Below are 43,261 nucleotides of genomic sequence, written 5' to 3'. Positions count from 1 at the left end.
GGCCCCTAACCATCGTGGCCTTGGTAAGCCGTTACCTTACCAACTAGCTAATGGTACGCATAGTCATCCTTTACCGTGACCTTTAATGTGAAAGCGATGCCGCTTTCACATACCATGGGGCGTTAATCCAAATTTCTCTGGGCTATTCCCCGGTAAAGGGCAGATTCTATACGCGTTGCGCACCCGTGCGCCGGTCGCCATCTTCTTGCAAGCAAGAAATGCTGCCCCTCGACTTGCATGTGTTAGGCCTGCCGCTAGCGTTCATCCTGAGCCAGGATCAAACTCTTCATCGTTGTACTATTTATAAATTCACGATGCCCGAGATCCCGGCACAAAAATATCATTATCGCATTGTTGTTCCAATCCTAGGGACCGCCGATCAAACGGCAGCCCCCTTCTGTTGTCGATCCAATATATCAATGAACTTTTATTTTAACAATATCGCTCTATTCATGGGAACAACCTAAATCATGTCCCCCAAAGCGGGTGCAAATATATAACCGTTTTTTTAATTAAAAATATAAAACCGGTTATTTTTTTGACTTTTTTTTTAGCCCCTTTTTTAACGTATTATAAACTAGATTCTTGCAATAAAAATAGTCTCCAAAAAAGGGTATTAAATATAGTAGATAATAATTGTTTCTACAACTATTTTTTTTGTTTTGGCCCAGTGACCCATTTATTGGTAAGTGAAGCGTAATCATAATCGAGCACGGACTCTTGCCGTTCTAGCCGGTTGGCCGCAAAAGCCCGCTGTAGAATATCTTCTATAAGGTAATCTTCATGGATGTCCTGAGGATGAAATTCTTCCTTTATACTTATCTTAAAAAGCTTCGCTGTAGTATTGTACCAAAAGGCGCGCCAACCGCTTCGCAATTCTTTTACCAAATTAAAGGCGGTCTTACCGGTTTGTCTATATATCAACTTAACCAAAATTTGCCCTTCCGTACGTGTCAACTTTTTAAGTTCTTCGGAAAATTCGCTTTCAATATATTTCTGAACCTCTTTCGTATATTTCTTACGTTTCCTTTTTTTCTTGATCTTAGCCAAACTATCGTTAAGTTCTACCAACCTTTCAGATGCCAATTTTGCATAAGGATACACCTTAATGGTCTTGCGTCTTAGAATATAATACCTAAGTTTTTCCTTGTAGTTGGCAAACTCCAACTTACCAAAAATGTATACCTCGTCTAAGGGAATGGAGCTTTGCGCCAAAGAATCTCCTTCGATGATAATGTATTTCTCCGCTATTGAATCCAAGGGTTTTTCCTTCACCTGTGCATAGGTAATATAGCCCAACAACATAAACACCAGTATCAAAAAAAATCCTTTCATTCTTCTATAATGGAATAGCCCCGCCAAAATTAACGATAAACATGTGACGATATTATTAAATAAAAGTGAATATTGCTAAGTTTGTGTTTATAAAATCTATATACATGAGCACAAAGAAGATCATCACAAAAAAATCTCTAGGTTTTTTTGAAAAATACCTTAATAATGCCGCCCCTACGGGTTATGAGTGGGAAGGACAAAAACTATGGATGGATTATGTAAAACCCTATGTGGACACTTTTATTACGGACACCTATGGGACCGCCGTGGGCGTTATAAACCCGGATGCAAAATACAGGGTGGTCATTGAAGGGCATTCTGATGAAATCTCTTGGTATGTTAATTACATTACCGACAATGGTTTGCTCTACGTGATTAGAAATGGTGGTAGTGACCACCAGATAGCACCCTCCAAATGGGTGAATATCCATACCAAAAAAGGCATTGTAAAAGGTGTTTTTGGGTGGCCTGCGATACACACCCGCGACCGTGGCAAGGAGGAACCTCCAAAATTAGATAATATATTTATTGATATCGGGGCCAAAGACAAGGCCGAAGTCGAAAAAATGGGTGTACATGTGGGATGTGTAATTACCTATCCCGACGAATTTCACGTGCTCAACAATAACAAATATGTGTGCAGGGCCATTGACAACCGCGCAGGAGGATTCATGATCGCCGAAGTAGCCCGACTTTTACATGAAAACAAAGATGTGCTGCCTTTTGGTCTTTACATCACAAATTCTGTTCAGGAAGAAATTGGTCTAAGGGGTGCAGAGATGATAACACATACCATAAAACCCAATGTTGCCATCATTACGGACGTCTGTCATGATACAACAACACCCATGATTGATAAAAAGAAGCAGGGACATACAGAAATGGGAGCAGGACCGGTAATCTCCTACGCCCCAGCAGTACAGAACAGACTTAGGGAACGCATCATAGCCACTGCAGAAGCCAAAAAAATACCATTTCAACGCATGGCTGCCTCTAGATCTACAGGTACTGATACCGACGCTTTTGCCTATAGTAATGGCGGGGTTGCTTCGGCACTGATTTCTTTGCCTTTAAGGTATATGCATACTACTGTGGAAACTGTGCATAAAGATGATGTGGAAAACGTAATCCGTTTAATTTACGAGACTTTGTTGACCATTAAGGAGGGTGAAACGTTTAGTTATTTTGACTAGCGGTCGTAAACTCCTCTGATAGTATTGATCCAAGTTTTATGACATGTAGATAACCAATGGATGAGCTAATCGATATTCTGGATACTGAAGGTAAATTTACCGGGCAGACCACCATGAAATCCAATGCTCACCAAAAGGGGTTGTTCCATCCTACAATCCATGTTTGGTTCTACACTAAAGACGGACAAGTATTGATTCAAAAGCGGGGAAAGGACAAAGCCACTTTCCCCCTATTGTGGGATGTATCGGTTGCTGGCCATGTGGGCAGTGGTGAAGCCATTGAAAAGTCGGCTATACGAGAAATAGAAGAAGAAATTGGACTGATCATTTCCGAAGAAAATCTCCAAAAGATCGGGGTTTTTAAATCGGAACATCAACACGGGCCCAACTTTATCGATTGTGAGTTTCATCATACTTATTTGTGCAAATTAAACGTTCCGCTAACTCAACTAAAAAAACAAGACAGTGAGGTGGATGCATTGAGTATGATCCCAATTGCACAATTTGAATCGGAAATCAATGATGATCTTGCCTCCCAAAAGTATGTGCCTCACCATGCCGAGTACTACCAAACCATTCTAACGGCCATTAAGACATTACTATAATTGATTTACAAAAGCTTCGGGCTGTTCTAGGTCATAGGCCTGCTCTGTTCCCTGCATCATGTTCTTAACTACAAACTCATTTTTGGCCAGTTCGTTCTCGCCAATTAAAACCACATAAGGTATTTTTCTGTTATGGGCATACTTCATTTGCTTTTGCATTTTGGCAGCCGTAGGATATAAATCGGCCTTTACTCCAGATTTTCTAAGCTTACCAACAAGGGCCAACGCCGCTAGCGCTTCTTTGTCACCAAAATTAACGCACAAAATGGTTACTGACTGGTCTACACTTGCTGGGAAAAGTCCCATCTCTTCCAAAACCAAATAAATACGATCTAACCCAAAGGATATGCCTACACCACTTACGTCTTTTAAGCCAAATATCCCCGTTAGGTCATCGTACCGGCCCCCACCTCCTATAGATCCCATATTTATTTCTGCGGGAGGGGCAACTTCAAAAATGGCACCGGTATAATAATTTAGCCCTCTTGCCAGAGTTACATCTATAAGCAGTGAGGCCGTTTGAAGCCCTAAATTTTCTATCGTGTCAAGAATAAAGGACAGTTCCTCTACCCCTTTGCTACCTACTTCGGAGTTTTTTAAAAAACCTTTCAGTGTGGCCAATCGAGACGTATTTGAACCCTGCAGTTCAAACAAAGGTTGGGCTTTGGTAATTGCTTGTTCACTGATACCCCTATCCAACATTTCTTGTTTAACGCCCGCTATCCCAATTTTATCAAGTTTATCTAGCGCCACCGTAAAGGGGATTAAATAATTATTGGCGCCGATCACTTCCGCAATACCTGCCAATATTTTTCTGTTGTTCAGTTTTATGGTAACCCCTTTGAGGTTTAAATCTGCAAAAACGGCATCGTATAATTGTATTAGTTCTACCTCTTGTAAGGGCGAATTTGCTCCTACCACATCGGCATCGCATTGATAAAATTCCCTATACCTGCCACGTTGGGGCCTATCTGCCCGCCAAACAGGCTGTATTTGATAGCGTTTAAAGGGAAAATCCAATTCGTTCCTGTGCATTACCACGTAACGGGCAAAAGGTACGGTAAGATCATAGCGCAAGGCCTTCTCTGAAATTTTAGGCAGTAAGGAACTAGATTTTTTGGAGCTATATGTAACGTCATCTACTTTGTCTATAAAGTCGCCCGAATTCAAAATTTTAAAAATCAATCGATCGCCCTCATCACCATACTTGCCCATAAGGGTTTCAGAGTTTTCGAAAGACGGGGTCTCTATAGGCAGGAAACCGTAGGTTTCGAAGTGTTTTTTTATAATTCCGACAATATAATTGCGTTTACTGACTTCGGTCGGTGATAAATCGCGAGTGCCTTTAGGTATACTTGGTTTTTGTGCCATTTAACTGTGTTCTGTTGCAAATATAAATGTTTGAGGAATGCTGCCTGCCTTGGTAGGCAATAAATTAGCCCACGAAAGTATCGAACCATTTATACAGCTCTCCTTTTGTGATATTGGCCCCTTGTTGCAGCAATTTAAACTTGTCCAAATTCTTATCCTCCGTATAAGCCTTGGAAGCGGTAAGATATTCCACAAAATCTGATTGGTAATTATTTTTAAACCAAGTAAACCCTTCTTTAGTGGATAGATCAATTTCCGGATTCATAACCTTTACCGAGATCAATTTCATTTCTTTGTCGGTAAGATGAAACAAATGCATATGTTGAGCCGAGATATTTTCTAAGAAAGTAACCTTGGTAAGCACCCCTTCCCAAATTAAATCGCTAAATACGTCCAACTCCTCTTCTGCTACCTGGGGTTGATCTTTCTTTATGGTTGCCCATTCTGCTGCGGTGATGGACTGTGTTGCCAAAAAATTTATAAATTCTGGGTGCAGTTCTTCCAACTGTTGTTTTGTGAGTCGCAAATATTTCATCTCCTAATTTTTGTTATTCCTTGGGGACTATCCATTTAAAACGATAAACAAACTGCCGCGCTTAGAGAATTAGCCGCAAAAATAAAAAAGGCCGCAAAAATGTGCAGCCTTTCTTCCTTATAAATTTTCTTTTTAATTAAAAATGTAGCGTACCCCCAATTGGGCCCTCCATCTAGATATTACACTAGTGTTGGCAGTAAACGTATTGGTTAGGTTAGGATCGAAGGTATAGGTAGGTTCGTTGTTAGAATCTACGGATACACCCAATAACTGATTGAATGTAGGTATCTCTACTACTCCCCAATTGGAGTTGATAAGATTGCCCACATTAAGTACATCTAAACTTAACTGTATTTTGTTCTTATCGGTAAGTTTAATGTCTTGCAATACTTTTAGGTCCCAACTGCTTCTCCACGGCGCCAGGGCTCCATAACGTTCGGCATACTGCCCACGATTATCACTTAAATAATCGTCTTGTTGAATAAACGCCTCAAAAGCCGCTGCCATGCCCGCTTCGCTGAAATTCATTTGGTTTACTTCGCTAGACGTAGGGATATAAATTAAATCATTCTGAACCCCATCGCCATTGCCTGCAATACCATCATTATTTATATTACCTCCATAAACGTAGTTATACCTACCACCCTTTGCATATTCAAAGAAAGTGGATACGGTGGTACCTGTTTTAAATTGTTTGGAGATAACGCCTATAAACCGATGGGTATCACCAAATCTTGCAAAAGCCAGTTCTGGAGTATTTGCGTTGCCCACTATGGCATTACCATTAAAGGCGTCGCTAGTAATCTCCGCATCTATAGAATTAACACTCTTTGCATTTAAAAAACTATAGGCCAACATACTGTACAGGCCATTATCGAAGGTCTTTTCTACTTTCCCGGAAATATTCCAAATACGACCTTCATCGGCATTTGTAAAGACGTAAGCCGAGTTGGGAGACTTATCGGCATCGGTATAGAACGCTCGCTGATCAAACGGGGTGTTTAAAGTACTTGAAGGAGCTCCAAGCCCCCAATTCTGAACATGAATACCGTTCACATCTTTCGTATAGGAAACATCCAAGGTAGCAACTAGGCCATTTTCAAATCTTTTGTCCGCCCCCAAATTGGTTCTCCAAACTTGTGGGTATTTGAAATCTGGATCTACAACAGTGTAGAAAAAGGTATTTGGATTTGCAATTTGATTACCCAACCATACGAAAGGGAAACGTCCTGTGAATAAGCCTGAACCACCCCTTATCTGTAGGGAAGAATTGCCCTTAACATCCCAGTTAAAACCTACTCTGGGCGATATTATGAAATCGTTATTGGGCAATTGTGTAGAATCGAAGAATGCTGTTTCTCCGGTAGACGGATCGGTATAGGGTACCGTAGGATCGTAGCAGCAATTACGGTCTATAACCTCTTGTGCTTTATCTGCGGAGTCAAAATACAAAGGTTTATCAAAACGTACCCCGTAGGTAAGTTTAAAATTATCGGTTACATCCCACTGATCTTGTGCATAGAACGATAGTTGACCTACGTTGGTTTCAGCAAGGGCCCATCCGCCGGGTACACCGGTTCCTGCTTCATTAAAACCGGCATTTGCCGCAATGGCACCGTCAAACGCCGCCTGTAAATCACCAGAACTTGCAAAAGTTGGAAAATCGGTGATGGTGGAAGTAGGGAAAAACACGCCCTGCGCTCCATATACCCCTAGGTTAAAGGAGTTGTCGAATTGAAATTTTTCAAAGGAAAAACCAACCGTAAAGGTATGATCGCCTTTAAAAAAGTTAAGATTATCCGTAATCTGAAGCACTTTTTGATCTAGTCTGTTATTTATGGAAAAAGGTTCGTGCCCGGCTATGATATAGTTAGATGTACCGGCCGCATCCAATATGGTTATGCTGGGTGCGGGAGATGAGAACGGATTTCTAAAATCATCAAAATGCGTATACCCTATCTGCAGTTTATTGGTTGCTTCATCGGACAAGGTGCTATTCAATTCTATCTGAATGGATTGGATCTTGTTATTGATTTCATAACCTGCGTTTTCAAACTGAAGGGTGGCCAAATCCGGACCTCTAAATTGAATTGCATTTCTATTTGCCGGTTTCCCTTTGGATGCATCCAAGAAGTTGTAGATAACCGCCAGTCTATTTTTATCGTTGATGTTCCAATCTAATTTTAGTATTCCCTTTATGGATTCTTGGTCGAAATTAAAACCTTCATACCTGCCTGGATCATAAAAGATATTATTTCCCGAACCATCTTGGCCAACAACCACTTGGCGCAACAAATTGTCTACCAACTGAAGATCAGATTCCGATACTCTACTTTCATTAATGCCGCCACTGCCACTATTGGGCACAAAACCGTCCGTACCCAATTCCGTTAGCTCATCCCTTTCAAAATTTACAAAAAAGAACAATTTATTTTTAACGATGGGCCCACCGACACTGAAACCGTATTGTTTTTGTTCCAAACCTGTCTTAAAGACATCGTCTCCATTAATTTTTCCTCCAGTAAGGTCATCATTCCTAAAGAAACCGTAGGCGGTACCGTAAAACTCATTGGTACCACTTTTAGTAACCGCGTTTACGGAAGCCCCTGTAAAACCTGCCTGGGTTACATCATATGGTGCAGTACTCACCTGAATCTGGTCAATGGCATCTATGGAAATTGGCGTCGCATTGGTTTGCCCGCCTGGCTGTGCCGCATCCAAACCAAATGGGTTGTTGAAAATAGCTCCATCCAGGGAGAAATTGTTGAATTGGTCGTTACGACCTCCAAAAGAACCCGCACTTGCGGTGGGTTCCAAACGTGTAAAGTCATTGGTAGACCTGGAGATGGTTGGTAGTCTGGTAAGCTCTCTTCTGCCCACACTGGTCTCCGCACCTGTTCTGTCGCTACCAAATGTACCACCTCTATCGGACACTACAATTACTTCGTCCAATGCCTGACTTTCGGAAACCATTTTGGAATCAAAGTTAAAGGTCTTACCCAAGGTTAAGAAAACATCGTCTCTAACCTGGTTTTTAAAACCAACATAAGAGATAGTTACCTCATAAGGGCCACCAACTCTTAAGTTTAGCAAATTAAATCGTCCATCTTCGTTGGTGATGGCTCCATAACGAGTACCCGTTGGGGTATGTATGGCCAATACGTTGGCCCCTAACAAGGGAGCATCCAAATCATCTACTACAGTACCTCTAATATTGGAAGTAGTTACTTGGGAATAAGCGGAAAAAACCGCCAAAAGTAACGTAACACTAAGGAGTATTAGTTTTTTCATAGGGAGTTTGAGTTAAATTAGTTTAAGTAAGGTAAACTTAATGAAAAAAAAAAGAGCTATGCATGCATAGCTCTTAAAAAAGTTATTAACCGTTTTTGGTTTATTTTTTTGCCTCGGCGATAACTTCGAAGGGAAATTCGATGATAACGTCCCTGTGTAACCTAATTTGGGCATTATATGGTCCCGTTCTTTTTACACTTCCGCCTTGAATATTGATGAATTTCTTATCAACCTCATGACCTGCTTTTTGTATGGCGTCTGCCAAATCTATCGTAGTGATAGAACCAAACAGTTTATCTCCGGTGCCTACTTTGGCTGAAATCTTGATTTCGAGCTGTTTAAGGGCTTCTCCTTGTTTGTTGGCGGCATCGATTATTTTCTTCTCCTTATGCGCTTTTTGTCTTAGGTTTTCCGCTAGGACTTTTTTTGCCGAAGGGGTAGCCATCATTGCCAATCCCTGTGGAATAAGGTAGTTTCTACCAAAGCCATTCTTAACGTTTACCAAATCGTCCTTAAAACCAAGATTCTGTACGTCTTCCTTTAATATAAGTTCCATAATTAGCTCTTTTTTACTTTAATAAATCGCCAACATAGGGCATTAATGCTAAGTGACGTGCTCTCTTTACGGCAGTTGCCACTTTTCTCTGATATTTCAAGGAAGTACCCGTAAGTCTTCTAGGAAGTAATTTTCCTTGTTCGTTTACCAATTTCATCAAGAAATCCGGATCTTTATAATCCACATATTTAATTCCCGAACGCTTAAATCGGCAATACTTGTTTTGCTTATTGGTTTCTATGTTCAGTGGGGTCAGATACCTGATTTCCCCATCTTTCTTGCCTTTGGCTTGTTGTTCTATACTAGACATATCCTTATGCTTTAGCTTTTAACTTTGTTCTTCTTCGCTCTGCCCATGATACGGCATGTTTGTCCAATTTAACAGTTAGAAAGCGCATAACACGCTCATCTCTCCTAAATTCCAATTCGTAAGGTGCAATTACCTCTCCAGGAGCTGTAAACTCGAACAAATGATAAAAACCACTTTTTTTGTGCTGAATTGCGTAGGCCAATTTCTTTAGCCCCCAATTTTCTTTGGCGACCATTTTGGCCTTTCTCTTAATTAAGAAATCCTCGAATTTCTTAACTGTTTCCTCTATCTGAGTATCTGATAGAACGGGATTTAAAATGAAAACAGTTTCGTAATTATTCATATTTATATAAATTTTTGGTGGGCAAAAGTAATAATTATTCACACTAATCACAAGAAAATGAAAAAATCTTCGTTATAGGTAGAAGTATAATAAAACATGAACTTAACCTAAATCTTTAAAAACCTATGATCATCACCAATTACACAATAAACAGTGCAATGTTTACATCTTTTGTTGCAGTTGAGCGTGTTTTTTCGGTAATTTGTCGATGATTTAACCCCACAAATCAACCTTTTTATGAAATTAAGAAGTATAATTGTAGACGATTCATCCATGCAACGGATGGCAGTTGCAAAACTCGTAAACAACCACCCAAACTTAGCGCTGGTAGCCGAATACAGCAATGCAATTGAAGCAAAGAACGGCATTAAAAACAACGAAATAGATCTTATTTTTCTTGATGTTGAAATGCCGATCATTAGTGGATTTGACCTTCTTGAGTCCTTGGAAAACCGTCCGCAAGTGATTTTAATCACAGGAAAGCCCGATTATGCCTTAAAGGCATTTGATTACGACGTTACCGATTACCTTCATAAACCGATAACTATGGCCCGGTTTGATGCTTCGGTAAAAAGAGCTGTTGCCAAATATGAGCAGATCCACAAGGTAAATGAGGACGAAGAGCATATTTTTGTTAAAAGCAACCTTAAAAAGAGAAAAGTTATCCTTAACGATATCAAATGGATAGAAGCCTTGGGCGACTATATAAAATTGGTTACCGATGAGGCTAACATAGTGATACTTTCTACTATGAAATCTTTTGAACAGCAATTACCGGAAGAAAAATTCCTTAGGATACATAAATCCTATATTGTGAACTTGGAGAAGGTAGAAAAATTCAATAGCAAAAATGTTGAAGTTAGTGGTAGATCAATTCCGTTGAGTAGAAACAAAAAGACAGAATTGGCCGAAGCATTGAGCAACGTTTAACTAAAAATAATCTATATTGTAAATAACCCTTACACTTCTATAACTAGAAATGGCATTAAAGGATTTTTCTATTCTTTTAATGCTATTTTTTGTTTTTGTCAGGGACTGTTCCTTTCCTATTTTTACGATCGTGTTTTTTAGGTATTGATTACGTATCCTGGCCACTGGAGGGTATTCCGGACCCAGCACGCCCTCTTGAAGTATATTTCTCAAGGATTTGGAAAACCAGGCAGCGGCTTCATTAAGCTTATTGTAATCCCTATGCTTAAAGGTAATCTTTAAAATTCTGTTGGCCGGCGGATATTTGTACTGCTCACGATCATACAACTGCTCTTCATACATACCTATATAATCACTAGTGGTTACTTGTTTTAATATTTGATGGTAAGGATTGTAGGTCTGTATAATTACCTTCCCCCTTTTTTTGGTGCGCCCTGCCCTACCGGCAACTTGGGTCAACAATTGAAAACTGCGTTCGTGTGCCCTAAAATCGGGAAAATTAAGTAATGCGTCTGCATTCATTATCCCTACCAAACCTACATTTCTAAAATCGAGACCCTTGGTCAACATCTGGGTACCTACCAAAACATCGATTTCTTGCCGTTCAAAGGCGGTTATTATTTTTTCGTAGCCATGTTTCCCCCTTGTAGTGTCCAAATCCATTCTTCCTACCTTGGCATCTGGGAGGAGTTCTTGTAACTCTTGCTCTACTTGTTCCGTACCAAAACCCTTAGTATCCAAAGTAGCACTGCCACAGGCCAAACAACTTTCTTGTAGGGCCATCTGGTGACCACAATAATGGCAACGTAATTGTTTTCTGTATTGGTGGTAGGTTAGGCTAACATCGCAATTTGGGCATTGGGGCGAGTGTCCGCATGTAGTGCACTCCACAATAGGGGCATATCCCCTCCTGTTCTGAAATAAAATAATCTGCTCGCCTTCTTCCAGTTTCTCGGATATTTCGGCCAACAGACGTTCCGAAAAATGACCCTGCATTCTTTTTTTCCTTGTCTGCTCCTTAATATCTACCAATTCCATATCGGGCATCAGTACATTCCCATACCTACGGGTAATACTGGCAAAACCATATTTACCTGTTTTAACATTGTAAAAGCTTTCAATACTTGGTGTGGCCGAACCCAACAGTACATGGCAATCGTGCAAATTGGCAAGCACTATGGCAGCGTCCCTGGCATGGTATCTGGGAGCAGGGTCGTATTGTTTAAAGGACGCCTCGTGCTCTTCATCTACAATAACGAGCCCCAAATCAGAAAAGGGCAGAAACAGGGCACTACGGGCCCCAATAACAATCTGAGCCTTTGGTTTGGCGGTCAGAACATTGTTCCATACCTCTACCCGCTCCTGAACATTATATTTGGAATGATAAACCGAGACTTTGGCTCCAAAATACATTTGTAATCTACTGATCAGTTGTGTCGTTAGCGCAATCTCCGGAAGGAGGTATAGTACCTGTTTCCCGGTTTGTATGCAGTCTTCGATAAGTTTAACGTATACTTCGGTCTTTCCGGAGGAAGTTACCCCATGTAAAAGTGTAACTTTTTTGTTGGTAAAACTTTGTGAAATATGGTCCAAAGCTTTTTGTTGATATTCATTCAGTTCTTTTAAACTTGAATTTTCTCCATCGCCCTCATAATGTACCCGGTCTGTTTGTATAAAATACGCTTCCAGAACCTCTTTTTTGATCAGGGCATTGATTACAGCTTTCGAACCACCGCTATACTTTTCCAAATCCGTAACCTTAATTGGCTTCTTGTCGCTTGCAAGTTGAAATAGCGATAACACTACCTGACTTTGTTTTGGCGCCCGCGTTAAATCTTGTAGTAATGCCTCCAACCGCTCCTCGGATGAATAAGCTGCTCCTAAGCGTACATAGCGAACCATTTTAGGTTTGTATTGCTCATATATCTCTTCCTTAAGCAGTACGATGTTCTTTTCCAATAAACGTTGTAATACAGGAAGAATATTTTTTCTTTCCACAATGGCACTTATCTCCTGAACCGTAAGGGTAGTTTGGTATTGAAGGGCTTCAAAGACCAAGAACTCATCATCCTTCAGCATACTTTCATCTACTTCCGCTTCCGTGTTTTTAAGGATTAGGGTCTCGCTTTCCAACAACAAGGCCTTTGGAATTGCACTCCTAAAAACTTCGCCTATGGTACACATGTAATACGAGGCTATCCACGACCAATGTGCCAATTGATAATCATTAACTATGGCATGTTCATCCAAAATTTGATGGATGTCCTTGGGTTCGTAAACCGAAGGTGGATCTTGATGCACCTTATACACCAAAGCCGTATATATCTTAGACTTTCCAAAAGGGACCGCAACGCGCATACCCACTTCCAAAATGGAGGCTTCCGAAGCAGAAATACTATAGGTAAAGAGTTTTTCTAAGGGAATGGGTAAGATTACATCTATAAAATGTTGCATATCTCGATTAGCTACTTTTCCTTATGCCTAATCCAGGTCTGAGTACGATAAATAAATGCCAGATAGCCCCGCACCATTAATTTATCCGGGTCATCACGATTTAACCAGATTTTGCACCGGAAGGTCATTGCCTGTTCCGGGTCAAAAAGTGTGCTGCCCTTATATTCTCCCTTACTGTTCTTTTTTAGGGCGTTTATAATTTGCATGCCAACTATGGGTTTATCCTTGCGCTCGCCTTTGCATTTTATGCATCTGGCATCGGATCTTCCGGCTTCCAAAATGGTGTCGATCTTTCCATACATCAATCCATCTTTTTCGTAGACTTCTACAATGGCTTTGGGCATTCCCGTTCTATCATCTATGGTCTTCCATTTTCCAAAAATGCTCTGCGAACTGCCGTGTAGGAAGAAAAACAGGGTAAGTAGGGTGGTTACAACAATCTTCAACTTCATTATTACTCCTTGTATTTTTTTCTTAAAGAATTTAGGGTACCGTTCAATTCAAAACCAAGCAGCAATATATTGGAATTTAACCATATATAGACCATTAGGATCAATAATCCTCCCAACGCCCCATATAATTCGTTGTAGCGGGCAAATTTTTCTACATAGACCCCAAACAGATAGGATGTTAGCAAAAATAACAGTGTGGTCATAAGGGCACCGGCAGAGAAAAACCGTGCTTGCCTACCTTCTGCAGTCCCAAAATAATATAAAATTGCCGTAGTAAAGTAAGACAGTACACTAAAAAAAAGCACCTTGCCAATTTGTACCCCTACGATATCGTTCTCTTCCAAATCGTACCCCCTGGTCTTGGCCGCGAACTCGCTAAGGTATTCCACCACATAAAATTCGAAATACACAAAGGCCACGGCACCGATTAAAAGTAAAATAGATAGTATTAAACCCACCATTAGGGCATAGATGTATTGCCTAAAGAAATTACGGGCCAACTCTACGTGATACGAATTCTCAAAGCCGCCGAAAATGGCATTTACCCCATTGGCCATTAAGAAAATGGATACTACAAAAGAGGAAGATAATAAACCACCCCGCTTTTGGTCTTTAATCTGTTGGTAGATATCACCAAAATAATCACTTGTGGCAGAAGGAAGAAACGATTCTAAAAAAACCAAGAACTGCGCGTCAAAATTTTCGTTTCCCAAACTTACATAGGGTATAATGAAAGGAATCAGGGTAATCATGAATATCAACAAAGGAAAGAGTGCCATAAACAAACTAAAGGCAATGGAACTGGCCCTTGTGGATAGTGCTCCTTTAACAATTCCTAAAAAGTACATTTCTATTAAATCATAAAAAGAAAGACCTTCAAAGGCACGGAGCCTAATACTTTTTAAAAGCCTTACAATCCAATTTACTACTGGAATCTTATCCAATTTTTCCTCTATCTCCTGCGACATCTAAACTGCTTTAAGACTTAGGTCCATATTATGTACAGAATGTGTAAGGGCACCAGAGGATATATAATCTACCCCGCATTCCGCGTAGTTACGAATGGTTGTTTCATTGATTCCCCCAGAAGATTCGGTAAGACAATTATCCCCGATCATGGCTACTGCTTTTTTTGTATCCGTATAATTGAAGTTATCCAAAAGTATACGATAGACACCCGGGGTCTTAAGTATTTCCTCAACTTCGCTTAGATTACGGGCTTCAACAATAATTTTTAAACGACGCCCGGTAGTTTCAAGATAGTCCTTGGTCTTTGTAATGGCTTTTGTAATACCACCAGCAAAATCGATATGGTTGTCTTTTAGCATAATCATATCGTAAAGGGCAAATCGGTGGTTTTCTCCCCCCCCTATCTTTACGGCCCATTTTTCCAATGCCCGTATACCCGGCGTTGTTTTGCGCGTATCCAAAATTTTGGTTCCGGTGCCCTCCAACAGATCCACAAAACTTTTGGTCTTGGTGGCAATGGCACTCATACGTTGCATGGCGTTCAACACCAAACGTTCCGCTTTTAGGATACTTTGGGAACTTCCCTCAACAAAAAAGACCACATCTCCGTACTTTACATGGGTTCCATCATTAATTTTGGTATCTACCACCAAGCCATTATCTACCTGGGTAAATACGGCTTTGGCAAAAGCCACGCCGGCAATAATGCCTTCATCCTTTACCAATAGCTTGGCCTTTCCCGTCGCGTTTTCAGGTATGCAGGCTAATGAACTATGATCCCCATCCCCAACATCTTCTCGTATAGCATTTTTTATGATACTTGTTATCTCGTAGTTGAACTGTTCTTCTGAAATCATCGAGGGGTTTTTGTTTTGCGCTAATTTACTAAAAACAAAACCCAATAAAGAAATCCTATAAGTTGAAAGTTATAACTTTGGCGTATGACGATAAAACTTCTTGTTATTGGCAAAACGGACAGCAAGCCGCTCGTTCAAATGATCGCGGAATATGAGCGTAGACTTAAGCACTATATAAAATTTGAGATACGGGTAATTCCCGATTTAAAAAATGCGAAACACTTATCCGAAACCCAACAAAAAGAACAAGAGGGAGCCATTATACTTAAGAGTTTAAGTCCAACGGATGTGCTTGTTCTACTCGATGAAAAAGGGCAGCAGTTTACTTCTATTGGGTTTTCGGAATACCTACAAAAAAAAATGAACGCCGGTACCAGACAATTGGTTTTTGCTATAGGCGGACCTTACGGGTTTAGCCATGCGGTTTATGCCAAAGCTCAGGGACAAATAAGTTTTTCCAAAATGACTTTTTCCCATCAGATGATACGCCTTTTTGCGGTAGAACAAATCTATAGAGCCTTTACCATTCTTAAGAATGAGCCCTATCATCATAGGTAGCAATTAAAATTTTAGCCAGAAGTAAAAGCTAGTATAAAACCCTGAATTTAATAGTGTTTTCCACTTTTTTAAGTGCTTTAACCACATCTTTGTTGTACTCTTTGTCCAGATCTGTAATAACATAACCTACCTCATTGTCGGTAGAAAGGTACTGTCCGGAAATATTCATTTCATAGGTTGCGAGCACCTCATTGATTTTTGCCATAATACCGGGAACGTTCTTATGGATATGTAAAAATCTATGGGCTTTATTTTGTTTTGGCAACCTAATGTTGGGGAAATTAACGGCATCAACAGTGTTACCAGAATTTATGTAATCCATTATTTTGTTTGGCACAAAATCGGCTATATTACGCTGAGCTTCTTCAGTACTTCCGCCAACATGAGGGGTTAAAATAACGTTGTTGAGTCCTTGTAGCTCGGAAACAAACTTACCATTGCTCCTAGGTTCTTCGGGGTAAACATCCACAGCTGCTCCGGCCAGTTTACCACTTTTAAGCGCTGCGACCAAAGCTGCTATATCAACAACAAATCCCCGTGAAAGGTTTATTAACATTGCGCCTTGTTTCATTTGGCTTATTTCTCGTTCGCCCATAAAATTTTTGTTGGCCCTATTATCGTCTATATGCAGGGTAACCACATCGGAAATACTCAACAAATCTTCTAGGGAATTACATTTTGTGGCGTTCCCCAAGGCCAACCTATCCTCTATATCATAATAGTAAACACGCATACCTATGGCTTCTGCCAAAACAGATAGCTGTTTTCCAATATTGCCATAACCTAAAATACCCAAGTTTTTGCCCCTAACTTCTCTAGAGTTTGCCGCGGTTTTGTTCCATTCACCCTTGTGTATCTCCATGCTTCTGGGAAATACGTTGCGCATCAACATAATAATCTGCCCTATGGCAAGCTCCACAACCGACCTGGTATTACTATAGGGCGCGTTAAATACCACAACTCCCTTTCTCTTACAATTATCGAGGTCTATCTGTGTAGTTCCTATACAAAACGCCCCTACTACCAGTAATTTGTTGGCCGCTTCCAGTACACGTTTGGTAACTTGGGTCTTAGACCTAATGCCCAAAACATGTACCCCTTTTATTTTTTTTATTAGCTCATCCTCAGAAAGGCTATGTTTCACCAATTCTACAGAAAAACCGTCTTCGGAAAGATTATCGAAGGCAGCCGGGTGCACGTTTTCCAATAATAGAATCTTTATCCTGTTTTTTGGGTACGATATTTTTCTGGGCAAATCGTTCACAAACAAAAATTCGTCCAAATTTGGAGCCACATGATCGGCATTATTGGCTGCTTTCTCGCGATGCACATTTTCTGTATAAGCAAAAAACTTATCGGCTATGCCGGCTTCTCGCATCACATAATCGCTATATCCATCGCCTATTACCTGCACTTCACCTTCTAGGTCCAAATTTTTTAGGCATTCTATTTTTCCATTATGGGAGGCCAGTACATTTTCTTCATCAAAACCGATGATCTTTCCTGCGTCATCAAACCTAAAAGTATTGGCATAAACGCGGTCGGATGGAATGTTATATTCCTCCACGATAGGATCTATAAATTCTTTAAAACCACAGGAAATGACATAAATGTCGTCCGAGTAATTCTGAAAGAATTCCTTATTGGATTCGATAGATTTTGAAATTTTCTGACGTAATTCCTTCACAAGCCCATCGAGATCATTTTTATGGGCATTTAATAGTTTTATCCTTCTTTCCAAGGATTCGGTAAACGAAATATCCCCGTCGATTCCCAAATTGGTGATCTTTTGAATTTCTTCTACGATTTCATCCCTGTTGGATTTACCTTGTAAAGTCATTTCTGCAAGTACATCCAATGCTTCTACCCGTGTTAGGGTACTATCAAAATCGAATACGTACTTTCTGCCCACTGCTATCATTTATTAAAAAATTAAACCGTAAAAGTAGAAATTAATTCTATCGCATTTTCCGTTTTTGAACTAAAAGTGTTTTAGCACTATAGTTACTCACATTTTAATGCGAAATTGTTTTAAATAAGCTGTCAAAATTACAGATATCACAATTTTCAGTTATGCGATGCGATAGAATTTAGTGGCGACATGGTGTACAGTTATATTTTTCCAGCTTTTAAATGCGCGTGTAGAGAATGCCGGTTAAAATAGCCAATCCGAAGCTTACCAAGGTGCCAATTAAAATATATTCGGTCAATTTTCTATTGTTGGTATCTTTGAGATCGTTGAATCTAAATACGGATTTTGCGGTAATTAATAGACCAATGGCCTCCCATCTGCCCAAAATGATGAATACCAAAACAAACAACCGCTCTAAAATACCTATATATTTTCCGGCATGCGGCAGGGACTTATGATCTAAGGTAATTTGGTCTGACAACCCCTCCAATAGCTTGCCCATTATTATGGCGGCCGGAAAGCTTACAAATACCACCGCTGTTACCAGAGCCCAATCTATTTGGGATACCAGTTGGAGGGTATGCTCGGTTAAATTAAGATGATATGCACAAGCATATAGCACACCTATATGCAGAAACTGGTCTATGAAAAAAGGAATTGCCTGGTTCTTAAAAAACGGATTTGCATATAGTTTACCCGCATCTATGAAATAATGTGAAACGGTTATTACCAGTACCAGTTTCCATTGGGTAATATCCCATAGCAGTAGCATGGTGACCACAAAATGCAATAGCACATGAAAATATAGGTACTTGGATGCGGCCTTATGGCTTTCTTTATGTATTACCCAACGGGCAGGTTGCAACAAAAAATCACCTATAAGATGGGCCAGCAATAATTTTATAAACAATATCATTTATAGATTTCTTTTAGAGTTAGGGTATAATAGGCCAAAAGTTCGAATACCAAATCCAATCTGGCCCGTTTTTGGCGCTGGCTAACTGCAGATTGCTGTATATTAAGCTGTTTAGCAGTTGTTTTTTGAGAAGCATCTGGTCTTTCCAATGCCAAGGCCACTATTTCTGCGGAAACGGTAGACCAATGATCCATAAAATCCAATGCCAATTTTAGCATTAGGTTTAGTGTTATGTCGGGGCGCTCATAACCAAAAGAAATTGCCATATTCAATTTTTGTTCCCGCAAGCTGTTAAATGTACGGCCAGAACGTTGATATGCCGGCCCGTTAGACTCACTGACCGTATCACCTCTATAAGTTTCTTCCCCTATGCCGATACCGATACGTACATCTAACCCTTTTATAGTTTTTACCAATGCCTTTAGATGAATAGCAGTACGCAAGGTATTTTCCACGGGTACCCGCACTTGAAATTCATCTCCTCGATATATCTCCCAGTCGGTTCCAGGTTTTCCCAATCTAGCTAGGTATTTTTTTAATATCCCGATCCATTGGGAGTCTTGGTTGTTCCCAGAATTGATAATATCCCCTGTAATAATTCCTATCATTATTATAAGTTAAAGTGCTAATATAATAATTTATAAGCTAAAAAGCTAATATTTATACTATATAAGTTAAAAAGCTAATATTTAATTATATTAAGTAATTACCTGATATTATCCTTATTGTTAAAACCAACGTCTTACCAAGACACAATATTGTTGATATTCCTTTCCAAAATTTTTCTGTAGTTTTTCTTCCTCGGGTATAATCTGAAACGCATTCATATAAGCAACAAAGCCAGCTGCCAATAAGGTATTGAACGCATTTCCGAGAGACAGGCCCCAAGCCAATAAAATAAGTAGCATTCCCAAATACATAGGGTTTCTAGAATAGGAATAAATACCCGTAGTTACCAAATAGGAAGCCTTGGAAGGTGCCATGGGGTTTACCGTGGTCTTTTTTCTAAAAAACTGTATCTGTGCAATGATCACTATGCCAATGGCCAAAACCAATAACAGTTTTATAAGATATTTTCGTCCAAAAAAATCGAAATAGCCAACAGGTAAAAATTTTGCCAATGTATACATCAACAATCCAAAAACAACTACTACAACGGCAGGCGGAATTTTTAATTTCATATTACAAATTAACAAGAAAATAAATTCATTAATTTCGCTCAGCTCAATTTTTACTTTCTTCAGGAGGATTTATAAAAAATGAAACTTGTTTTTGCAACGCATAACCCAAACAAATTGAAAGAAGTAAAACTTCTACTTCCCAAGCATATAAAATTAGTATCCCTAACGGACATCGGTTGCAATAAAGAAATTCCGGAAACGGCAGCCACCCTAGAAGGCAATGCCCAGTTAAAAGCCGATTTTGTTACCGAACATTATGGGTATCCTTGTTTTGCAGATGATACGGGCCTTCTTGTAGAGGCACTAAACGGAGCCCCGGGCGTACATACTGCCCGCTATGCAGGTGAGCAAAAGAACGCTTTGGACAATATAGACAAATTACTAGGCCAGCTTAAAAATGAAGCTAACCGGGAGGCACAATTTAAAACAGTGATCGCTTTAAATCTGGAAGGACAAAGGCAACTGTTTATAGGTACTGTAAAAGGAGTAATCACGGAAAGGATGCAGGGTACAAAAGGTTTTGGTTACGACCCCATCTTTAAACCCAACGGACACAACGGTACTTTCGCAGAACTGCCCCTGACAACCAAGAACAAGATAAGTCACAGGGGAATAGCCATTCAAAAATTGATAACCCATTTGAAAAAATAAAAAGATGACAGATTACAAACCCCTAATAAGGTTGCTACACCCTAAGCGTCTCAAATTAATTAGCGGTGTACTTATTGTTTTATTTGCAGCCCTGATGGCCATAGCAGAAATGGTATCGAGCACCTTGGAGGAGAATAGGCTAATTGCACATAACAAACACACAAGTTATACGGATTGGTACCAAGCAAAAAGCATAAAACAAGTTCTAAAGGAAAACGAGCTCAATTATTTAGAATCCATATTAAGCACCTTATCGGTTACGGCGGACCCAGATCCCATAAAGGAGAAAATTAAGGAGACCAAAAAATTGATTTTAAAGTACAACGCCGAAAAAACGGAGATCCTCATGGGGTCGGCCAATATTCCAAAAGACTACTGGGTACAGGATCTGGATGGGGAAATGGGAAAAATAGTGGGTCTGCGCGAATGGGAAGTACTTACCACAGGCTATGAAAGAGCAGTAAGAAAGTTTGGTTTGGGCATTGTTTTCTTTCAAATTTGCATTGTTCTTGGTGCAGTATGTCTTATCATTACCGATAGTCCAAAACTACAAAGAGGTTTCATCTTTTCTATGATCTGTTTTGGACTCATTGGGGTTGCCATTTTTGGTTACGGATGGACCCTTGCACCCTAACCCATTAAGTATTATTGCATTCCACATCACCATGTTAATAATTAGCACTACCTTTGCCGCTTTAATTAACGCCGCTGGTATAGCATGTGTTGCGCTGAGTACAATAGGTTATTGCGATAATCGCTCTATGCAACATACATATTTGCGATTAAGTATAACTTATTATGAAAAAATTTGAAGCGCTTGGGCTAAACAAGCCCTTAATTGATGCCGTTTCCGATCTTGGGTTCGAAAATCCTTCCGAAGTACAAGAAAAAGCAATTCCCATTTTATTGGAAAATGACACTGACCTGGTAGCACTTGCCCAGACAGGAACAGGAAAAACCGCCGCCTTTGGTTTTCCGTTGATCCAAAAAATAGATAGCAGCAGCAGAACCACGCAGGGGCTTATATTATCCCCTACTAGGGAGCTTTGTCTCCAGATTACCAATGAACTGAAATTATATTCCAAATATGTAAAGGGATTGAACACCGTTGCCATTTATGGTGGTGCCAGTATTTCTGAACAGGCCAATCAAATAAAAAGAGGGGCGCAGATTGTTGTAGCTACTCCTGGCCGGATGAAAGATATGATCGGCCGAAGAATGGTGGATATCTCCAAAATAGATTATTGTGTACTGGATGAGGCCGATGAAATGCTGAACATGGGTTTCTATGAAGATATTAAGGATATTCTTGCCAATACACCCGAAGAAAAACTCACTTGGTTGTTCTCGGCCACGATGCCCAAAGAGGTATCCGTAATAGCCAAGAAGTTTATGCATAACCCAAAAGAAATTACTGTGGGCACCAAGAATGCCGGTACTTCTACAGTACAGCACGAGTATTATGTGGTGGGTGGAAGAGATCGCTATCCTGCACTAAAAAGACTGGCAGATACCAATCCCGATATTTTTTCCGTTGTTTTCTGTAGAACAAAAAGAGACACTCAGAAAGTAGCAGAAAAGTTAATAGAAGACGGTTATAATGCAGGGGCATTGCATGGCGATCTAAGTCAAAACCAGCGCGATCTGGTTATGAACGCTTTCAGAAAAAAGCAAATCCAAATGTTGGTGGCTACCGATGTAGCTGCCCGTGGTATAGATGTTGACGATATTACGCACGTAATCAATTATCAACTACCAGACGAAATAGAAACGTACACGCACAGAAGTGGTCGTACGGGAAGAGCAGGTAAATCTGGAATTTCCATGGTCATCGTAACACGTAGCGAGTTACGCAAGATAAAATCCATCGAGAATAAAATCCAACAGAAATTCATCTCTAAAAAAATTCCTACGGGGATGGAAATCTGCGAAATACAGTTGTACCATTTGGCAAGTAAGATACGGGATACCAAGATAAACGAAGAAGTAGATGGCTATCTCCCCGCCATTAACGACGTTTTAAAGGACATTGATCGCGAGGAACTTATCAAAAAAATAATTTCAGTAGAGTTTACCCGTTTCTATAATTATTACAACAAATCAAAAGACCTTAATACTACCGATGGTGAAGGTCGTGGAGAAAGAAGAAAGGATAGGAACAGTCGTGGCGAGCAGTCTTCAAATGGGTCTGTGCGTTATTTCATTAATGTAGGTGAAAAGGACAACTACGATTGGATGTCATTAAAGGATTTCCTTAAGGACACTTTAAATTTAGACAGGGATGCGGTGTACAAAGTAGATGTAAAAGATAGCTTTTCCTTCTTTAACACCGATGCCGAACACACCGAAAATATTTTACAGACCTTCTCCGATTTTAAGGTAGATGGAAGATTTGTAAACGTAGAGGTTTCCAAAAACCCTGGTGGCGGTGGTGGCCGTGGCGGCAGGGATCGTGGCCGTGGCGGAAAAGGCAGGGATAGAAAACGCGATAAGCGAAGAGACAGAAAATCTTCCTATAGCAAGTCCGAAGGTGCTGGAAATTCGGGAAAAAGAAGAAGTAAAAGAAGAGACGGCTTCTTTTAGTTAATTGTATATTAAAAAAACACGCCGCAGCGTGTTTTTTTGTTTTGTTTACTATTTTTAAAACTGATTACAGTTTATGAAAAAAAGTATATTGCTATGTTTTGTATTAATCGGGTTCTCCGTTTTTTCGCAAGACGATGTTGAGAACATTACAGAAAAAGAGATTAAAGCGGTTGTTGTAAATGCACAAACTGATTTTCCAATGGAAAGCGTGCATGTGGTAAACCTCAACAAAGTAGTAGGTACTATAACAAACAAAAAAGGTGAGTTCCAAATTACCGCTGCCGTAAACGATACTTTGTTCTTTTCTTTTCTAGGTTTTAAATCCCAAAAAATCCGGGTCACCAACGATATGTTCCGTTTTGAGGATACGGAGATTAAACTAACGGAATTGGCCTATGCCCTAGAGGAAGTTATATTAAGACCCTACCAGCTCACAGGATACCTGGAAATAGATGTTAAAAACCTTCCTATAAACAATGCCTATCAATATAGCATATCTGGCCTTTCCGTTGGCTATGAAGCCGGAAAGAAGAACCCAAGTGCCGTTACCAAAGTGCTGGGTGCCATATTAAACCCTGCGGATTTACTGCGCAATCTATTTGGAAAAAAACCCAATCAGATGCGAAAATTAAGGCAAATGAAGGAAGATGATGATATTAGGGACCTACTGGCCTCAAAGTTCGATCGGGAAACCTTAACAGAGCTGCTACAAATAGAAAAAATGGATATAGACGATATCCTTAACAACTGTAATTATTCCAAATCTTTTATCACTACGGCCAATGATCTACAAATATTAGACGCCATAAGCAGTTGTTACGAAGAATACAAAGTTTTGAATAGAAGAAATTAGCACGGTTAAACTACTGTTATACAGACCACTAAAATTATTTTCTTAGGCTTCGCATTGTCGTATTTTGTACTGCGGTCTCCAAAATTGGGCGATTGCATAATCCGAAGAAATAAATTTTATATTTCCACTATCATTTTATAGTTTTAGGCAAAATAGATGAAAATGAAAAAACTGCTCACGGCCGTGGCTGTTTTCACGTTGTTTTTTGCTTGTAAAGAAGATAAAAAAGAAACAGTATCAGAAGAACCCACCGTGCTACTGGATTCTGTTGCTACACAAGATAAATCTGTTCCATTTACCTGGGAAGGCGCCAATATTTACTTTCTTTTGACGGACCGTTTTAACAACGGTAATCCCGAAAACGATGAGAACTTTGGGCGAAACAATCCCACCGGTAAGCTTAGGGGTTTTATGGGCGGTGATATAGCGGGGATTACGCAAAAATTGGATGAAGGTTATTTTACCGATCTTGGTGTAAATGCAATATGGTTTACCCCAGTGGTAGAGCAGATCCATGGAGATACCGATGAAGGTACGGGCAACACCTATGGCTATCATGGCTATTGGGCAAAGGACTGGACTGCCTTAGATCCAAATTTTGGAACCAAGGAAGAACTGGAAACCATGGTAAAAAAGGCCCATGAAAAAGGTATTCGTGTTCTTTTGGATGTTGTGGTTAACCATACCGGCCCTGCAACTGAGGAAGACCCTGTATGGCCAGAACAATGGGTACGGACAGACCCCACTTGCGAATACACTACCTATGAAAAGACTACGAGCTGCACTTTGGTAGACAATCTACCAGATATCTATACACATTCCGATGAAGCTGTGGAACTACCAGATGCCCTTTTGGCTAAATGGAAGGCGGAAGGCCGCCTAAGTACCGAATTGGACGAACTGCAACTGTTCTTTGAGCGCACTGGCTATCCTAGAGCGCCTCGTTTTTACATTATTAAGTGGTTAACAGATTATGTCAATGCCCTGGGTGTTGATGGCTTTAGGGTAGACACCGTACGTAACGCCGATGAAAAGACTTGGGCCGAACTATATACGGAAGCTTCCAACGCTTTTGAAACTTGGAAGAAAAAACATCCGGATGAAATTTTGGACGATAATCCCTTTTATATGGTAGGCGAGGTATACGGTTACGGGATTTCTGGTGGAAGGGACTTTGCTTTTGAGGACAAAAGTGTAGACTACTTTGATCATGGTTTTAAGGCGCTTATCAATTTTGAACTTAAAAAGGATGCGGAAAAGAATTACCAATCGATTTTCAAAAAATACAACGACCTTCTAAACACCAAACTAAAAGGAAAAAGCGTACTCAATTACCTTTCTTCCCATGACGATAGTGAGCCCTTCGATATGGAAAGAAAAAACCCATATCATGCTGCCAACGTACTGTTGTTGACACCTGGTGCTTCGCAAATTTATTATGGGGACGAAACTGCTAGAAGTCTTAAAATTGATAGTACACAAGGTGATGCTACGTTGCGTTCTTTTATGAATTGGAGCGAATTGGACAGCCTACCCGAAACCAAGAATGTCTTGGCACACTGGCAAAAATTGGGAAAATTCAGGGCAAACCACCCGGCGATAGGCGCTGGGAAGCATAAGCGTTTGGCTAAAAAGCCCTACGTGTTCAGCAGAACATATATGAAGGGCGATTATAAGGACAAAGTGGTGGTAGGCCTAAATTTGCCCAATGGCAAAAAATCTTTGTGGGTCAAAGGTTTTTTTGGTGATGGAACCAAATTATACGACACGTATTCCCAAACGGCGGTCGAGGTAAAAAACGGAAAGGTAATCTTAGAGAACAATTACAATATTGCACTCTTAGAACTTGCTGCCCAGTAAAAGGCTATGCCACGGAATGCAAGGCAATTCTATTACCTTCGGTATCCTTTACCAAGGCCATAAAACCATGTCCCCCTCCTATTTCGGTTTTAGGTTTCATAATAGTACCACCGGCAGATTCTACCCTGCCAAGTTGTTCTGAAAGGTCTGCGCACGAAAAATAAATCAGCGGCCCTGCCGTATCGCTTGGTTGATACATACTGTGTTTCACAAGAGATCCGGATGTGCCCACTTTATCGTGGGCATTTGGAAACCAGCCCATAACCAAGCCATCCAAATCGTGTATGTCTATAGAAATTTCAAAAACCGAATCATAAAAAGCTTTGGCTCGTTCCATGTCAACGACAGGAATTTCAAACCATCCTACCATATTGGTTTCCATAACTAATCTTTTTCCAAAATAGTTTTTAAGCTGGCCAAGCCTTCTTCAAAGTCCTTACCCACCATTTTGTCCATGCTCATAAACAACATCATAATGCTCATGGGAAACTTATTCTTCCCTGTGAAGCCCCAAGTGACCCTAGTATTGCCTTCTGAAACGTCTTCAACTTCCATATAGCAATCTGAGGTAGATTTAAACGGCTTAAGAAACCTAAGCTCCCCTTCTACCCTTTTACCTTCTTCAATCTTGGTAATTTCCTGCTCTCCCTCGCCAACATCTTTATTTCCGTTCCAATAGCTTACGGCGCCAACTTCACCATCGGTCCCAGTAAACTTCTTTTCCATATTTGGGTCTTTCTTTGCCCATGGAGACCATTCGTCTTGTTTCTTCAAGTACTTCAAGTATTCAAAAACTTCCGCTCTAGGTCGCGAAATCTCGATCTTTCTAAAAACATCGTAGGATTTTGGGGCTATCACCGCCAAAAGTGCAATTAGGACCACTAGTCCTGCGAGAATGTAAAGTATTATCATCATTTGTTTAAAATTTGTTAGTTGCGTATTAAAATTAGTAAAAAAACTATTCACCATCATAATATCTGGCCATAATAGCATCGATACTTTTAATCGATTTTTGCGCCCAATCCATCCGTTTCTCCAACATTTCCTCTTCCGTTAAACGCCAATCCAAATTAGATTTCCTCAGTTGTACGGTAAGCGTGTTTAAAATAATTGCGGCAGACACTGATATGTTTAGGCTCTCTGTAAAGCCCACCATAGGAATTTTTATTTGTTCATCTGCCTGCTCCAATACCTCTTTACTTAGGCCTTCCTGTTCGGTCCCAAAGAAAAGGGCGGTTTTATCGGTAAGTTTAAAATCATCTAGCAAACAATGCTCGGTATGCGGTGTGGTGGCAACTATTTTATATCCTTCTGCCCTTAATGTCGAAATACAGGAAGAAGCGGTTTGGTGCTGCTCTATATCTACCCATTTCTGTGCGCCCATGGCAATATTTTTATCAAGCCTTTTTTTAAATTTATTTTCGATTACATGTGCCCGCTGTACACCAAATACCTCACAACTTCTTATAACAGCGCTGGTATTGTGCATCTGAAATACATCTTCAATGCCCACGGTAATGAAATTAGTGCGTTGTTCCAATACTTCCAAAAAGCGTTTTTTTCGCTCTTCTGAAACAAAACCTTCCAGATACGCCAAAAGTTGATGGTCTATCATAAATCGAATATAAGAAAAAAGGAAAATGTATCTTTATATCCGTACCTATCTCGATTTAAAATGAAACAAAAAATTGTTGTGCTAACGGGCGCCGGTATGAGTGCGGAAAGCGGCCTTAAAACCTTTAGGGATGCCAACGGCCTTTGGGAGGGCCACGATGTAATGGAAGTAGCTTCCCCAGAAGGATTTGCTTTAAACCCAACATTGGTCTTTGAGTTTTACAATCAACGAAGAAAGCAGCTATTACAGGTAGATCCCAACAAGGGACACAAAGCATTGGTACTAATGGAAAAGTATTTTGATGTTAGTATTGTAACCCAAAACGTGGATAACTTGCACGAACGTGCAGGTAGCTCCCATGTAGTTCATTTACATGGCGAACTGTTAAAAGTTAGGAGCACCTACGATGAAAATCTAATTTTAGATTGGGAGACCGATCTTAACCAGGGCGATCTTTGCGAAAATGGTTACCAGCTTAGACCTCATATCGTTTGGTTTGGAGAACAGGTACCTCTGTTGAACAAAGCCGTTGAGATTACCCAAACTGCCGATATCCTTATTATTGTGGGTACCTCTATGCAGGTATACCCTGCCGCCGGGCTTATTGGTTATGCCGCCCCTAAAACGCCCATCTACTTTGTTGACCCCAACCCTAATATTAATAGGTCTGATTACGAAGGTTTAACATTGATTCCTAAAACTGCAGCTGAAGGTCTTCCTACTCTGGTCGCTGATCTAATTGATAGCGTGTCCTAGTTTTCTTGGCCCAAGTTATAATCGCTTCCCGTTGGGATTCCGTGAGCCGTGCTTCCTCATGGGTCCAGGTATACTCTTTTAAAGGCATCTCCTTAGCTTCCAGCATTTCTACGACTTCTTCCAGCTTATGGTCTTTCTTCTTATTATCATACGTATCCCAAGCCGAAAAATTTAGGTGTCCCTTCCCTTCATCAATATGGTCTTTTAACCAATAGGAAACCGGTGCAATATTATTGTACCAAGGGTATACCGTATTGTTGCTATGACAATCATAGCATGTCTGTTCCAATAAAGAAGTTACAGGGGCAGAAGGCACCGTTTCCGTAACAAAATTATGGGCATGCCCTTCGGCCGCAAGATTCTTATCGGGTCTATAGAACTGCATACCGATAAAGATTATAAGTAAGGCTACAAGTATTTTTTTAATCGATTTCATTTTCCTTATTTTATGCATTAAAAATACAATATTTGTGACCAAAACAGAACTTTATAATAAGTTGAATTATGTAAACCATACCAGGGAAAAAAGAACCGAAATGGCTCACATGGTCCGTAATGACCCTACCCTAGTTCCTGTGCTGTTGTCCTTGGTTTTTGAGGTAGACGACCCTGTTTCCAGCAAGGCATGTTGGGTTCTGGAATTTGTGGTTAAAGAAAACCTAAGCCTTCTTTTCCCGCATTTGGACACCTTTATTGCCAATATGGGAAGCGTTTATCTAGATTCTTCGGTACGTCCTCTTGCCAAAATATGTGAGTGCTTGGTCTTGGCTTACTTCTCAAAAAACAATGAACAAGTACAACTGGCCCTTAGCGAGAAACATTTGGAGCAAATGGTCACCAGCTGTTTTGATTGGCTCATAGGCGATTACAAAGTCGCTGCTAAAGCCTATTCCATGACTTCGCTCTATCTACTGGGTAGGAAGTTTCCTTGGGTACATCCTGAGCTTCGGCTTGTTATTGAGCAAAATTATGCCACCGGTAGTGCTGCGTACAAGGCCAGGGCTAGGCATACCTTGGCAAAACTTAAATAAATCGGAACCGGATTAAGACCCTCAAACCTTTTAAACTCATTAACTAATGGTTATCTTTGGGCCTTTCCAAAAATAATCTGTTCAGCGATGTCCTTAAACCAATTAAACGCGATTTCCCCCATTGATGGGCGTTATAGAAACAAAGCCGCCGATTTGGCACCTTTTTTTTCGGAGGAAGCCCTTATAAAATACCGCGTTAGGGTAGAAATAGAATATTTTATAGCCCTTTGCGAAATTCCATTACCGCAGTTATCGAAGTTTGATAACTCGAAGTTTGATGATCTAAGGAAAATATACACTGTTTTTGGAACAGCAGAGGCCCAGGCAATTAAGGAAATCGAAAGTATTACCAACCACGACGTTAAGGCGGTTGAATATTTCATAAAAAAACAATTTGATACACTAGGTCTACAAGATTACAAAGAGTTTATACATTTTGGATTAACCTCCCAAGATATTAACAATACAGCCATTCCACTCTCCCTTAAGGAAGCTGTCAATGAAATATACGTACCCCAATACATGCAGGTATTGGAAAAATTGGAACAGTTATCCAAAGACTGGGATGCCGTTCCCATGTTGGCCAGAACGCATGGGCAACCGGCCTCACCCACACGCTTGGGCAAGGAGATAGCAGTATTTGTAACCCGTTTAAAAGAACAGTTTAATCTGCTCAATGATATTCCCAGTGCGGCTAAGTTTGGTGGCGCAACAGGCAATTATAATGCACATAAGATCGCATACCCAAAGATAGACTGGAGAAATTTTGGACAGCAGTTTGTGCAGGAAAAACTAGGCCTTTACCATTCTTTTCCAACCACGCAAATAGAGCATTATGACCATATGGCCGCACTGTTTGATACCTTAAAAAGAATCAATACCATTATCATTGATTTGGATAGGGATTTTTGGACCTACGTGTCCATGGATTATTTTAAACAGAAAATAAAAGAGGGCGAAGTGGGCTCTTCTGCCATGCCCCATAAGGTTAACCCTATCGATTTTGAGAACTCCGAAGGAAATTTAGGAATGGCGAATGCCATTTTTGAGCACTTATCGGCTAAACTACCGGTGTCTAGGTTACAACGCGATCTTACAGATAGTACAGTACTACGAAATATCGGTGTTCCTTTGGCCCATACGGTAATAGCGTTTCAATCTACCCTTAAAGGGTTGGATAAATTGTTACTGAACCAGGACAAGTTTGAGCAAGATCTGGAAAACAACTGGGCTGTAGTGGCCGAGGCCATTCAGACCATTTTAAGGCGTGAAGGTTATCCAAATCCTTATGAAGCATTAAAAGGATTAACGCGTACCAATACAAAGATTACACGTCAATCCATTGCCGATTTCATAGATACCTTAGATGTATCTACAGCGATAAAAACGGAATTAAAGGCCATAACCCCTAGTAACTACACCGGTATTTAGCGATAATCCGAAAAAGAAAAGGTAAAACCCTATTCTTCTTTGTGGATTTCTACTTGGTGTGGGTATGGTATCTCTATACCGGCATTATCCAATGCCAATTTGCAGCCCTCCAGGGTTTCAAAATACACGTCCCAATAAAGTTCCGGTTTACAGAATGGCCGTACCGCAAAGTTTACAGAGCTATCGGCCAATTCCGACACATTTACGGATGGCGCCGGGTCTTGCAAAACCTTAGGGTTGGATGTCAACACTTCCATTAAAACGGCTTTGGCCGTTTTAATATCTTCCCCATAACCTATCCCGATGGTGGTATCTACTCTTATTCTTCCTTCGGCCGAATAATTGATAATGTTACCATTGGCCATAGCGCCATTGGGTACTATCCCCAATTTACTATCCGGGGTGGTAAGTTTGGTGGTAAAGATCTCTATTTCCTTTACTTCTCCCAGAACACCTTGTGCCTCAATTAAATCCCCAATTTTATAGGGTTTAAAAATCATGATCAATACTCCCCCGGCAAAATTGGACAGTGACCCTTGTAGGGCTAATCCAACAGCCAAACCGGCTGCGGCTATTACAGCGGCAAAGGTAGTTACGTCTACCCCTAACCTGGAGATTACAATAATCAATAAAAATACCTTTAAGGCCCAAGAAACCAGATTTAGCAGAAACCTCTGTAAGGATTCGTCGTACTTACTTTTGGACATTACGTTCCTTGCCGCTCCGATAATCCTTTTAATTATCCAAGAACCTATAATATAAATCAGAATTGCCGTAATTAACTTTGGCCCAAATTCCTTTGCTAGATCAATGCCATAGTTAAACCATTCCTGTGCTTTTTCCATAGTTGTATTTTGTTAGTGTTTAAAGTAGGAACAAGATAAGTATTCGGTTAGAAAAAGTAAATACCACAGTGTCTATTTAATGAAAAATCCTGCTCTGTTTAAATAACAGGGCAGGATTTTTATCAATTTAAGTCAGTATAAGCGATCAGCCTTTCAAGAATTGACCTATTTCGCCCAATCCCTCACCTTTATAATCGGATTGCTGAATAACTTGTATAAGTTGTACCAAATGTGCTGGATTCATATTATTGCCGAGAACACGTACCAGGGCAAAACCTTTATCATCACTGTTTCCATATATAATTACCTCATCGATAGCTTCTTCATCACCCAGATATTTAATAACTCCTCTACCATAGCTAGAATTTAGCTTCATTAACTCTACAAACTCATCGTTTTTTAAAATGGCCTTTACTTTAGCCTTTTCCAATTTGTATTCCTCCGCGTTTTGGGCAGTCTTCCTAAAGGCCAAAACGTTCAGCTTCTTAAGAGACCCCAGTGCTGTTCTTTGTACCTCGGACAAATCGGTTTCTTCCAAATTTAGAATACTAGCGGGCACATCTAACGAAATAAAGTTGGGGTTTTCTGCATTGTCCACATAATACTCTTGCAAACTCTGGGTAGAAGAACAGGCCGAAACCAGTCCGACAAGCATTAAACAAATGGTTATATTCTTTACGTACTTTCTCATTTTCTAGTTTTAATATTTCAATCCATGTTTTACCTTACCCAACTCTTTGGGCAAGTTCATTTTCCTTGTAAGCTTGTCTAGCTCGCTCAGATCCATCTGGTCTCCCATCAAAGAAAGCAAAAGGGTTTTGTACCTATTGTCATTGACGGGAAGTCTGATCTTTTTGGATCCGGAAACGGACATAACAAGCTCGTTAACATACTTTCCCTCTGCAACTTTATCAACAAAGTATCTTATATTTTGATTCTGCGATGTTGCATCATCTACCTTAAGCTCATATAGACGTGAGGTTTTTACGTATTGATTCGTAGATTGCAACATTTCCTCGGAAATGTTTTTATCGTTCGTAGCACATACTTTTAAACTGTCTACTTTGCTTATTAAATTGATAAATGCCAAATCATTGGTATCATTTAGATCCATTCCCAATTTCACCAATAGGTTCATCATTGGACTGTTTACCGTCATTGAAAACACTTCGGGTTCTTCTTCATATTTATCGAAAACCGATTGCGAGAAACCTGCTAAAGGTGTTAAGACCATTAAAAGAAGAAGGGTCGTCGTTTTCATGACCATCGCGGTATTTCTTAATTGTTCTTTTTCCCGGCTTTGTTAAGTTCTTCGGGCAAGTTCATTTTCTTGGTAAGGGAATTGATTTTGTTAAGATCAATATCTCCTGTAAGGGACAATAATACGGTCTCAAACTTTCTACCATCCACCTCTACGTCATGCTTCATACCGGTAACGAACATAAGCAACTCGCTTACATGGTCATCGTCCTTGCCATTTTTAATGTAGAACTTAACATTGGCTTCTTTATCCTTTATTCGCATCAATTCTTCCATGGAAGCAGATTTTAAATATTTACTCACAGAAGCCTTCATATCAGTGGATATCTGCTTGTCTTCGGTAGTAAATACCTTTAAACTGTTTACACTTTTGGCTATGTCCATAAAGTCTTGAGCCTCCTTGTCGTCTACCTCTACTTCAATCTTACTTAGCAGATTAAACATGCTCTTGTTTACCACTACCGAGGTAACCTCATCCAAATCCTCGTACTTATCGAACAAAGACTGGGAAAAACCCATCAATGGTACTGCCGTCATTAATATTATTATAATATACTTTTTCATGATTTCTGATTTTAATTTTTGTTGTACACTTTTCGTTTAGTTTCTTCAAACTCATTTAAATAGGCTACTTTTTCGGTTCCACGTCCAAAATTTTCAGCCAAGAGCGTTAATGCCTTTTTTGTTTGATTATATGCATATTTCGCTTCTCTTTGTTCTTGGTAACTCTTACCAAAATAGATGCCAAAGGTTAAAACTGCCACTGCTGCTACGGAAATCCATTTATAATAGTTATTTCTAGGTTTTAATGGAACCTGCTTGGTAAACCGTTCTTCCTTGGCGTTGGAAAAATATTTAAACATGGGGGCATACTGTTTTAAATGTGTTGCAACACCTTCTTGTGAAAAATAAGCCCTTAATGTTTCCTCTTCGGCTACCGTAGTGGTGGCCTCAAAGTACTTTTCCAATAATTTTTCTATGCTATCCAATTCCATAGCTATGTTTTTTAATTAATTTTTCTCTAACTGTTTTTCTTGCTCGTGAGAGCGCTACCCGCACAGCGGTTGGTTGCATGTCCAACAAATTTGCTATCTCGTCAAAATCATACTCCTCAACATCTCGCAGTTGCAGAACCAATTTCTGTTGTTCTGGTAGATCTTCCATAATTCGCTGCACCCAATCCACACTATCTTTGGCCTCCACCGTTTTCTGTAAAGAGGCATTGTCATCGGCATAATTACTGTGCACCAATTTAAGGTTGCCTGCCTGTTTGGACTTCAAACGGTCCAAACAAAAATTCTTTGTCATGGTCATGGCAAAAGCTTCGACATTATTATAACTTTCCATAACCTTTTTCTTTGCCCACAACCGTAACAAAATCTCCTGTGTGGCATCTTCTGCTTCCTCCGCAGATACCAGTAACCGTTTCGCAAGCCTATATAGCTTGTCTTTAAAAGGCATTACCACATCTAAGAACTCTTCTTGTTTCATTGTTGGTCCGGTTGTCTCGTAAACCATTACTTGGTGTTTTACATAAGGAAGACGAAGGTTGGCGAATTTTGTTACAAAAAATTTTTTTTTCCTCTGAATGTAAGTAATTTAGGCAATTGTAAACTAAAAGTATAAGGGTTTACGTACATATGGAAGAAAGTTAAGCAATGCCCCTTTGACTATCAAAATTTCTGGAATGATAATTGTTTACAATAGTCTTCTGGAATGGAATAAAAAGATTACTATGAAAAAATTTGTGTTTCTTTACCTAGGTGTGGCCTTTGCATTACTAAGTTGTAGTAGTGATGATGATGGCATACGGAATCCCGGCACACCAAATCCCAATCCTTCCGCAGATGTTGATGTGCAGAATTTTATGTGGCAAGCTATGAACTTGTGGTACTTTTGGCAAGAGGAAGTCGCCGATTTGGCCGACGGAAGATTTGCCAATGACGATGAGTATACGCAATTTCTGGAGGATAATACCAATCCTGAAGATTTTTTCTTTGGCAAACTGTTGTTTACCGAAGATAGGTTTAGCTTCTTAAGTGATGATTATACAGAGCTTGTTCAGAATTTTGCGGGTATCTCTAAAAGTAATGGTCTAGAATTTGGGTTGATACAATTTTCCGATAGCGATGATGTCTTTGGATACGTACGATATATAGTACCAAATTCCGATGCTTCTACCAAGGCCATTGCCCGTGGCGATATTTTCGTGGGTGTTAACGGCACAACCCTTACCGGCGACAATTTTGAGGGTCTTCTCTTTGGAGGGAACGATACCTATACCCTAAACATGGCTGATATTGCAGGTGATGTGGTAACCCCAAATGGTAATGAAGTTACCCTTACCAAGCAAGAAGGTTTGGTTGAAAACCCAGTGTTCATAACAAAATCGTTCGATATTAGCGGTCAAAAAATCGGGTATATAATGTACAATGGATTTACCGATGAATTTGATGAGCAGCTTAATGCAGCTTTCGGGCAATTAAAAACCAGCGGAGTAACCGATCTGGTCTTGGATATGAGGTACAACCCCGGTGGAAACGTAAATACCTCTAGGTTATTGGCGAGTATGATATATGATACCAATACCAGCGAGCTTTATATTAAACAGCGTTGGAACGATAAAGTACAACCTCAACTGAGTGCAAATCAACTAGAAGACTATTTTGCCGCCACTACGGAATCTGGAACGGCCATAAATACACTAAACCTAAGTCGTGTTTATATTTTAGCCACCAACAGTTCCGCTTCGGCAAGTGAATTGGTCATGAATGGTCTTGACCCCTATATTGAGGTGATTCATATTGGGGAAACCACAAGAGGAAAAAATGAGTTTTCCATAACCATGGTAGATGATGCCGGCAATAACTATGTATACAACTCTGGTAGGGAAAACAATATTAATCCACAAAACAGTTGGGCTATACAGCCGCTTGTAGGAAGAAACGAAAACTCAGTAGGTTTCTTGGATTATACCGCCGGATTTGCCCCGGATGTTCCCTTAGAGGAAGATTTGGCCAATTTAGGGGTGTTGGGCGATGCCAATGAGCCTTTGCTTGCCAAAGCCATTGAAGAAATAACGGGAGTAACCTCTAAAAGGGATTTCACCGTTAAAATGCCAATAAAAATAATGTCGAGTTCCAAAATGTATACCGCTATGAAGGATAATATGTATTTGGACAAACCCATAAGTATTAAATAGACAAGTTTTACCTTTCAATAAAAAAGGGACCCGTTTAAACGGGTCCCTTTTTCGTATATGAGACCATAAATATTAGTTTATGGCTTTTACTTCGCTAAGGTTTTTATAACGAGTTATCAAACGCTCTGGTACCTTTATACTACTGGGATGAAACAGACCCGCAAGTAACTCAATACCATCTACCAGGGTACTTGCCGAAGATTGCGTGAAAAGATCGAAATCTGCTATAAAGACTGCATTTTCCTGAACTGCCTTTATATTCTCCCAACCTTCTTTTTCGGTCAACAGATGTATCTCTTCCAAAGTACGGTCTATTGTAAAACCGCAAGGGGCAATTACCAAAACTTCCGGGTTATATCGTACTATTTTCTCCCAAGAGGTAACAACGCTATCCCCAGATGGGTTAGATAGCATATCTACACCTCCAGCATAGGCAATTTGATGGGGTATCCAATGTCCGCAATTATAAATTGGGGCCAACCATTCCATAAGCATTACCCGTTTAGTTAACGCTCGCGATGCCCTTAAACTATCAATAACGATATCTATTCGTTTTTGAAGCAGATCTAGATATTCATAGGCCTTTTCTTCCTTGCCCATGGCCGTAGCGATTGTAACCGCTGTTTTAAAAACATCTTCCAAGGACTCTGGACTAATCGATATTAATTGCGGTTGTTTTTCCAATTTGGCCACAGCGGCCGCTGTACAGGCAGTATCAATCTGGCAAACCTCACACGTGTCTTGGGTAAAGATTACATCGGGCGCTATACGCTCTAGTAAGTGTTCATCCACATAATACAAACTTTTGCCCTGGTGCTTACTGGCAGAGAACAAAGCGTCTATTTCCGTACTGGTATAGGCCTTCCCTTCCAATACACAACGCACTACCGGTTGTTTTTCATCCAATGCGCGCTTGGGACATTCAAAGGTTACGCCATACAAATAATCGGCCAAACCCATATCGTATATCATTTGGGTAACCGCTGGCAAAAAGGAGCAGACTTTTAGCATGGTGCTATAAATTAATGTTTATACCCCCTCTTATGTTTCTTCCTTTTGTACTAAACCCAATTACCTCCGTATAACTTTCATTAAAGATATTATTGGCACTTAAAAAGAATTTTAGCGTTCCTGGTATTATTTCATGCGAAAAATACAGGTCTACCAAGGAAAAAGAGGGTAAATCTATATCCGTAAAGGTACCAAAATCCGTATCCAATCTGTCTCCGGTAAGGGAATAGTTTACGGCGGCATTGGTCCTTTTTGAAATGGTGTAAGACAACGAACTATTTATTTTATGTTTAGGAATCCGAATGGCATTGTCTCCTTTTCTTTCCGTATATGTATAGTTGGCACTTAACCTGAGTTCGTTAAGAGGCTGCCAATCCAATTCTACTTCCACTCCCTGGGCATCTATGGTATTTTCAGAATTGATGCTCATAAAATTTTCATCAAAAGTGATAAAGTTCTCCTCTTTACGATTAAAATACAGTGCGCTAAGTCTAAGTTGTGTCTTATGGCCATATTCCACACCACCCTCTATGGTACGGTTATCTTCTGGCTCTAAATTTGGGTTGGCTCCAAAATCCCCGAAAAGTTGTGCTAAAGATGGTGTTATATATGAAGTAGCATAAGAACTCAACACTTTAACATAACTATCCTCCATTTTAAAAGTAAAAGAGGGGTTAACATTATACACCAGGTTACTGCCATACTCCGAATGGTTATTGATCCTAAATCCGGTATTAATATTTAACCCAAATGGGGATACATACACTACATTGGCATATGGATCTATGATTGTGAACTCCTGTTCGGCAGATGCTTCCGCCTTGTCGTTTAAGTAATTTAATCCCAATACGGTATAAAAACGGTCGTTGAAGTTATATTTGTTGTACACATCCAACACTACGTTATTTGCTTTAAAAACACTGGGAAAGCCACTAACATTATCAGAATTGTAATCTGTATATGCCCCATTTAAGTTTAAAGAGCCCTGGTTATACTTATAAATTGAAGAGACACCTACCCTATTTTGCTCTATGGTCAGTTGATAAGGCGCATCAACAAAACCAAAAGTTTCATCAAATTGAGTCCTTAGTTTTGTTTGACTACCATAAACCTGTACACTAAGAGCATTGGAAAATTTATAGCCCAATTTAATGTCCGTGCTTAGGTTGGAATAATCGTCCTCCTCATCTGTAGTGGTAACAAGTGCCGAAATACCATTGGTATAGGTATTGCTAAAACCAACCAAATACGTAAAGCTCCCCAAGGTACCATTAATCTGCGCAGAATTGGAAAAATCGGAGAGATTGTAATTTTGATCCTCCGAAGTCTGGTTTGTACCAACACTCGATTGAAAATTGGCAGCAATGGGTTTGTCAGAGGCCTTTTTAGTAGTAATATTGATTACTGCCGTTGCTGCATTAGTACCATAAAGTGTACTTGCCGCCCCTTTGATAATTTCTATGGAGGCTATATTGGCCGCCAAGAGTAATCTTAAATCATACTCCCTGGAAAATGAAGAAGGATCACTTATACGTACCCCATCGATAATAACGAGTACTTGGCTTCCTCGCCCACCACGTGCAAAAACACCCAATGTGGTACCGGGCCTACCTCTACTACCAGCAAGTTCCAAACCACTTTTTACATTGATGATCTCTGCCACTGATCTACCTTGGTTTCTTTCCAATTCCGCTGCGGTGATCTTAATGACCGTTTTCCCGGAATTTTCTCTCTTGAGGTTAAAGCGAGAATCGCTAACCACTACCTCATCCAGTTGTTCAACTGGGATCGAATCATTTTGCTGCGCTTGTACCGCAACACTTGTGCACAGTAATACCGTAGCACAATAGCCTAAAAATTTGTTGTTCATTTCGTTTACAAAATAAACGGGAGAATAGTATGTCTGTACCCATACGTAAACTTTTATCCCGAAAGTTTAACAATGTTTGTTGTGAATAAGGCAGGTCTCCTGACTTGCGTCCTGCTAAATACCTTCCCGTCCAAAAGGTATCGGACAGTGGTTTTGAAGTTATAGCGGGCATCCACCAAAGGCGGACTAAGCTTACAGTTGCGGGAACAGTTCCAGATTTTCACTGGATTCCCTTTTAATTTTATCGATCTAAAACCGATAAAAACCAAAATTCTCTGCGAAAGTAAACATTTTGTTTAATCTTTTTGCTACAACTTAAATAATACTACTTTTGAACGGTGATGAAAAAAAGAAATCCAAACAGTATTATCGGCCTATTATGTCTTTTTTTGATGCTGGCCTGTAAAGAGCAAAAAAAAGATATGCCGATGAGCGCTCAAAATTCGGCATCATATACCATTACCTATGCCAAGGGTTTTAGTATAGAAAAACAATCTTCGGGCTTAGCCGTAATAAAGCTAACATCTCCATGGCCCAATGCAGAAACTGCTTTTACGTATGCCTTGGTTCCGCGAGAAAAAAAAGCCGATATTACCTTGAACAATGATGATTATGACGCTATTGTTTACGTGCCCGTGGAAAGGATCATTGTTACCTCCACGACCCATATTCCGGCTTTGGAGTCGCTTGGGGCAACGGAAAAATTAGTGGGGTTCCCCAACACTTCCTTTATTTCCTCCAAGGAAACACGCAAACGTATAGATGCCGGCCATGTACAGGAATTAGGTAGCAACGAGAACATCAATGCCGAAATGGTAATCTCTTTAGACCCCGATGTGGTGGTGGGCTTTGGTATCAATAATAAAAACAAAGCCTACAGAACATTGGAACAATCTAATATCCCTGTTGTATACAACGGCGAATGGACCGAAGAATCTCCTTTGGGAAAGGCAGAATGGATAAAATTCTTCGCCCCGTTCTTTCAGAAAGAACAGCTTGCGGACAGTATTTTTAAAACGGTTGAGGAATCGTACAACAGTATTAAATTATTGAGCAAAAAAGCGTCCACAAAACCTACTGTACTTACCGGTGGACTGTATAAGGACGTTTGGTACGTTGCAGGGGGGAAAAGTTGGCTCGCAGGTTTTTTAGACGATGTTAAGACCAATTATCTATGGAAGGATAACCTAGAAAGCGGTAGCCTCTCCCTAAGCCTAGAAAGTGTATTGGATAAAGGTAGGGAAGCAGAATTTTGGCTTAACCCGTCCTTGCACGTTTCATATGATGAGATGCTAACCGCAAATGGCCATTACAAGGAATTTGATGCCTTTAAGAACAAGAACGTCTTTTCTAACAGTATTGCCAAAGGCAGTACGGGCGGACTTCTTTTCTACGAGCTTGCGCCTAATAGACCCGATTTGGTTTTAAAAGACCTCATTCATATTTTTCACCCAGAATTATTGCCAGAGCATATCCCAGTTTTCTTTAAGCCTTTGAATTAAGTGGGTACAACCAAAACATACAGAACTTCTTTTTTGCTACTGACCATTGCGCTGTTGTTTTTTTTCGGATTAAATATAAGCGTGGGATCCGTTACTATTCCCATTAAGGATACCTTGGCCAGTCTGTTAGGAGGAAATCTGGATAATCGATCATGGGAATACATAATTTGGAATTATAGGCTTCCCAAGGCCTTTACCGCAATTTTGGTAGGCAGTGCCCTGGCCCTAAGTGGTTTGTTAATGCAGACCCTTTTTAGGAATCCGTTGGCCGGCCCTTTTGTTCTTGGAATAAGTTCCGGAGCCAGCCTGGGAGCGGCCTTACTGATTATGGGATCTTCGTTGTTCTCCGGTATATTGGCCTTTCGCCTTGTAAATGATGTTTCCCTGGCACTGGCATCAAGTATTGGAAGTTTTTTGGTACTATTGGCCGTTATGGCCATGGCCTCAAAAGTGAAGGATACCATGGCGCTTCTGATCATTGGTCTAATGTTTGGGAGCATTACAGCAGCAATAGTAAGCGTACTCTCCTATTTTGCGGATGCGGAAAAATTGCAACAGTTTATATACTGGTCTTTTGGAAGTGTGGGTAACCTGTCCTGGAACCAACTGCTTCTTTTATTAGGTATTGTGCTGGTGGGTACCTTTTTGAGTATACTTTCGATCAAATCCTTAAACGCCCTTTTGTTGGGCGAAAACTACGCCCGAAGCCTTGGGGTGGAACTGCGGAAATCGCGCTTTTTAATAATTATCGCAACTGGCCTATTGGCTGGTGGTGTTACCGCTTTTGCAGGGCCAATAGCATTTATTGGGCTGGCCGTACCACACCTTACCAAACAAATTTTCAATACAACCGACCATAAAGTACTTGTACCCGCTGTATTGATCTATGGTTCAATATTGTTGTTACTTTGCGATACCATGGCACAATTGCCTTCATCGGCCTATATTTTACCTATAAATGCCATTACCTCCATTGTAGGGGCTCCCGTGGTCGTCTGGTTATTGGTACGAAAAAAGAAAATGATATTTTAAACAAAGACAAAATCAACAAATATTAACAACGAGGCAATACATATTTCGTTAAAAGTATCTAAGCTGAACGTAGGTTATAGCCACAAAAAGCGGCAAAACAGCATCGTTGAGGGTATTGGGTTTTCCTTGTTGAAAGGTGAGTTGGCAGCTATTGTGGGCGTCAATGGAATAGGCAAATCCACACTTTTGCGAACCCTTGGACGAGTGCAGGAAAAACTATCGGGAAATATTTGGTTGAACGGTAAACCACTAGAATCTTTCAATGCAAGGGATCTGGCCGCAAAAATAAGTGTGGTCCTTACCGATCCTATTGCATCTAAAAACCTTACCGTTTTAGAGTTGGTAGCTTTAGGGCGACAACCCTATACCAACTGGATCGGCACGCTGACGACGGATGACGTATCAAAAATAAAATCGGCCATAAGTATGGTAGGTCTAGAAGATCTGCAACACAAAAAATGTTATGAACTTAGTGATGGGCAATTGCAAAAAGTGATGATCGCAAGGGCATTGGCCCAGGACACTTCCATTATTTTGTTGGACGAGCCCACCACCCATTTGGACCTCTACCATAAGGTACATATTTTAAAACTTCTTAAACACATAGCCCATAGCACCCATAAAACGATATTGTACACCTCTCACGAGATAGAGATGGCCATACAATTGTGCGATAAAATGTTGTTGTTAGACAACAAACAAAATGCCTTTGGAGAGCCATGCGAATTGATAAAAAAGAAAAGTTTTGAAAGCCTTTTCCCAACCGATACCATAACCTTTGATCCCAAAACCGGCTCTTTTAAGGTTAATAAGTAAGGGGTTTGGCATATTACATTTTAATGTCAAACCTTTATCTTTACCCTAAAGTTGATTAACCTATGAACGACTTGCTACTGTATTCAATTCTTGGACTGGTTTTTTTGGCCTTGGGCTACTTTTTGGGGGTCTATATACAGAACCTTAAGACCAGGTCCGATCAGGGTGCCCTCTTGGAACGCGAACAACAGCTTAGGACCAACGTGACAGCTTTAGAAGGAAAGCTGGAAGGCACGTTGGCAGAAAAAGAGCAAATGCGCTTGGAAAAAGAACTTTTGGGCAATAAGATAACGCGCTACGAATCGGATCTTGAAAACCTTAATGCCAAAAATAGGGAGCAAAAGGAAGAAGTAGAAAAATTACAGGAAAAATTTACCAAGGAATTCGAAAATTTGGCGAACAAGATTTTGGATGAAAAAAGCACCAAGTTTACAAAGCAAAATCAGGAGAATATGCAGAGCATATTGACCCCATTGCAAGAAAAGATTCAAAATTTTGAAAAGAAGGTAGAGCAGACCCATAAAGAGAGTATAGATTACCATGCGGCACTAAGGCAGCAAATCTTTGGCCTTAAAGAGCTTAATGAGCAAATGAGCAAGGAGGCCGTTAACCTTACCAAGGCATTGAAGGGTGATAGTAAAATGCAAGGCAATTGGGGAGAGCTGGTCTTGGAACGGGTCTTGGAAAAATCCGGATTAGAAAAAGACAGGGAATATTCCGTACAGCAGAGCTTTACCTTGGATGATGGTACCAGGGTACTCCCAGATGTGATCATAAACCTTCCGGACGGTAAAAAAATGATCGTGGATTCCAAGGTTTCCCTTACAGATTATGAACGCTTCATAAATTCCGAGGACGAAGAGCTAAAGGAACGTTTCTTAAAAGATCATATCAATTCACTTCGTAAACATGTAGATCAATTGTCATCTAAAAAATACGAAGATTTGTATACCATGGAAAGTCCAGACTTTGTATTGTTGTTTGTACCTATAGAACCCGCATTTGCCATAGCTATTAACAATGACAGCAACCTATATAACAAGGCATTTGAACAAAACATAGTAATAGTTACCCCCTCTACCCTTTTAGCTACTTTACGAACCATTGATAGCATGTGGAGCAATGAAAAGCAGCAACGGAACGCCATTGAAATTGCCAGACAAGCGGGAGCT

At 40.2% G+C, this 43,261-nt stretch carries 44 protein-coding genes, 1 rRNA gene and 1 riboswitch (1 of these 46 running past the window's edge); of the genes, 17 read left to right on the top strand and 28 right to left on the bottom strand.

The genetic code is table 11. The features are described 5' to 3' along the window. Both ACEQ81_RS16565 and ACEQ81_RS16560 read right to left on the bottom strand, forming a co-directional pair. Positions 1-293 (bottom strand): 16S ribosomal RNA (locus ACEQ81_RS16565); the annotation flags it as partial. 355 nt (positions 294-648) lie between these two features. After that, complete coding sequence (locus ACEQ81_RS16560) at positions 649-1,335, bottom strand: DUF4294 domain-containing protein (RefSeq protein WP_411032027.1); 687 nt, start codon at positions 1,333-1,335, stop codon at positions 649-651. Between the two features lie 104 nt (positions 1,336-1,439). On the opposite strand from ACEQ81_RS16560, the gene ACEQ81_RS16555 reads away from it, so the two are divergent. Further along, positions 1,440-2,528: a M42 family metallopeptidase gene (locus ACEQ81_RS16555; protein ID WP_411032026.1), complete on the top strand. Its 1,089-nt coding sequence runs from the start codon at positions 1,440-1,442 to the stop codon at positions 2,526-2,528. Positions 2,529-2,584: 56 nt separating this feature from the next. Continuing rightward, the gene (locus ACEQ81_RS16550) at positions 2,585-3,133 is read left to right on the top strand and encodes an NUDIX hydrolase (protein WP_411032025.1); all 549 of its coding nucleotides are present in this window, start codon (positions 2,585-2,587) and stop codon (positions 3,131-3,133) included. Here ACEQ81_RS16550 and hisS read toward each other — a convergent pair. From hisS to rpsF, 6 genes are all read right to left on the bottom strand, one after another. Continuing rightward, the gene (hisS, locus tag ACEQ81_RS16545) at positions 3,128-4,504 is read right to left on the bottom strand and encodes a histidine--tRNA ligase (protein WP_411032024.1); all 1,377 of its coding nucleotides are present in this window, start codon (positions 4,502-4,504) and stop codon (positions 3,128-3,130) included. The two genes, ACEQ81_RS16550 and hisS, sit on opposite strands and share 6 nt — an antisense overlap. Positions 4,505-4,568: 64 nt before the next feature. Further along, positions 4,569-5,039 (bottom strand): DUF6495 family protein, encoded by a 471-nt coding sequence (locus ACEQ81_RS16540; protein WP_411032023.1) that lies wholly within the window; start codon positions 5,037-5,039, stop codon positions 4,569-4,571. A 132-nt stretch (positions 5,040-5,171) separates the two neighbouring features. Next, on the bottom strand, positions 5,172-8,330 hold the full coding sequence (locus tag ACEQ81_RS16535; RefSeq protein WP_411032022.1) for a carboxypeptidase regulatory-like domain-containing protein: 3,159 nt from the start codon (positions 8,328-8,330) through the stop codon (positions 5,172-5,174). Between the two features lie 100 nt (positions 8,331-8,430). After that, positions 8,431-8,886 carry a 50S ribosomal protein L9 gene (rplI, locus tag ACEQ81_RS16530; protein WP_411032021.1) on the bottom strand — a complete coding sequence of 152 codons (456 nt, stop codon included), beginning with the start codon at positions 8,884-8,886 and terminating at the stop codon, positions 8,431-8,433. A gap of 13 nt (positions 8,887-8,899) precedes the next feature. Then, complete coding sequence (gene rpsR, locus ACEQ81_RS16525; protein ID WP_411032020.1) at positions 8,900-9,196, bottom strand: 30S ribosomal protein S18; 297 nt, start codon at positions 9,194-9,196, stop codon at positions 8,900-8,902. Positions 9,197-9,200: 4 nt separating this feature from the next. Beyond that, the gene (gene rpsF / locus ACEQ81_RS16520) at positions 9,201-9,539 is read right to left on the bottom strand and encodes a 30S ribosomal protein S6 (RefSeq protein WP_411032019.1); all 339 of its coding nucleotides are present in this window, start codon (positions 9,537-9,539) and stop codon (positions 9,201-9,203) included. 237 nt (positions 9,540-9,776) lie between these two features. Here rpsF and ACEQ81_RS16515 point away from each other — a divergent pair, with 237 nt between their 5' ends. Continuing rightward, on the top strand, positions 9,777-10,469 hold the full coding sequence (locus ACEQ81_RS16515) for a LytR/AlgR family response regulator transcription factor (RefSeq protein ID WP_411032018.1): 693 nt from the start codon (positions 9,777-9,779) through the stop codon (positions 10,467-10,469). Here ACEQ81_RS16515 and priA read toward each other — a convergent pair whose 3' ends face one another. From priA to nadC, 4 genes are read right to left on the bottom strand one after another with little or no spacing between them, the layout of a single operon-like run. Next, the gene (gene priA / locus ACEQ81_RS16510; protein ID WP_411032017.1) at positions 10,470-12,923 is read right to left on the bottom strand and encodes a primosomal protein N'; all 2,454 of its coding nucleotides are present in this window, start codon (positions 12,921-12,923) and stop codon (positions 10,470-10,472) included. 11 nt (positions 12,924-12,934) lie between these two features. Continuing rightward, on the bottom strand, positions 12,935-13,375 hold the full coding sequence (locus ACEQ81_RS16505; protein WP_411032016.1) for a DUF2147 domain-containing protein: 441 nt from the start codon (positions 13,373-13,375) through the stop codon (positions 12,935-12,937). A 2-nt stretch (positions 13,376-13,377) separates the two neighbouring features. Then, positions 13,378-14,343, bottom strand: coding sequence for a YihY/virulence factor BrkB family protein (locus ACEQ81_RS16500; protein ID WP_411032015.1), 966 nt, complete (start codon positions 14,341-14,343; stop codon positions 13,378-13,380). Continuing rightward, positions 14,344-15,201, bottom strand: coding sequence for a carboxylating nicotinate-nucleotide diphosphorylase (gene nadC, locus ACEQ81_RS16495; RefSeq protein WP_411032014.1), 858 nt, complete (start codon positions 15,199-15,201; stop codon positions 14,344-14,346). An 84-nt stretch (positions 15,202-15,285) separates the two neighbouring features. On the opposite strand from nadC, the gene rlmH reads away from it, so the two are divergent. After that, positions 15,286-15,759: a 23S rRNA (pseudouridine(1915)-N(3))-methyltransferase RlmH gene (gene rlmH / locus ACEQ81_RS16490; protein WP_411032013.1), complete on the top strand. Its 474-nt coding sequence runs from the start codon at positions 15,286-15,288 to the stop codon at positions 15,757-15,759. 28 nt (positions 15,760-15,787) lie between these two features. On the opposite strand, the gene serA is transcribed toward rlmH, so the two are convergent. The 4 genes from serA to ACEQ81_RS16470 all read right to left on the bottom strand — a co-directional run bounded on the left by serA (position 15,788) and on the right by ACEQ81_RS16470 (position 19,768). Beyond that, positions 15,788-17,680, bottom strand: a complete 1,893-nt coding sequence (serA, locus tag ACEQ81_RS16485; RefSeq protein ID WP_411032012.1) for a phosphoglycerate dehydrogenase — start codon at positions 17,678-17,680, stop codon at positions 15,788-15,790. A 208-nt stretch (positions 17,681-17,888) separates the two neighbouring features. After that, positions 17,889-18,587 (bottom strand): DUF3307 domain-containing protein, encoded by a 699-nt coding sequence (locus tag ACEQ81_RS16480; RefSeq protein ID WP_411032011.1) that lies wholly within the window; start codon positions 18,585-18,587, stop codon positions 17,889-17,891. Continuing rightward, on the bottom strand, positions 18,584-19,195 hold the full coding sequence (locus ACEQ81_RS16475; protein ID WP_411032010.1) for a SatD family protein: 612 nt from the start codon (positions 19,193-19,195) through the stop codon (positions 18,584-18,586). The genes ACEQ81_RS16480 and ACEQ81_RS16475 overlap by 4 nt, the downstream gene beginning before the upstream one ends. A 120-nt stretch (positions 19,196-19,315) precedes the next feature. Beyond that, positions 19,316-19,768, bottom strand: coding sequence for a methyltransferase family protein (locus tag ACEQ81_RS16470; RefSeq protein ID WP_411032009.1), 453 nt, complete (start codon positions 19,766-19,768; stop codon positions 19,316-19,318). A 78-nt stretch (positions 19,769-19,846) separates the two neighbouring features. Here ACEQ81_RS16470 and ACEQ81_RS16465 point away from each other — a divergent pair, with 78 nt between their 5' ends. From ACEQ81_RS16465 to ACEQ81_RS16445, 5 genes are all read left to right on the top strand, one after another. Continuing rightward, positions 19,847-20,419 (top strand): non-canonical purine NTP diphosphatase, encoded by a 573-nt coding sequence (locus tag ACEQ81_RS16465; RefSeq protein WP_411032008.1) that lies wholly within the window; start codon positions 19,847-19,849, stop codon positions 20,417-20,419. Positions 20,420-20,423: 4 nt separating this feature from the next. Further along, positions 20,424-21,053 (top strand): DUF4337 family protein, encoded by a 630-nt coding sequence (locus tag ACEQ81_RS16460; RefSeq protein ID WP_411032007.1) that lies wholly within the window; start codon positions 20,424-20,426, stop codon positions 21,051-21,053. Positions 21,054-21,217: 164 nt separating this feature from the next. After that, positions 21,218-23,002: a DEAD/DEAH box helicase gene (locus ACEQ81_RS16455; RefSeq protein ID WP_411032006.1), complete on the top strand. Its 1,785-nt coding sequence runs from the start codon at positions 21,218-21,220 to the stop codon at positions 23,000-23,002. Between the two features lie 76 nt (positions 23,003-23,078). Beyond that, a complete protein-coding gene (locus tag ACEQ81_RS16450) occupies positions 23,079-23,858 on the top strand; it encodes a carboxypeptidase-like regulatory domain-containing protein (RefSeq protein ID WP_411032005.1) in 780 nt (259 codons plus the stop codon). Between the two features lie 162 nt (positions 23,859-24,020). After that, a complete protein-coding gene (locus tag ACEQ81_RS16445; protein WP_411032004.1) occupies positions 24,021-25,718 on the top strand; it encodes an alpha-amylase family glycosyl hydrolase in 1,698 nt (565 codons plus the stop codon). 4 nt (positions 25,719-25,722) lie between these two features. On the opposite strand, the gene ACEQ81_RS16440 is transcribed toward ACEQ81_RS16445, so the two are convergent. From ACEQ81_RS16440 to ACEQ81_RS16430, 3 genes are read right to left on the bottom strand one after another with little or no spacing between them, the layout of a single operon-like run. Beyond that, positions 25,723-26,100, bottom strand: a complete 378-nt coding sequence (locus ACEQ81_RS16440) for a VOC family protein (protein WP_411032003.1) — start codon at positions 26,098-26,100, stop codon at positions 25,723-25,725. A 2-nt stretch (positions 26,101-26,102) separates the two neighbouring features. Further along, positions 26,103-26,630: an SRPBCC family protein gene (locus ACEQ81_RS16435; protein WP_411032037.1), complete on the bottom strand. Its 528-nt coding sequence runs from the start codon at positions 26,628-26,630 to the stop codon at positions 26,103-26,105. 46 nt (positions 26,631-26,676) lie between these two features. Beyond that, a complete protein-coding gene (locus tag ACEQ81_RS16430; RefSeq protein WP_411032002.1) occupies positions 26,677-27,333 on the bottom strand; it encodes a TrmH family RNA methyltransferase in 657 nt (218 codons plus the stop codon). A gap of 60 nt (positions 27,334-27,393) precedes the next feature. Between ACEQ81_RS16430 and ACEQ81_RS16425 the strand changes: the two genes are divergently transcribed. After that, positions 27,394-28,089 (top strand): SIR2 family NAD-dependent protein deacylase, encoded by a 696-nt coding sequence (locus ACEQ81_RS16425; RefSeq protein ID WP_411032001.1) that lies wholly within the window; start codon positions 27,394-27,396, stop codon positions 28,087-28,089. Here ACEQ81_RS16425 and ACEQ81_RS16420 read toward each other — a convergent pair. Beyond that, entirely contained in the window at positions 28,052-28,525 is a 474-nt protein-coding gene (locus tag ACEQ81_RS16420; protein ID WP_411032000.1) for a heme-binding domain-containing protein, read from the bottom strand. The genes ACEQ81_RS16425 and ACEQ81_RS16420 overlap by 38 nt on opposite strands. Positions 28,526-28,559: 34 nt before the next feature. Between ACEQ81_RS16420 and ACEQ81_RS16415 the strand changes: the two genes are divergently transcribed. Together ACEQ81_RS16415 and purB are read left to right on the top strand one after the other, a co-directional pair. Further along, positions 28,560-29,120 carry an adenylosuccinate lyase gene (locus ACEQ81_RS16415; RefSeq protein ID WP_411031999.1) on the top strand — a complete coding sequence of 187 codons (561 nt, stop codon included), beginning with the start codon at positions 28,560-28,562 and terminating at the stop codon, positions 29,118-29,120. A gap of 87 nt (positions 29,121-29,207) precedes the next feature. Then, entirely contained in the window at positions 29,208-30,551 is a 1,344-nt protein-coding gene (purB, locus tag ACEQ81_RS16410; protein WP_411031998.1) for an adenylosuccinate lyase, read from the top strand. A 29-nt stretch (positions 30,552-30,580) separates the two neighbouring features. Here purB and ACEQ81_RS16405 read toward each other — a convergent pair whose 3' ends face one another. The 6 genes from ACEQ81_RS16405 to ACEQ81_RS16380 all read right to left on the bottom strand — a co-directional run bounded on the left by ACEQ81_RS16405 (position 30,581) and on the right by ACEQ81_RS16380 (position 34,147). After that, entirely contained in the window at positions 30,581-31,396 is an 816-nt protein-coding gene (locus tag ACEQ81_RS16405) for a mechanosensitive ion channel family protein (protein WP_411031997.1), read from the bottom strand. A gap of 145 nt (positions 31,397-31,541) precedes the next feature. Continuing rightward, entirely contained in the window at positions 31,542-32,087 is a 546-nt protein-coding gene (locus tag ACEQ81_RS16400; protein WP_411031996.1) for a DUF4252 domain-containing protein, read from the bottom strand. Between the two features lie 9 nt (positions 32,088-32,096). Further along, a complete protein-coding gene (locus tag ACEQ81_RS16395) occupies positions 32,097-32,657 on the bottom strand; it encodes a DUF4252 domain-containing protein (RefSeq protein WP_411031995.1) in 561 nt (186 codons plus the stop codon). A gap of 17 nt (positions 32,658-32,674) precedes the next feature. After that, on the bottom strand, positions 32,675-33,220 hold the full coding sequence (locus ACEQ81_RS16390; RefSeq protein WP_411031994.1) for a DUF4252 domain-containing protein: 546 nt from the start codon (positions 33,218-33,220) through the stop codon (positions 32,675-32,677). Between the two features lie 11 nt (positions 33,221-33,231). After that, positions 33,232-33,651 (bottom strand): hypothetical protein, encoded by a 420-nt coding sequence (locus tag ACEQ81_RS16385; protein WP_411031993.1) that lies wholly within the window; start codon positions 33,649-33,651, stop codon positions 33,232-33,234. Further along, positions 33,638-34,147, bottom strand: coding sequence for an RNA polymerase sigma factor (locus tag ACEQ81_RS16380; RefSeq protein WP_411032036.1), 510 nt, complete (start codon positions 34,145-34,147; stop codon positions 33,638-33,640). The genes ACEQ81_RS16385 and ACEQ81_RS16380 overlap by 14 nt, the downstream gene beginning before the upstream one ends. A gap of 244 nt (positions 34,148-34,391) precedes the next feature. Between ACEQ81_RS16380 and ACEQ81_RS16375 the strand changes: the two genes are divergently transcribed. Further along, entirely contained in the window at positions 34,392-35,858 is a 1,467-nt protein-coding gene (locus ACEQ81_RS16375; protein ID WP_411031992.1) for a S41 family peptidase, read from the top strand. A gap of 72 nt (positions 35,859-35,930) precedes the next feature. On the opposite strand, the gene ACEQ81_RS16370 is transcribed toward ACEQ81_RS16375, so the two are convergent. Together ACEQ81_RS16370 and ACEQ81_RS16365 are read right to left on the bottom strand one after the other, a co-directional pair. Further along, positions 35,931-36,869, bottom strand: a complete 939-nt coding sequence (locus tag ACEQ81_RS16370; RefSeq protein ID WP_411031991.1) for an ABC transporter substrate-binding protein — start codon at positions 36,867-36,869, stop codon at positions 35,931-35,933. 4 nt (positions 36,870-36,873) lie between these two features. After that, on the bottom strand, positions 36,874-38,739 hold the full coding sequence (locus ACEQ81_RS16365; protein WP_411031990.1) for a TonB-dependent receptor plug domain-containing protein: 1,866 nt from the start codon (positions 38,737-38,739) through the stop codon (positions 36,874-36,876). A 71-nt stretch (positions 38,740-38,810) separates the two neighbouring features. Further along, positions 38,811-39,024: riboswitch (cobalamin riboswitch) on the bottom strand. 56 nt (positions 39,025-39,080) lie between these two features. Here ACEQ81_RS16365 and ACEQ81_RS16360 point away from each other — a divergent pair. From ACEQ81_RS16360 to rmuC, 4 genes are all read left to right on the top strand, one after another. Next, the gene (locus ACEQ81_RS16360) at positions 39,081-40,241 is read left to right on the top strand and encodes an ABC transporter substrate-binding protein (protein WP_411031989.1); all 1,161 of its coding nucleotides are present in this window, start codon (positions 39,081-39,083) and stop codon (positions 40,239-40,241) included. Continuing rightward, entirely contained in the window at positions 40,242-41,273 is a 1,032-nt protein-coding gene (locus tag ACEQ81_RS16355) for a FecCD family ABC transporter permease (RefSeq protein WP_411031988.1), read from the top strand. It abuts the gene before it with no gap. A 21-nt stretch (positions 41,274-41,294) separates the two neighbouring features. Continuing rightward, positions 41,295-42,089, top strand: coding sequence for an ABC transporter ATP-binding protein (locus ACEQ81_RS16350; RefSeq protein WP_411032035.1), 795 nt, complete (start codon positions 41,295-41,297; stop codon positions 42,087-42,089). Positions 42,090-42,151: 62 nt separating this feature from the next. Then, a protein-coding gene (rmuC, locus tag ACEQ81_RS16345) for a DNA recombination protein RmuC (protein ID WP_411031987.1) crosses the window boundary here: on the top strand, positions 42,152-43,261 show its 5' portion. Its footprint extends 234 nt past the window's final position; only the first 1,110 of its 1,344 coding nucleotides appear in the window; the start codon lies at positions 42,152-42,154; the stop codon falls past the right edge of the window.

The organism is Spongiimicrobium sp. 3-5 (assembly GCF_046557915.1).
Classification (GTDB): Bacteria; Bacteroidota; Bacteroidia; order Flavobacteriales; family Flavobacteriaceae; genus JBHEBG01.
Note: the sequence above shows the minus strand (reverse complement) of the source record. Positions and strands in the feature narration are given on the sequence as shown.

Excerpts from the sequence above, each read along its gene's own strand:
- ACEQ81_RS16560 (WP_411032027.1), bottom strand. The coding sequence starts at position 1,335 with ATGAAAGGATTTTTTTTGATACTGGTGTTTATGTTGTTGGGCTATATT.
- ACEQ81_RS16555 (WP_411032026.1), top strand. The coding sequence starts at position 1,440 with ATGAGCACAAAGAAGATCATCACAAAAAAATCTCTAGGTTTTTTTGAA.
- ACEQ81_RS16550 (WP_411032025.1), top strand. The coding sequence starts at position 2,585 with ATGGATGAGCTAATCGATATTCTGGATACTGAAGGTAAATTTACCGGG.
- hisS (WP_411032024.1), bottom strand. The coding sequence starts at position 4,504 with ATGGCACAAAAACCAAGTATACCTAAAGGCACTCGCGATTTATCACCG.
- ACEQ81_RS16540 (WP_411032023.1), bottom strand. The coding sequence starts at position 5,039 with ATGAAATATTTGCGACTCACAAAACAACAGTTGGAAGAACTGCACCCA.
- ACEQ81_RS16535 (WP_411032022.1), bottom strand. The coding sequence starts at position 8,330 with ATGAAAAAACTAATACTCCTTAGTGTTACGTTACTTTTGGCGGTTTTT.
- rplI (WP_411032021.1), bottom strand. The coding sequence starts at position 8,886 with ATGGAACTTATATTAAAGGAAGACGTACAGAATCTTGGTTTTAAGGAC.
- rpsR (WP_411032020.1), bottom strand. The coding sequence starts at position 9,196 with ATGTCTAGTATAGAACAACAAGCCAAAGGCAAGAAAGATGGGGAAATC.
- rpsF (WP_411032019.1), bottom strand. The coding sequence starts at position 9,539 with ATGAATAATTACGAAACTGTTTTCATTTTAAATCCCGTTCTATCAGAT.
- ACEQ81_RS16515 (WP_411032018.1), top strand. The coding sequence starts at position 9,777 with ATGAAATTAAGAAGTATAATTGTAGACGATTCATCCATGCAACGGATG.
- priA (WP_411032017.1), bottom strand. The coding sequence starts at position 12,923 with ATGCAACATTTTATAGATGTAATCTTACCCATTCCCTTAGAAAAACTC.
- ACEQ81_RS16505 (WP_411032016.1), bottom strand. The coding sequence starts at position 13,375 with ATGAAGTTGAAGATTGTTGTAACCACCCTACTTACCCTGTTTTTCTTC.
- ACEQ81_RS16500 (WP_411032015.1), bottom strand. The coding sequence starts at position 14,343 with ATGTCGCAGGAGATAGAGGAAAAATTGGATAAGATTCCAGTAGTAAAT.
- nadC (WP_411032014.1), bottom strand. The coding sequence starts at position 15,201 with ATGATTTCAGAAGAACAGTTCAACTACGAGATAACAAGTATCATAAAA.
- rlmH (WP_411032013.1), top strand. The coding sequence starts at position 15,286 with ATGACGATAAAACTTCTTGTTATTGGCAAAACGGACAGCAAGCCGCTC.
- serA (WP_411032012.1), bottom strand. The coding sequence starts at position 17,680 with ATGATAGCAGTGGGCAGAAAGTACGTATTCGATTTTGATAGTACCCTA.
- ACEQ81_RS16480 (WP_411032011.1), bottom strand. The coding sequence starts at position 18,587 with ATGATATTGTTTATAAAATTATTGCTGGCCCATCTTATAGGTGATTTT.
- ACEQ81_RS16475 (WP_411032010.1), bottom strand. The coding sequence starts at position 19,195 with ATGATAGGAATTATTACAGGGGATATTATCAATTCTGGGAACAACCAA.
- ACEQ81_RS16470 (WP_411032009.1), bottom strand. The coding sequence starts at position 19,768 with ATGAAATTAAAAATTCCGCCTGCCGTTGTAGTAGTTGTTTTTGGATTG.
- ACEQ81_RS16465 (WP_411032008.1), top strand. The coding sequence starts at position 19,847 with ATGAAACTTGTTTTTGCAACGCATAACCCAAACAAATTGAAAGAAGTA.
- ACEQ81_RS16460 (WP_411032007.1), top strand. The coding sequence starts at position 20,424 with ATGACAGATTACAAACCCCTAATAAGGTTGCTACACCCTAAGCGTCTC.
- ACEQ81_RS16455 (WP_411032006.1), top strand. The coding sequence starts at position 21,218 with ATGAAAAAATTTGAAGCGCTTGGGCTAAACAAGCCCTTAATTGATGCC.
- ACEQ81_RS16450 (WP_411032005.1), top strand. The coding sequence starts at position 23,079 with ATGAAAAAAAGTATATTGCTATGTTTTGTATTAATCGGGTTCTCCGTT.
- ACEQ81_RS16445 (WP_411032004.1), top strand. The coding sequence starts at position 24,021 with ATGAAAAAACTGCTCACGGCCGTGGCTGTTTTCACGTTGTTTTTTGCT.
- ACEQ81_RS16440 (WP_411032003.1), bottom strand. The coding sequence starts at position 26,100 with ATGGAAACCAATATGGTAGGATGGTTTGAAATTCCTGTCGTTGACATG.
- ACEQ81_RS16435 (WP_411032037.1), bottom strand. The coding sequence starts at position 26,630 with ATGATAATACTTTACATTCTCGCAGGACTAGTGGTCCTAATTGCACTT.
- ACEQ81_RS16430 (WP_411032002.1), bottom strand. The coding sequence starts at position 27,333 with ATGATAGACCATCAACTTTTGGCGTATCTGGAAGGTTTTGTTTCAGAA.
- ACEQ81_RS16425 (WP_411032001.1), top strand. The coding sequence starts at position 27,394 with ATGAAACAAAAAATTGTTGTGCTAACGGGCGCCGGTATGAGTGCGGAA.
- ACEQ81_RS16420 (WP_411032000.1), bottom strand. The coding sequence starts at position 28,525 with ATGAAATCGATTAAAAAAATACTTGTAGCCTTACTTATAATCTTTATC.
- purB (WP_411031998.1), top strand. The coding sequence starts at position 29,208 with ATGTCCTTAAACCAATTAAACGCGATTTCCCCCATTGATGGGCGTTAT.
- ACEQ81_RS16405 (WP_411031997.1), bottom strand. The coding sequence starts at position 31,396 with ATGGAAAAAGCACAGGAATGGTTTAACTATGGCATTGATCTAGCAAAG.
- ACEQ81_RS16400 (WP_411031996.1), bottom strand. The coding sequence starts at position 32,087 with ATGAGAAAGTACGTAAAGAATATAACCATTTGTTTAATGCTTGTCGGA.
- ACEQ81_RS16395 (WP_411031995.1), bottom strand. The coding sequence starts at position 32,657 with ATGAAAACGACGACCCTTCTTCTTTTAATGGTCTTAACACCTTTAGCA.
- ACEQ81_RS16390 (WP_411031994.1), bottom strand. The coding sequence starts at position 33,220 with ATGAAAAAGTATATTATAATAATATTAATGACGGCAGTACCATTGATG.
- ACEQ81_RS16385 (WP_411031993.1), bottom strand. The coding sequence starts at position 33,651 with ATGGAATTGGATAGCATAGAAAAATTATTGGAAAAGTACTTTGAGGCC.
- ACEQ81_RS16380 (WP_411032036.1), bottom strand. The coding sequence starts at position 34,147 with ATGAAACAAGAAGAGTTCTTAGATGTGGTAATGCCTTTTAAAGACAAG.
- ACEQ81_RS16375 (WP_411031992.1), top strand. The coding sequence starts at position 34,392 with ATGAAAAAATTTGTGTTTCTTTACCTAGGTGTGGCCTTTGCATTACTA.
- ACEQ81_RS16370 (WP_411031991.1), bottom strand. The coding sequence starts at position 36,869 with ATGCTAAAAGTCTGCTCCTTTTTGCCAGCGGTTACCCAAATGATATAC.
- ACEQ81_RS16365 (WP_411031990.1), bottom strand. The coding sequence starts at position 38,739 with ATGAACAACAAATTTTTAGGCTATTGTGCTACGGTATTACTGTGCACA.
- ACEQ81_RS16360 (WP_411031989.1), top strand. The coding sequence starts at position 39,081 with ATGAAAAAAAGAAATCCAAACAGTATTATCGGCCTATTATGTCTTTTT.